Origin of the sequence: Bradyrhizobium elkanii WSM2783, assembly GCF_000472865.1 — a bacterium.
Classification (GTDB): domain Bacteria; phylum Pseudomonadota; class Alphaproteobacteria; order Rhizobiales; family Xanthobacteraceae; genus Bradyrhizobium; species Bradyrhizobium elkanii_A.
Genome location: NZ_AXAP01000019.1, coordinates 57,672 through 113,810 on the forward strand (window position 1 = coordinate 57,672; position 56,139 = coordinate 113,810).

At 59.9% G+C, this 56,139-nt stretch carries 58 protein-coding genes and 5 pseudogenes (2 of these 63 running past the window's edge); 34 read left to right on the forward strand and 29 right to left on the reverse strand.

The annotated features are described in order from the left end of the window. On the forward strand, positions 1-3,468 hold the 3' portion of the coding sequence (locus YY7_RS52075; protein WP_080663756.1) for an ATP-binding sensor histidine kinase. 2,472 nt of this gene lie to the left of the window's left edge; 3,468 of the gene's 5,940 nt are visible here — the last part of the coding sequence; its start codon lies beyond the left edge, outside the window; it ends in the stop codon at positions 3,466-3,468. Here the strand turns inward: YY7_RS52075 and YY7_RS58175 are convergent. Then, on the reverse strand, positions 3,410-3,799 hold the full coding sequence (locus YY7_RS58175; protein ID WP_349642664.1) for a response regulator transcription factor: 390 nt from the start codon (positions 3,797-3,799) through the stop codon (positions 3,410-3,412). The two genes, YY7_RS52075 and YY7_RS58175, sit on opposite strands and share 59 nt — an antisense overlap. A gap of 336 nt (positions 3,800-4,135) precedes the next feature. On the opposite strand from YY7_RS58175, the pseudogene YY7_RS63235 reads away from it, so the two are divergent. The 4 genes and pseudogenes from YY7_RS63235 to YY7_RS0118480 all read left to right on the forward strand — a co-directional run bounded on the left by YY7_RS63235 (position 4,136) and on the right by YY7_RS0118480 (position 8,651). Beyond that, a pseudogene (locus YY7_RS63235) lies at positions 4,136-4,955 on the forward strand (IS630 family transposase). 255 nt (positions 4,956-5,210) lie between these two features. Continuing rightward, positions 5,211-5,528, forward strand: coding sequence for a hypothetical protein (locus tag YY7_RS52085; RefSeq protein ID WP_035690431.1), 318 nt, complete (start codon positions 5,211-5,213; stop codon positions 5,526-5,528). 137 nt (positions 5,529-5,665) lie between these two features. Then, a complete protein-coding gene (locus YY7_RS0118475) occupies positions 5,666-6,301 on the forward strand; it encodes a response regulator transcription factor (RefSeq protein ID WP_028164525.1) in 636 nt (211 codons plus the stop codon). Between the two features lie 1,309 nt (positions 6,302-7,610). Then, positions 7,611-8,651 carry a LysR family transcriptional regulator gene (locus YY7_RS0118480; protein ID WP_028164526.1) on the forward strand — a complete coding sequence of 347 codons (1,041 nt, stop codon included), beginning with the start codon at positions 7,611-7,613 and terminating at the stop codon, positions 8,649-8,651. A gap of 103 nt (positions 8,652-8,754) precedes the next feature. Here YY7_RS0118480 and YY7_RS52090 read toward each other — a convergent pair whose 3' ends face one another. Beyond that, the gene (locus YY7_RS52090; RefSeq protein WP_196237288.1) at positions 8,755-9,441 is read right to left on the reverse strand and encodes a redoxin domain-containing protein; all 687 of its coding nucleotides are present in this window, start codon (positions 9,439-9,441) and stop codon (positions 8,755-8,757) included. Between the two features lie 1,075 nt (positions 9,442-10,516). On the opposite strand from YY7_RS52090, the gene msrB reads away from it, so the two are divergent. From msrB to YY7_RS63240, 5 genes are all read left to right on the forward strand, one after another. Further along, positions 10,517-10,969: a peptide-methionine (R)-S-oxide reductase MsrB gene (gene msrB, locus YY7_RS0118490; RefSeq protein WP_028164527.1), complete on the forward strand. Its 453-nt coding sequence runs from the start codon at positions 10,517-10,519 to the stop codon at positions 10,967-10,969. A gap of 2 nt (positions 10,970-10,971) precedes the next feature. Then, positions 10,972-11,484 (forward strand): peptide-methionine (S)-S-oxide reductase MsrA, encoded by a 513-nt coding sequence (gene msrA / locus YY7_RS0118495; RefSeq protein ID WP_028164528.1) that lies wholly within the window; start codon positions 10,972-10,974, stop codon positions 11,482-11,484. A 440-nt stretch (positions 11,485-11,924) separates the two neighbouring features. After that, entirely contained in the window at positions 11,925-12,368 is a 444-nt protein-coding gene (locus YY7_RS56620; RefSeq protein ID WP_196237289.1) for a DUF1993 family protein, read from the forward strand. A gap of 12 nt (positions 12,369-12,380) precedes the next feature. Further along, positions 12,381-12,953: a hypothetical protein gene (locus YY7_RS56625; protein WP_155255231.1), complete on the forward strand. Its 573-nt coding sequence runs from the start codon at positions 12,381-12,383 to the stop codon at positions 12,951-12,953. Positions 12,954-13,087: 134 nt separating this feature from the next. Continuing rightward, positions 13,088-13,315, forward strand: a complete 228-nt coding sequence (locus YY7_RS63240; RefSeq protein WP_245287325.1) for an integrase core domain-containing protein — start codon at positions 13,088-13,090, stop codon at positions 13,313-13,315. A gap of 169 nt (positions 13,316-13,484) precedes the next feature. On the opposite strand, the gene ccoS is transcribed toward YY7_RS63240, so the two are convergent. The 10 genes and pseudogenes from ccoS to YY7_RS65065 form a co-directional block, all read right to left on the reverse strand. Then, on the reverse strand, positions 13,485-13,679 hold the full coding sequence (gene ccoS / locus YY7_RS52105; RefSeq protein ID WP_035690432.1) for a cbb3-type cytochrome oxidase assembly protein CcoS: 195 nt from the start codon (positions 13,677-13,679) through the stop codon (positions 13,485-13,487). After that, positions 13,676-15,955: a heavy metal translocating P-type ATPase gene (locus YY7_RS0118515; protein ID WP_028164529.1), complete on the reverse strand. Its 2,280-nt coding sequence runs from the start codon at positions 15,953-15,955 to the stop codon at positions 13,676-13,678. Before YY7_RS0118515 ends, ccoS begins: the two co-directional genes overlap by 4 nt. 48 nt (positions 15,956-16,003) lie before the next feature. Next, the gene (locus YY7_RS0118520) at positions 16,004-16,801 is read right to left on the reverse strand and encodes a DUF2189 domain-containing protein (RefSeq protein WP_028164530.1); all 798 of its coding nucleotides are present in this window, start codon (positions 16,799-16,801) and stop codon (positions 16,004-16,006) included. Between the two features lie 5 nt (positions 16,802-16,806). Continuing rightward, a complete protein-coding gene (locus tag YY7_RS0118525) occupies positions 16,807-17,052 on the reverse strand; it encodes a hypothetical protein (RefSeq protein WP_028164531.1) in 246 nt (81 codons plus the stop codon). Further along, positions 17,049-17,930, reverse strand: a complete 882-nt coding sequence (gene ccoP, locus YY7_RS0118530) for a cytochrome-c oxidase, cbb3-type subunit III (RefSeq protein WP_028164532.1) — start codon at positions 17,928-17,930, stop codon at positions 17,049-17,051. Before ccoP ends, YY7_RS0118525 begins: the two co-directional genes overlap by 4 nt. Beyond that, complete coding sequence (locus YY7_RS0118535; RefSeq protein WP_028164533.1) at positions 17,921-18,091, reverse strand: CcoQ/FixQ family Cbb3-type cytochrome c oxidase assembly chaperone; 171 nt, start codon at positions 18,089-18,091, stop codon at positions 17,921-17,923. Before YY7_RS0118535 ends, ccoP begins: the two co-directional genes overlap by 10 nt. Positions 18,092-18,093: 2 nt before the next feature. Then, entirely contained in the window at positions 18,094-18,825 is a 732-nt protein-coding gene (gene ccoO, locus YY7_RS0118540; protein WP_028164534.1) for a cytochrome-c oxidase, cbb3-type subunit II, read from the reverse strand. A 3-nt stretch (positions 18,826-18,828) separates the two neighbouring features. Next, positions 18,829-20,482: pseudogene (gene ccoN / locus YY7_RS52110) on the reverse strand (cytochrome-c oxidase, cbb3-type subunit I). 164 nt (positions 20,483-20,646) lie between these two features. Beyond that, on the reverse strand, positions 20,647-21,012 hold the full coding sequence (locus YY7_RS0118550) for a c-type cytochrome (RefSeq protein WP_028164535.1): 366 nt from the start codon (positions 21,010-21,012) through the stop codon (positions 20,647-20,649). Positions 21,013-21,216: 204 nt separating this feature from the next. Then, positions 21,217-21,321, reverse strand: a pseudogene (locus YY7_RS65065) (peptide-methionine (R)-S-oxide reductase); the annotation flags it as partial. Between the two features lie 1,195 nt (positions 21,322-22,516). Between YY7_RS65065 and YY7_RS0118555 the strand changes: the two are divergent. Beyond that, on the forward strand, positions 22,517-22,783 hold the full coding sequence (locus tag YY7_RS0118555) for a hypothetical protein (RefSeq protein ID WP_028164536.1): 267 nt from the start codon (positions 22,517-22,519) through the stop codon (positions 22,781-22,783). A 63-nt stretch (positions 22,784-22,846) separates the two neighbouring features. Here the strand turns inward: YY7_RS0118555 and YY7_RS64760 are convergent, their stop codons facing one another. Next, a complete protein-coding gene (locus tag YY7_RS64760) occupies positions 22,847-23,431 on the reverse strand; it encodes a Rid family hydrolase (protein WP_349642665.1) in 585 nt (194 codons plus the stop codon). Between the two features lie 331 nt (positions 23,432-23,762). Between YY7_RS64760 and YY7_RS63250 the strand changes: the two are divergent. The 4 genes and pseudogenes from YY7_RS63250 to hemC form a co-directional block, all read left to right on the forward strand. Further along, positions 23,763-23,969: pseudogene (locus tag YY7_RS63250) on the forward strand (SDR family NAD(P)-dependent oxidoreductase); the annotation flags it as partial. Positions 23,970-24,021: 52 nt separating this feature from the next. Continuing rightward, the gene (locus YY7_RS63255) at positions 24,022-24,252 is read left to right on the forward strand and encodes a hypothetical protein (RefSeq protein WP_028164537.1); all 231 of its coding nucleotides are present in this window, start codon (positions 24,022-24,024) and stop codon (positions 24,250-24,252) included. 265 nt (positions 24,253-24,517) lie between these two features. Then, positions 24,518-24,994, forward strand: coding sequence for a redoxin domain-containing protein (locus tag YY7_RS0118575; protein ID WP_028164538.1), 477 nt, complete (start codon positions 24,518-24,520; stop codon positions 24,992-24,994). A gap of 197 nt (positions 24,995-25,191) precedes the next feature. After that, complete coding sequence (hemC, locus tag YY7_RS0118580) at positions 25,192-26,169, forward strand: hydroxymethylbilane synthase (RefSeq protein ID WP_028164539.1); 978 nt, start codon at positions 25,192-25,194, stop codon at positions 26,167-26,169. Positions 26,170-27,071: 902 nt separating this feature from the next. On the opposite strand, the gene YY7_RS0118585 is transcribed toward hemC, so the two are convergent. The 3 genes from YY7_RS0118585 to YY7_RS0118595 all read right to left on the reverse strand — a co-directional run bounded on the left by YY7_RS0118585 (position 27,072) and on the right by YY7_RS0118595 (position 29,174). Beyond that, entirely contained in the window at positions 27,072-27,605 is a 534-nt protein-coding gene (locus YY7_RS0118585; RefSeq protein ID WP_028164540.1) for a cytochrome b, read from the reverse strand. 261 nt (positions 27,606-27,866) lie between these two features. Beyond that, positions 27,867-28,607: a hypothetical protein gene (locus YY7_RS0118590; protein ID WP_028164541.1), complete on the reverse strand. Its 741-nt coding sequence runs from the start codon at positions 28,605-28,607 to the stop codon at positions 27,867-27,869. A 231-nt stretch (positions 28,608-28,838) separates the two neighbouring features. After that, complete coding sequence (locus YY7_RS0118595) at positions 28,839-29,174, reverse strand: hypothetical protein (protein ID WP_028164542.1); 336 nt, start codon at positions 29,172-29,174, stop codon at positions 28,839-28,841. A gap of 1,178 nt (positions 29,175-30,352) precedes the next feature. On the opposite strand from YY7_RS0118595, the gene YY7_RS0118600 reads away from it, so the two are divergent. The 3 genes and pseudogenes from YY7_RS0118600 to YY7_RS0118605 all read left to right on the forward strand — a co-directional run bounded on the left by YY7_RS0118600 (position 30,353) and on the right by YY7_RS0118605 (position 31,101). After that, positions 30,353-30,550 (forward strand): hypothetical protein, encoded by a 198-nt coding sequence (locus tag YY7_RS0118600; RefSeq protein WP_028164543.1) that lies wholly within the window; start codon positions 30,353-30,355, stop codon positions 30,548-30,550. A gap of 152 nt (positions 30,551-30,702) precedes the next feature. Next, positions 30,703-30,895, forward strand: a pseudogene (locus YY7_RS63260) (hypothetical protein). Further along, on the forward strand, positions 30,892-31,101 hold the full coding sequence (locus YY7_RS0118605; RefSeq protein WP_028164544.1) for a hypothetical protein: 210 nt from the start codon (positions 30,892-30,894) through the stop codon (positions 31,099-31,101). The pseudogene YY7_RS63260 and the gene YY7_RS0118605 overlap by 4 nt, the downstream one beginning before the upstream one ends. A 462-nt stretch (positions 31,102-31,563) precedes the next feature. Here YY7_RS0118605 and YY7_RS63265 read toward each other — a convergent pair whose 3' ends face one another. The 6 genes from YY7_RS63265 to YY7_RS63275 all read right to left on the reverse strand — a co-directional run bounded on the left by YY7_RS63265 (position 31,564) and on the right by YY7_RS63275 (position 35,220). After that, positions 31,564-31,650 (reverse strand): hypothetical protein, encoded by an 87-nt coding sequence (locus YY7_RS63265; RefSeq protein WP_245287326.1) that lies wholly within the window; start codon positions 31,648-31,650, stop codon positions 31,564-31,566. Between the two features lie 233 nt (positions 31,651-31,883). Next, on the reverse strand, positions 31,884-32,006 hold the full coding sequence (locus YY7_RS64425; RefSeq protein WP_283807008.1) for a hypothetical protein: 123 nt from the start codon (positions 32,004-32,006) through the stop codon (positions 31,884-31,886). Between the two features lie 172 nt (positions 32,007-32,178). Continuing rightward, the gene (locus tag YY7_RS65070) at positions 32,179-32,547 is read right to left on the reverse strand and encodes a caspase family protein (protein WP_433994510.1); all 369 of its coding nucleotides are present in this window, start codon (positions 32,545-32,547) and stop codon (positions 32,179-32,181) included. A 112-nt stretch (positions 32,548-32,659) separates the two neighbouring features. Then, a complete protein-coding gene (locus YY7_RS65075) occupies positions 32,660-32,791 on the reverse strand; it encodes a caspase family protein (RefSeq protein ID WP_433994511.1) in 132 nt (43 codons plus the stop codon). A gap of 1,087 nt (positions 32,792-33,878) precedes the next feature. After that, entirely contained in the window at positions 33,879-34,388 is a 510-nt protein-coding gene (locus YY7_RS63270) for a sensor histidine kinase (protein WP_245287319.1), read from the reverse strand. Between the two features lie 253 nt (positions 34,389-34,641). After that, complete coding sequence (locus tag YY7_RS63275) at positions 34,642-35,220, reverse strand: hypothetical protein (RefSeq protein ID WP_245287320.1); 579 nt, start codon at positions 35,218-35,220, stop codon at positions 34,642-34,644. A gap of 1,078 nt (positions 35,221-36,298) precedes the next feature. Here YY7_RS63275 and YY7_RS0118645 point away from each other — a divergent pair. From YY7_RS0118645 to YY7_RS0118675, 7 genes are all read left to right on the forward strand, one after another. After that, positions 36,299-37,072, forward strand: coding sequence for a heme ABC transporter permease (locus YY7_RS0118645; RefSeq protein ID WP_028164547.1), 774 nt, complete (start codon positions 36,299-36,301; stop codon positions 37,070-37,072). Positions 37,073-37,079: 7 nt separating this feature from the next. Further along, positions 37,080-37,229, forward strand: a complete 150-nt coding sequence (gene ccmD / locus YY7_RS57475; protein WP_063623380.1) for a heme exporter protein CcmD — start codon at positions 37,080-37,082, stop codon at positions 37,227-37,229. Continuing rightward, positions 37,226-37,849 carry a DsbE family thiol:disulfide interchange protein gene (locus YY7_RS0118655; RefSeq protein ID WP_028164548.1) on the forward strand — a complete coding sequence of 208 codons (624 nt, stop codon included), beginning with the start codon at positions 37,226-37,228 and terminating at the stop codon, positions 37,847-37,849. The genes ccmD and YY7_RS0118655 overlap by 4 nt, the downstream gene beginning before the upstream one ends. A gap of 235 nt (positions 37,850-38,084) precedes the next feature. Further along, positions 38,085-38,816, forward strand: coding sequence for a c-type cytochrome biogenesis protein CcmI (gene ccmI, locus YY7_RS52135; RefSeq protein ID WP_245287321.1), 732 nt, complete (start codon positions 38,085-38,087; stop codon positions 38,814-38,816). A gap of 139 nt (positions 38,817-38,955) precedes the next feature. Beyond that, positions 38,956-39,411 carry a cytochrome c maturation protein CcmE gene (gene ccmE / locus YY7_RS0118665; RefSeq protein WP_028164565.1) on the forward strand — a complete coding sequence of 152 codons (456 nt, stop codon included), beginning with the start codon at positions 38,956-38,958 and terminating at the stop codon, positions 39,409-39,411. 42 nt (positions 39,412-39,453) lie between these two features. Then, positions 39,454-41,451: a heme lyase CcmF/NrfE family subunit gene (locus YY7_RS0118670; RefSeq protein WP_028164549.1), complete on the forward strand. Its 1,998-nt coding sequence runs from the start codon at positions 39,454-39,456 to the stop codon at positions 41,449-41,451. After that, entirely contained in the window at positions 41,448-41,930 is a 483-nt protein-coding gene (locus YY7_RS0118675; RefSeq protein WP_028164550.1) for a cytochrome c-type biogenesis protein, read from the forward strand. The genes YY7_RS0118670 and YY7_RS0118675 overlap by 4 nt, the downstream gene beginning before the upstream one ends. 174 nt (positions 41,931-42,104) lie before the next feature. Here the strand turns inward: YY7_RS0118675 and ccmB are convergent, their stop codons facing one another. From ccmB to YY7_RS56645, 4 genes are all read right to left on the reverse strand, one after another. Further along, the gene (ccmB, locus tag YY7_RS0118680) at positions 42,105-42,776 is read right to left on the reverse strand and encodes a heme exporter protein CcmB (RefSeq protein WP_028164551.1); all 672 of its coding nucleotides are present in this window, start codon (positions 42,774-42,776) and stop codon (positions 42,105-42,107) included. Between the two features lie 127 nt (positions 42,777-42,903). Further along, the gene (gene ccmA, locus YY7_RS0118685; RefSeq protein WP_028164552.1) at positions 42,904-43,530 is read right to left on the reverse strand and encodes a heme ABC exporter ATP-binding protein CcmA; all 627 of its coding nucleotides are present in this window, start codon (positions 43,528-43,530) and stop codon (positions 42,904-42,906) included. A 288-nt stretch (positions 43,531-43,818) separates the two neighbouring features. Next, on the reverse strand, positions 43,819-45,075 hold the full coding sequence (hemA, locus tag YY7_RS0118690) for a 5-aminolevulinate synthase (protein ID WP_245287322.1): 1,257 nt from the start codon (positions 45,073-45,075) through the stop codon (positions 43,819-43,821). A gap of 525 nt (positions 45,076-45,600) precedes the next feature. Next, positions 45,601-46,074: a hypothetical protein gene (locus YY7_RS56645; RefSeq protein WP_155255233.1), complete on the reverse strand. Its 474-nt coding sequence runs from the start codon at positions 46,072-46,074 to the stop codon at positions 45,601-45,603. A gap of 446 nt (positions 46,075-46,520) precedes the next feature. On the opposite strand from YY7_RS56645, the gene YY7_RS0118710 reads away from it, so the two are divergent. From YY7_RS0118710 to YY7_RS0118720, 3 genes are all read left to right on the forward strand, one after another. Next, a complete protein-coding gene (locus tag YY7_RS0118710; RefSeq protein WP_028164556.1) occupies positions 46,521-47,168 on the forward strand; it encodes a cytochrome P460 family protein in 648 nt (215 codons plus the stop codon). A 9-nt stretch (positions 47,169-47,177) separates the two neighbouring features. After that, on the forward strand, positions 47,178-47,774 hold the full coding sequence (locus YY7_RS0118715; protein ID WP_028164557.1) for a cytochrome P460 family protein: 597 nt from the start codon (positions 47,178-47,180) through the stop codon (positions 47,772-47,774). Positions 47,775-47,843: 69 nt separating this feature from the next. Then, on the forward strand, positions 47,844-48,938 hold the full coding sequence (locus tag YY7_RS0118720; RefSeq protein WP_035690433.1) for a DUF7482 domain-containing protein: 1,095 nt from the start codon (positions 47,844-47,846) through the stop codon (positions 48,936-48,938). A gap of 1,044 nt (positions 48,939-49,982) precedes the next feature. Here YY7_RS0118720 and YY7_RS0118735 read toward each other — a convergent pair. Next, positions 49,983-50,216, reverse strand: coding sequence for a hypothetical protein (locus tag YY7_RS0118735; RefSeq protein WP_028164559.1), 234 nt, complete (start codon positions 50,214-50,216; stop codon positions 49,983-49,985). A 742-nt stretch (positions 50,217-50,958) separates the two neighbouring features. Between YY7_RS0118735 and YY7_RS61935 the strand changes: the two genes are divergently transcribed. The 6 genes from YY7_RS61935 to YY7_RS60470 all read left to right on the forward strand — a co-directional run bounded on the left by YY7_RS61935 (position 50,959) and on the right by YY7_RS60470 (position 55,104). After that, positions 50,959-51,129: a hypothetical protein gene (locus YY7_RS61935; RefSeq protein WP_196237291.1), complete on the forward strand. Its 171-nt coding sequence runs from the start codon at positions 50,959-50,961 to the stop codon at positions 51,127-51,129. A gap of 41 nt (positions 51,130-51,170) precedes the next feature. Beyond that, the gene (locus YY7_RS0118750) at positions 51,171-51,530 is read left to right on the forward strand and encodes a hypothetical protein (RefSeq protein WP_028164561.1); all 360 of its coding nucleotides are present in this window, start codon (positions 51,171-51,173) and stop codon (positions 51,528-51,530) included. Between the two features lie 483 nt (positions 51,531-52,013). Then, a complete protein-coding gene (locus tag YY7_RS60465) occupies positions 52,014-52,196 on the forward strand; it encodes a hypothetical protein (RefSeq protein ID WP_155255234.1) in 183 nt (60 codons plus the stop codon). A gap of 31 nt (positions 52,197-52,227) precedes the next feature. After that, positions 52,228-54,279 carry a Na+/H+ antiporter NhaA gene (gene nhaA / locus YY7_RS52145; RefSeq protein ID WP_080663765.1) on the forward strand — a complete coding sequence of 684 codons (2,052 nt, stop codon included), beginning with the start codon at positions 52,228-52,230 and terminating at the stop codon, positions 54,277-54,279. Next, positions 54,179-54,511, forward strand: a complete 333-nt coding sequence (locus YY7_RS52150; RefSeq protein ID WP_080663766.1) for a host attachment protein — start codon at positions 54,179-54,181, stop codon at positions 54,509-54,511. Before nhaA ends, YY7_RS52150 begins: the two co-directional genes overlap by 101 nt. 443 nt (positions 54,512-54,954) lie before the next feature. Beyond that, positions 54,955-55,104: a hypothetical protein gene (locus YY7_RS60470; protein WP_155255235.1), complete on the forward strand. Its 150-nt coding sequence runs from the start codon at positions 54,955-54,957 to the stop codon at positions 55,102-55,104. A 387-nt stretch (positions 55,105-55,491) separates the two neighbouring features. Here YY7_RS60470 and YY7_RS52155 read toward each other — a convergent pair whose 3' ends face one another. Further along, complete coding sequence (locus tag YY7_RS52155; RefSeq protein ID WP_155255236.1) at positions 55,492-55,980, reverse strand: helix-turn-helix domain-containing protein; 489 nt, start codon at positions 55,978-55,980, stop codon at positions 55,492-55,494. A 93-nt stretch (positions 55,981-56,073) separates the two neighbouring features. Beyond that, positions 56,074-56,139, reverse strand: the final stretch of a protein-coding gene (locus tag YY7_RS65080; protein WP_080663767.1) for a GAF domain-containing protein. Its footprint extends 558 nt past the window's final position; only the last 66 of its 624 coding nucleotides appear in the window; the start codon falls outside the window, past its right edge — the gene reads right to left on this strand; its stop codon occupies positions 56,074-56,076.

Below are 56,139 nucleotides of genomic sequence, written 5' to 3' on the forward strand. Positions count from 1 at the left end.
CGGCTCACGCTTTATACCACTTTGGACCAGAGCGATCGCGGCGTCGAGATATGTCTTGAATACCTCCAGCGTGGAGGCGTTGGTTGGTCACGTCATCCGACCAGTATTGAAGTACAACGCGAATACGATCGGATCTGGTCCCTGCTTGGAAGTCGACAAATCGAGGAACTCGTCGACTTGCCTTTGATGACCAATCCGGACTTACTCGCTACTCTAGATATATTAGCCGAGTTTCCGGCAATGCATATCGAGGAGAACTTATCTTCGCTCGTTGTTTGTCGAATGGTGAATCTGAGCCTCGAGTATGGCAATAGCGATGGGTCATGCTTCGCTTATGTGTGGTTCGCCCAGATCGCCGGACCTCGCTTCAGCAACTATCAGGACGGTTTTCGTTTCGGCCGGCTTGGCTATGAACTGGTAGAGAAGCGCGGCTTAAAGCGCTATCAAGCCCGAACGTACATGTCCTTCGGAAACATCGTCATGCCGTGGGCAAGACATGTCTTAGAGGGACGTGATCTGGTACGTCGCGCCTTTGCTGCCGCCGACCGCGCAGGGGACATTACATTTGCCGGTTATAGCTGTAGTCACTTGATAACCAACTTTTTGTCAGCGGGAGAGCCGCTGGCTGAGGTGGAACGGGAAGCCGAGAGGGGTTTCGAGTATGCGCAGAAAGTTCGGTTCGGTTTCGTCATTGACAATCTCGCCATGCAGCTCGGATTTATTCGGACGCTTAGAGGACTAACTCCGACGTTTGGCTCCTTCAATCACGATGGATTCGATGAACTTCGATTTGAGCGCCACCTAGCGAGTAATCCGGTCTTGAAGCTGCTCGAGTTTCGATATTGGGTCCGCAAGTTACAAGCCCGGTTCTTCGCTGCGGATTATGCTTCCGCCACGGATGCGTCACTGAGAGCGCAACAGCTACTCTGGACGTCACCGTCACATTTTGAAACGGCAGAGTATTGCTTCTATAGTGCGCTCAGCCACGCGGCAGCATGGAATTCGGCATATCCGGACGAGAAACACCGACATTTTGAGCCGCTTGTGGCCCACCACAAACAACTCGAAGTATGGGCGGCGCGCTGTGCGGAAAACTTCGAGAACCGCGCTGCGTTGGTTGGTGCGGAGATTGCCCGGATTGATGGCCGCGCGTTCGATGCCATGAAGCTTTACGAACAAGCCATCCTTTCGGCACAGGCAAACGGCTTTGTCCACAACGAGGCGCTCGCCAAAGAGTTGGCGGCGCGCTTTTACGGCGCGTGCGGCTTCGAGCAGATCGCGCACCTATATCTGCGAAACGCCCGGGACTGCTATCTGCGCTGGGGCGCGAACGGCAAGGTGCGTCAACTCGATGTGATGTATCCGCGCCACAGAATGGAAGAGCTCGCACCTGCTCCGACAAGCACAATCGTAGCGTCTGTCGAGCAACTCGACCTCGCAACGGTGATCAAGGTGTCGCAGGCCATATCGGGCGAGATCGTGTTGGAAAATCTGCTCGAAATGCTTATGCGCACGGCGCTTGAACAGGCTGGCGCCGAACGAGGCTTGTTGATTTTTTCTCACCGGGCGGAGCAGCGGATCGCCGCCGAAGCCACGACCGATGGCGATTTGGTGACCGTGCATCTGCACGACGAGGACGTGGCTGCGACAGTGCTGCCGGAGTCGGTGCTCCACTATGTCCTGCGCACCCGGGAAAGCGTTATTCTCGACGATGCGTCATCCCACAATCCATTTTCTGCCGATCCCTACATCGTTGAGAGTTATCTTCGTTCTATTCTCTGTTTGCCGTTGATCAACCAGGGAAAGCTTACAGGCGTTCTCTACTTGGAGAACAATCTGGCACCCAGAGTTTTTACACCCGATCGCGTCGCTTTGTTGAAGGTGCTTGCGTCGCAGGCAGCGATCTCGCTTGAAAATTCGCGGCTTTATCGCGACGTCGCAGATCGCGAAGGGAAGATTCGCCGTTTGGTCGATGCCAACATCATTGGGATCTCGATTGCCGACCGCGAAGGTCGAATTCTTGAAGCCAATGACGCGTTTCTACGTATCTTAGGATATGACCGTGAGGACTTGGTTTCGGGCCCCGTGCGCTGGACCGAGCTGAGCCCTCCGGAATGGCGCGAGCGCGACGTATTGATTCAGGCAGAACTGAACTCAACCGGGATAGTTCAGCCCTTCGAGAGGGAGTATGTTCGGAAAGACGGCAGCCGTGTTCCCGTACTTGTTGGCGCCGCGATGTTCAAGGAAGGAGGCGACAAGGGTCTTGCGTTCGTGCTCGATTTGACGGAGCGCAAGCGGGCGGAAGAGACGCTGCGGGCGAGCGAAGCTAAGTTTCGCGCAGCCATTGACGGGATAGCCGGACTCGTTGCGATCATGGCTCCGAGCGGTGAACTCGAATCCGTCAACAGCCCACTCACCGAGTATTTCGGCCGGACTGTCGAAGAGCTGAAGAACTGGGGGACAAGCGATGCGGTACATCCTGAAGACCTTCCCCGTGTCCTTGAAGCTTATGGGACGTCCCTCGCCGCCGGTACTCCCTTCCATCACGAACTACGCCTGAGACGCTATGACGGCGAATATCGGTGGTTTGAAAATCGCGGCGCCCCGATTCGCGACGAGTCCGGGCGTATCACTCGTTGGTACTGTCTGCTGACTGACATCGAAGATCGCACGCAAGCGCTGGCGCGATTGCAGCAGATGCAATCAGATTTTGCCCACATGAACCGCGTGAGCGTGATGGGAGAGTTGGCCGCCTCGCTTTCACATGAAATCACGCAGCCAATTGCTAGCGCGCGCAATAACGCGCGAGCGGCTCAGAATTTCTTGAAGATGCAGCCGCCAGACCTAGGCGAGGTCATGGAAGCACTTGCCTGCGCCGTCGGAGATACCGATCGGGCCGGGAACATCATCGATCGCATTCGTGAGCACGTCAAGAAGGCGCCGCCGCGAAAGGAGCGTTTTGATCTTAATGTAGCGATCAACGAGATGATTGTATTGGCGAGAAGCGCAATCATTCGGTATGGCGTCTCAGTCCAGACCCGGCTTTCGGAAGGACTGGTCCAAATCCAGGGGGATCGGGTTCAACTGCAACAAGTCTTGCTGAACCTGATCCTGAACGCAGTTGAAGCAATGGATTCGATTGAGGTGGGAGTACGAGAGCTATTGATCAGTACCGAGCAAGATCAGACAGGCGTCCTCGTGGCCGTGCGCGATTCCGGGCCGGGCATTGATCCGGCGCATCTCGATCGAGTCTTCGACGCCTTCTACACCACGAAGTCCGGCGGAACAGGCATGGGGCTGTCGATATGCCGCTCTATCATCCATGCTCATGGGGGCAAGCTGTGGGCGGAAGCGAATGAGCCTCGTGGCGCCGTATTTCAGTTCACCTTGCCCGGCACCAACCGCGAAGTCACGAGTCCGCTTCAGGTGGGTGACCGGACCTCAGAGCTGCACAAACACATTGGGTGAGATGCGCTTCGTCAACTGGCTTGCGCAGGTAGCAGACGACCCCGTCGTTCAAGGCGTGAGCCCGATCAACATCATCGGGGAAAGCGGTCACGAGAATTGTCGGAATCGCGCGGTCCGTGTCGATGAGGCGTCGATAGAGCTCGAGCCCCGTCATGACAGGCATGTGGATGTCGGCGATTAGACAGGCTGTTTCGGCGAGGCGCGGGGACGCGAGAAATTCGGTTGCAGACGAAAAAATCTCGACCGTATAGCCCAGCGATCTCATGAGCCTACCCATGGACTCACGAAAGAACCGATCATCTTCAACGACCGAAATCAGTACCTTTTTCATCATGCCCCCTATGGCCATTCGCTCGACCCGTCGTGCAGCCAATCATAGGGACGCTCCGCATCGAATTGCTTGATATCTGAGAGAATGCCACCAGTATGCCGCCTGTGCCCCATAAACTTTGGCTTATCTGGACATTTCCGGCATGGCTTGTGATCGAGGCTTCCGCCTGGACGAAAGCAGTCGCGGGACCGCGGCCGGCGAACTTCTAAAGCGCGATGGCGTTAGGTTGTATCGATTTGGGATTCCCAAATCAGTCTGTTTCTGATTCACCATGCTGGCCGGGAAGGAGGCCAGCACGGATGGGCAAGCTTTAGTTCTCTTGATCTTTGAAGGCGTATGATTGCGGCGATCGAGGGCTGGATGTCGCGCAATCAGGCGGCCAAGCAGTTTGGGGCTGCGATCAGCGCCGCCATTAACTGGATGAAGCGGGTCGATGAGACCGGTAGCGTTGCTCCGGGCCAGATGGGCGGTCACAAGCCCAAGGCAATTTCGGGGAACACCCAGTCTGGCTGTCGCAGCGGATCAGGGTCGACGATATCGCCCCTGTGCGGGCTCGTGACCGAGCTCGCCGAGCGCGGCTGAAAGTCGACTACCACTCGGTGCGAGACCTCGTTCATGCCGAGAAGTTCAGCTTCAAAAAAAGCGTGGTGGCTGGCGAACGCGATCGTCCCGACGTGGCGCTGCGGCGAGCCCAGTGGACAAAACATTAACATCGCGTCGCAGCTAAGCGGCCGGTTTTTATCGACGGACCAGGACCGATATAGCTCTCTTACGGAGATGGACGCCGCGGGGACAGAGGCTCTCCGCCAAGGTTCCACACGGCCGCTCGAAGACCATGACCTCCCTTGCGGCATTGCGTCATGACCGGATCGATGCGTTGTGGTTCATCGAGGGACCAAGCAATGGCGAGAGCTTTCGGACCTATGTTGAGAAGGTTCTCGTTCCGACTCTTCGTCCCGGCGATATCGTCATCATGGACAATCTGGGCAGTCACAAGGGAAAAGCCGTGCGCCAGTTCATTCGCTCCGCCCGTGCCATCTCATCATGCTTTAGGACTCGTCCGAGCGCCCTAAGCCTTCGTATCATCGTCCTGCCCCCTTTGGATGGCCCGAGCTCAACCCGCGCTCAATTGAGCCGTTGGTCACAATCCTTTTAGGCTTAGTGCATCCGAAATGCACACGGGCCAAAAGGAGAAAACAATGCCTTACCGCTTGGAAAGTCACGGGTCTGACAAGGCCATGCGATGCACAGTCTGTGAGGTTGGTCTCGTCCGGCATTATTCGTGGCGAACGCCGCTTTGCTCCAGGAAATGCGTCTATCGCTTCAAGGCGCGCCGCCAAAGTGACCACAATTAGAAGGGCTGGTTCCAAATCGCTTTCGACCAGTCGCCCGAAAACCGCGCAAGCGCGTCATGACGCTTCAGATCTCACAACGAGGCAAGGAATATTTTAAGACAGCGCAGACTTTGCTTCGCACTGCCAAAACCATGACGGACCAAGCGATTGCGGCTCAGCTCAAGGCTCTTGCCGACGACTACGAGCGGCGAGCCGAGAAGGCTTCGCTCGACGATGCAAAGCATTGCTCGATCCGCCTGCTAGCGCTGAATACGAGTGGCATACCTGAGCTGATGGACAGCTTCCCTCAGCGGTTATCTAGACGACCAGAGATAGAATTTAAGCCGAATGTCAGCCCAAGCGTCAGAGCGGGCGAGCTGTGTCAGCGCGCGTAAGCTTTGGTGTGCCCGCCGCTCATCCTTAAGAAAAAGGGACTGTTCAGGTTCAAGGATTGGGATTAGAAATGCGCTGTCTGCCGGACCTGCAAACCAAGATGCAAGCTGATTTTCGCGATCTCTTCCGAGTGGTAGCGATGTTTGACGCAACCTCCACCGTGTTGGTCATCGACGACGATCCGGATCTACGCGCGTCGGTCGGGCGCCTGCTGCGATCGCTCGGCATTAACGTTCAACTATTTGCCTCCATTTCCGACTTCCTCAAATCCGATCCACCGGATTGCCCCACCTGTCTGGTGCTCGATATCAGATTGCCCGGCCAAAGCGGCCTCGATTTCCAGCGCGAGCTAGCTGCGGCAAACAGGGAGATCCCGATCATCTTCGTCACGGGCCACGGCGACATACCGATGTCTGTGCAGGCAATGAAGCGGGGTGCGATCGAGTTCCTGACCAAGCCGTTCCGCGACCAGGATCTTCTCGATGCCATTCAGCTTGGCTTGGCCCGCGATCGTGCGCGGCGGGAGAATGACAAGGACTTGGTCTCCCTTAAGCGGCGTTTCGCCTCCTTAAGCCCCCGGGAACGCGAGATCGTAGTTCAGGTGGCGCGCGGCCGCCTGAGCAAACAGATTGCCCACGATATCGGCATCGCCGAGGCTACGGTGAAGGTGCATCGCAGCAGGGCGATGCAGAAGATGCAGGCCGGTTCGCTTCCAGAACTCGGCCGGATGGCTGACAAGCTCAAGCTTGTGCCTGACACGCCGCAACGCTCTTAAGGTGTGCGTTTTTGCGCGATGTACTATTCGCGCGGACGCATGAGTTAAGCGGTCGCGCAATCTCCAAAGCAAACCAACAGAACAAGGCCGACGGGCGCTACGCCGGCGACTTTTTCTTGCAACCGCCGGCTCGTGGATCCGGTTCCGCTGCGATTCTCTGCACTGAGTCCCAGGGCAAACGAAGAGCAAGCTGCTGTGCACTTGGCGGTCAGCATCGATTGAATCGTTACGATAGTGCGAATGTACGGAAGGAGCACCGCATTACCGAATCTGGATACAGCCAATTATACGCCGGCTTATTGATCACGAAGTGCCGCGCAGATGCGCGGTAGCCTCAAGTTTCTCCTCTTGGATGACGATTGTGATTTGCACCAAGCGCTGCCATCGCGAAATGATCCAATCTGTGATCCCGCCATGGCACTTACAATGTGCGCCGATTGAAGCCGTCTCCCGGCTTGTAAATCTAGGTTTAGCAACGTCACCAAATCTGTCATTGCGCGCCACCCGCGTGGAATAGCTCGCAGCCCTCCAAATCGTCAGATTGCGCTTCACTAGCATCTTTGCGGGGATGGGCACTTGCCAAAGCAAGCGAGTTCATTATGCGATCGACTGCCGCTTTCGGGACGCTCGGAACAATTTCATCTCGAACCGGAGCTAAAACGTCGGACGCACCCATTAGCACAGCCAACTGATCCTGACCTCTAAGCCACGGCGCATTCTTCGAGCCGACGTGGGTTGACCCAGCGGTCCAGACCACTGAGGTGTTGCACACACTACAGATGAAAGCGCCATGCAATACTCACTCAACAAATGTTGCAAGAATAAGAACGCCGTAACAAGAACTGCGCTTAACGCCGCGATCAAGCCGCTCTATCTCTCGTCCGCAATAACATCAGGCACAGCAGGGTCACGGAGAACAAGGATGCGCGCCATATCTGAGCGTCAACTGCATCGCCTAACAGCGGCGATGTGACCGTCAAGGACACCAAGCGTGGCAATGCAAGATTTAGACGATCGGATACGTGTTTCGGACTCTCGGATTGAGCTTGTGCTCGTCTTGGGGACACCGACGATACTTTTCGCTGGTCTGGCGGCTACGATATTCTACGCAACCGGCCACGTTAAAAGGAAACAACGTCGGTCAGAACACTTTGCCGCAAGATGAGAAACATTTCCGAAAGGCGAAGGTCGACAATTCCGAGCCGGCACACAATATCTGTTTCCGTGGAAGCTCCGCGACAAACCGCTTGACCAACTATGGCAACGAACCGGAACGATCCGAACCACGGGAAAACTTTCGAGTATGAGTATGCGACTGCAGCTTTATCAGGTGCGATATTTCTTGGCCCTAGCAAGGACGCTCAATTTTACGCAGGCTGCGAAGCAATGCAATGTGACGCAGCCGGCGCTCACAAAGGCGGTACAAAAGCTCGAGGAAGAACTCGGTGGCGCGTTGATTCACCGTGAACGTCACCTCACCCAGCTGACCGAGCTAGGCAAGATGATTTTGCCTACGCTGGAGAAAATATTTGCCGCCGCGGAGGCGGTGCGGCTTCAGGCGCGAGGCTACCAAAAGAAGACAATCGCCCCGCTCAAGATCGGGTTGGTGCCGTCAGTTTCCGCTGCACTCATCACGGAATTGCTCTTGGAGCTCGCCAAGATCATTCCTGACCTTCGAATCGATCTGCGCGAGGCGGATGCCAATCGACTCGTTGCAATGCTTTTGGATGGCGAGATCAATGCCGCACTCGTCGGTGACGCCGTGGAGCTACCTGAGCGTATTGATCGCTGGCCGCTGTTCGAGGAGCGATACGTGCTCGTCGTGTCTCGGGAACATCCGATGGCGAGGCGAACAGTTATCCCGCTCCAAGACTTGCATGAGGCGGTATTTCTCGAAAGGGTCGGTTGCGACGTCGCCGGCCGATTCAAGCAGGCCTGTTTTGCCAACCATCCAGGCCCTAAAGTGGTGCACAGGAGCACTGAGGAACGGCATCTTGAGCAGATGGCATCCGCCGGCTTTGGAGCCATGCTGGCGCCAGAGCACGCTCCCAGGCTGCCGTTGCTCGCCGCTATTCCAATCGAAGGCGACCCCATCCGCCGCGAGGTGCAGCTTTTGGCGGTGGCGGGAAGGCAATATTCGCCGGCGCTGGACGCCTTTATCAAGGTCGCTCGCGTTCGCGACTGGACGAGTGCGCTGGACAAACTCCGCCGCGCATCTGCCCCTGCCTCGAACAAGGACAATGTTGGCAAGGCTGACGCACAAGGTGCGAGCGCCTTGGTCCAAATCACGGGCCCCAGTCCTGCTTCCCCATGCCCGAGCTTGTCGCGGGCATCCAACCGTCGTTGCTGAAGTGACGCGAAGTCGTGGATGGTGGGGACAAGCCCGGCCATGATGCCGTTGCAGTCGCCACGTGTAGCCTCTTGAATTGACTCGCCTTATTTCCGGTCAGGCTCTAAGGGCGAGGCTCAGGCCCATCCAATTTGGACAGGGCAGCAAGCACCGTTGCGGTCGTCGCTCCCGTGATGGAGTCCGGCCCGACACACGCTCGACGGATGATCCCCCGTTGGTCGAGGACATAGGTGGCCGGCATTGGCAACATCCAAAAGGAGAAGCCATGGGGAGCGGAGAGATCAAGGCCGCGCTGCAAGAGATGGCTCTTTATCTCCGCCGGCACCACGGACACCAGGCCGAACGAAAGGCTCACCCCAAGATCTAGGTCGGAGAGGATTTCCAGATCCAGTCGGTGATCGCGCTTGAAATTGCGTGGCAAGTCTCCGGTCTCGGGCGTTATGGCAATTGCTCTGGCGCCGGCAGCGCGGATACTAGGGGTGGCCCGGTGAAGAGCGAGTATTCCAGCTGCGCACAATGGGGACCAAGTCCCGTAAACGAAGGTGACGATCAACGGCGCAGTTTGTCGCAATTCAAAAGATGAAACGAGCTTTCCATTTGCCTCGGGGAGAAGGAAATCGGGGGCAGGGTCATTCGCCCTCAGCGCGCCATCAGGAACGCACGCCTCTCGCAGCCATGATGAAAGCAGCTGGTCGGCTTGGATGTCTAGCGTGCGAAAGCCGCTCAAGGTCCCTGTGGAGGCTTCGATCGGCGTACTGACCGGGCGCCCCTTCAAAACTTCGTCGTCCATTCTCGTTCTCCCCCCAACGGTGCCCCTCGCGGCGCCCGTCCGCATATGTTTCTTGCATGGTGACCGTGCGTTCTCGAAAACGAAAATTCAACTTTGGAATGGTAGTCGTTGACGAATAATTGCTAGGAATAGTCGGCGGCCCCAAATATCGCGATGTGCCGCGGCGCACACGAAGCACTAAGCGCAGCTTCCGTAGAGGAGCCCGCGACCGATGACTCTTATAGTCACCGCGCCCGTGCTCCCGCATACCGAGCGACAGGATGAGGAGACGGAAGCCAACCATGGAACTGGACGAACTGGTACGCCATGACTAATCCTCCGAACCGAGGTCCATCGGGAAGTTCACGGCGAATAACTTCGAGCGAAGACGATGGCCTCGTAGCAAGGATGAAACGATATCGTGAAGTCGGACTGAATTCGTAGGAGCTTGAACGTGGTAAGTCCAGACATTGCTCAGTCGTTTTCTCGAGTCTGCGGCTGTCCGTTCGCGCTCTCTGTTCCAGCCGGCAACGCGGCGTGTCAGGCACGCGCTTTTTTTGCGTTACGGCACCTACGAACGGCGACAGGCCCGCCTTCCTACCGCGAGATGTATCCGGCAGCGAAAGAGCACTTGTCGGATATAAAAAACTGAACAAGGCTACAGAAGCAAACTACGTTAGCCATCTGGAGTCGTCTATTAAAGGATAATTTGGACCGGGTACCCAAGAACAAGCGCGACGACCTTCCTGGCCGGCATTTCGCAGGGGCCTCGTCGACCTCAGCCGGTAAAGGTTGAGGTTGACGACGTCGGCGCCGGCGAACAGGCTCGTCCGCTTTCCATCGCGAGGCTTCCGCACGGTGACGCAGTACCGTCGCCCCCCGTGCATCCCTTCGCCGTTGCCGCTGGCATCGCGGAGCGCGCCGATTCAAAGTTCTGTTCCAGCAGTGTCAGACCCGTCGCCTGGGCCAATGAATCGGCCCGGCAGATTGAAGCACGTCCGGTGTCGATTCGCATGGCATCGTTTCGATAGCCGGCGGTAATTGGACCGTCGCCCACCCATGCCTATCTCAAACGCAGAACAAAGGAGCTTCGCGAATGCCGACCTACAGGAAAAACCCCGAAGCGGTCTCGAAGTTGACGCCCGAGCAGTACCGCGTCACGCAGACTGACGGGACCGAGCGCCCCTTCGCCAACGAATACTGGGGCAACAAGGAGCCGGGCCTCTACGTCGACGTGGTTTCCGGCGAACCGCTCTTTGCGTCCTTCGACAAGTTCGACAGCGGAACGGGATGGCCGAGTTTCACGCGGCCTCTCGAGGCCGCGAACGTCGTCGAGAACGCGGACAGCTCGCACGGCATGACACGGACCGAGGTTCGCTCCAAGCACGGCGACAGCCACCTTGGCCACGTTTTCTCGGATGGGCCGCGCGACAAGGGCGGGTTGAGGTACTGCATGAACTCGGCCTCCTTGAGGTTCATCCACCGCGACCAGTTGGAGGGCGAGGGGTACGGCGAGTACGCAAAGCGCTTCGCAAAGCAGGAGGCTTGACGATGACAGCGACTACAGAACGCGCGATCCTGGCAGGGGGTTGCTTCTGGGGAATGCAGCAGCTGGTGCGGCGCTTGCCCGGCGTCGTCTCGACGCGGGTTGGGTACTCGGGCGGCGACGTCAAGAATGCCACGTACAGCAACCATGGCACGCACGCAGAAGCGATCGAGATCACGTTCGATCCGAGTCAGACGAGCTTCCGCGACCTGCTGGAGTTCTTCTTCCAGATTCACGACCCGACGACGCCCAATCGGCAGGGAAACGACCGAGGCACAAGCTACAGGTCGGCGATCTTCTACACGAGCGAGGAACAACGCCGCGTCGCCGAAGACACTATCGCCGACGTTGAGGCTTCAGGGCTGTGGCCGGGCAAGGTCGTGACCGCACTCTCGCCCGCTGGCGATTTCTGGGAGGCGGAGCCCGAGCACCAGGATTACCTGGAACGCTATCCGAACGGCTACACCTGCCACTTCGTCCGTCCGCATTGGAAGTTGCCGCGGAGAAACGCCGCTTGACGGCGACCGCAGTGTCTGTGGCCTGCGGCGCACAGCCTCACGGCGTGTGCACCATAAATCGTTTGCCAAGTGTCCTCGCCGCCCCGGCGAAGTCGCTCACAACGCGACAAGGTGGCGAGTTTGGACGGCCGGACACAGCTTTGAGGTTCTCGACGTGAAAATACTAGTTCGGCCGCAACCACCACTCGGTCGGCCGCAACTGGATATTTGTTCAGCGTCTTCAATAAGGCAACGAAGATCGAACCGATCAAGACCCCAGATCAGGTTGGAGCGCGGAAGGGCTCTTCATCCGCAGGCTGGATGTCTGCGTGAGATGGCATCGACCCCGCTGTGCCGAAGCCGAGCTGATATGGGCCTGAGCGCCATAAAGGCTTCTGGACGTGGCAGGCGAGCCGTTCTGGCGTAGATCGCGACAAGACCTCGACAAGTTGATGACCACCTTGGACGTCACCTTCGTCATGCTGTCGGAGTGCGTGCTTGCGGCGGGTGCGCACAAGGTCGACGCGCACATGGCGAAGTTGACGCAACACGACCCGTCAGGCGCCCCGCAGCACCCCGATGATGTATCTGGCAGCGAGACTCACGGCTTCCTGCGAAACGTGCATCCGGATGAGATCGCCGGCGCGCAGTCCCACACATATGAGCCGACGCCGTCCATCCTGCGCGGATGGTTCGGCGGCGACGACCACATCCGGTACCTGGTGCTGCCCGGCTTCTTCTTCCACATCTCGATTGCGCACGTGATCCTCAGGCACCTTGGAGCGAAGATCGGGAAGCGCGACTATCTTTGCAACCCCACTCAACAGAGCGGCGGTGACTACTCGTGTGAGACGGGCGCGGGGCGCGGCACGGATAGAGCCCTTCAAGGCAGTAAGCAAGTTTAAGTGATGCCGCTAGTGAGCGTGTTGCGAGAGATCATCGGCGCGCTGCAAGGCGAAGCGAAATTCGAGGCTGCCGTAAGCGAGTTGCGAGGGATCGACTGCGCTCGCGTAAGCTTCCTAGCGCAGGAGGAAATTGCAGCCTCCTGCGCAGGAGCCGGCGTCGAGATCGGCTTGAGCGACGACCGGCGACAGGTTCGCACACTTGCGACCTCGCTTGCGGCCACCGCCGTCCTGGCGGCGGCTGGTGCAGCACCCGCGTCGGCCCTGCTGGCGGGACTGGCTTCCGGGGATAGTGTGGGCGGGCTGACAGCCTTGTTCGGCCAGCGCCACGAAGCCCACGTGCACGAGTGGTCCGAGAGCCAGATCCTCAACGGCGCCTTCGTGTTGACCGGCCACTCCGCCAGTGCAGAGCAGTTCGAGGCCGCCGCTATTATGCGCCGGCACCAGAGCTACGGCCGCTGGTATGCATCTGACCCGCTGGTTCCTGCATCGGTGCCTCCGGCGGAACGGCATCTGCCAGTTGCCGGAGATCACCGGCGACAAGACCATGTCCGATCGGCTGCTTCCACATCGACAGCGGCGAGGTGAGGACTGAGGAAGGCAAGCTCTATCTCTTCGTCGCCGCGGACCGGACCTCGAAATGCGCCTTCGCCCGGCTCATGCCGAAGGCGACCGCGCGCGAGGCTCGCGCCTTCCTGGCGGCCTTGGTGGTGCGGTGCCGTATGAGATCAACACCGCGCGCACCGACGACGGCATTCAGTTCGCCGATCTACTGCCCAGAAACCGGCGAGGGACCTACCGCCAGATGGCGTGGCCATCCCTTTGATCGCGCCTGCCGGAGCCATGGCATTGAACATCGGCTGAGCCAGCCTAATTCTCCCTGGAGCAATGGTCAGGTCGAGCGAATGAACCGCACCCTCAAGGAGGCGACCGTCCGGCGCTATCACTAAGAGGATCCGGCTCCGCGATCACCTCGCGGCATTCCTCGTTGCCTACAACTTCGCCAACCGATTGAAGACTTACAAGGCTTCACATCCTATGAGCGAACAGCAAAGCTTGGACGGACAATCCCGGGCGATTCAGATACGATCCAATCCACCTCACATCGGGACTGAACAACTAGTTGCGGTGACTCGGCTTGTCCCCGTGCGCCCTCGCTGTGTTGTCAGGCCCATCGCGACTTTCGAACAGGATTCGTTCGGCGGCGCCCGCAAGATCGTCATATTGGCCGCTTCGCAGCGACCACATGAACGCGCCGAGCGCTATGGCGCCGAGCGCGAGCGCAACGGGAATCAGGAAGAAGTAATCTGTCATCGGGCTTTCTCCATCGCAAGTGCCCGGCCGGAGATATCGCCAGCGGGCGCGCGCCCGCGCGGCTCTTTGCGCGAGCGCCAGCCCTGCAGTCGCAGGGCATTGGCGATCACGAGCAGTGACGAGGTCGACATCGCCACCGCCGCCACCAGCGGTGTCACATGGCCGAGGATGGCGATGGGCACTGCAATGGCATTGTAGCCGATGGCGAGCATGAGATTCTGGCGCACGAGGTGCCGCGCATTGCGCGCAACCGCAATGGCCTGCGCCACGGCGAGAAGACTGTCGTGCAGGAAGACGAGGTCGGCGGCATTGCGTCCGACATCGGCGGCGGTGGCCGGAGCCATGGATGCATGGGCGGCGGCGAGGGCAGGCGCGTCGTTGAGACCGTCGCCGACCATCAGTACACGGTGTCCTGCCTCCGTCAGATCAGCGATGTGTTTCGCTTTGTCCGCGGGCGAGACGCCGGCGCGGTAGGCAAGTCCGAGGTCCGATGCAAGATGGCGTACCGGTTCGTCTCGGTCGCCAGACATGATCTCGACGCGGCATCCTTGATTGGACATGGCAAGCACGGCCTCGCGGACGTCCGGGCGAAGATCGCTATCGAAACGGAAGGTCGCGCGCAGCCGCCCGTTCTCGGAGAGGACAACGCCGGTGGTGGCCGACTGTTCGGCTGCCGCCGTCAGCGCCCAGTCCGCCCGGCCCAGCCTGTAGGTCGTCGTGCCGATGGTGGCCTGCATTCCAGCGCCCGGCTGCTCTGAAAGATCGTTCAGCGCCACAGGCGTGACGGCATTGTCGCGTCCCGCGGCGACCAGCGCGCGCGAGTAGGGATGACGTGAATGGGCCGCGATCGAAGCGGCGATCGCCAGCGCCGCGAGATCGATGTCATTGCGATTCATGAGCCGGAGCCGATCCATGGTCAGCGTTCCAGTCTTGTCAAAGATTACGGTGTCGACTTTGGCGATGCGCTCCAACGCGCCGCCGTCCTTGACTATGACGCCGCTCTCGAACAAATGCCGCGCGGCAACGACCTGCACCATGGGCACGGCAAGGCCGAGCGCGCAGGGGCAGGTGATGATCAGCACCGCGATGGCGATGGTTGCCGCGCGATGCAGGTCGCCTTCCACGATCATCCAGCCGATGAATGTCAGGAGTGCGGTGACATGCACGACCGGCGCATAAAGCCGCGAGGCGCTGTCCGAAACGCGCCGGTAGACCGAGCGCCCGGCTTCGGCCGCTTCCATCATTCGTACCATTTCGGCGAGAAATGAATCTTTCGCGGCAGCCGTCGCGACGATGGTGAGCGGGCCGGTCAGGTTCAGCGTACCCGCGGACAGCGCCGCGCCCGGTGCAACCGGCTGCGGCAGGCTCTCGCCGGAGACCAGCGCGCAGTCGATCTCCGATTGTCCTGTTTCGACGCGGGCATCGACCGGCACGCGCTCGCCCGCCGCCAGCAGGATGTGCATATTCGGCCGGATCTCGTTCACCGGCAGATAGGCGTGGGTGCCGTCGTCCTGCACCACGAGCGCGCCGCGCGAGGACAGGCGGGCCAAGCCTCGGACAGCGGTCCGTGCGCGCTCGCGCATCATGTGATCGAGCGTGCGGCCGATCAGGAGAAAGAACAACAGTGATATTGCGGCGTCGAAATAGGCGTGCGCTTCATGATGGAACGTTTCGTAGAGGCTCATGCCCAAGGCAAGCAGCACGCCGATGGAAATCGGAACGTCCATATTGGTCTGGCCATGGCGCAACGCGCGCCAGGCGGAAGAAAAGAATACGCGGCCCGAATAGATCAGCGCGGGGAAAGCGATCAGCGCGGAGATCCAATGAAACATGTCGCGGATCGGGGCGTCCGCGCCGGACCATACCGACACTGACAGCAGCATGATGTTGCTGGCGGCGAAACCTGCCACCGCAAGCGCGCGGATCAATTCTTTCAGTGTCTCCTCGGTCTTGTCCGTGCCCGCATCGTGAAGGTACGCGTCGTAACCGATTTTGTTGAGTGTCTCGATGAACGGTGCGGGCGGTTTGTCCGCCTGCCAGCGAATTGCGACCCGCTTGGAGGAGAGATTGACCCGCGCTTTTTCCACGCCGGGAAGCGCGCCGAGGGCCACTTCGACCTTCTGGATGCAGCCGCCGCAGTGAATACCCGGCACCGAGAGGTCAGTCTGGCGGACGCCGTCGCCGATGATACGGCTCGCGAGCAACACTTCCTCATTCGCGGTGTGGGGATCGGCCATCGCGAGAGCGAGTTCAGCGCTGGGCGCACAACAACTCATCGGCACTCCGTTTCTGCACTTCGCCGGCATTCCGCCGGCGGCGTGTCGTTATATTGCGGCTTCGACCGCCATCGCGCTATAGGCGTGCCAGGTGCCGTGCCCGAGCAGGGGAAACACGATGATCAGGCCCAGCATTCCAGTGGCAAGGGAGAGCAGGAACAGTGCAAGCGCAATGGCACCCCAGGTCAGCATCACGGTCAGGTTGTTCCAGACCAGCGCCATACTCGAGCCCATGGCGGTGAGGGCGTCAACGCGCTTGTCGAACATCATGGGAATTGAAAACGCGCTGATGGCAAACGAGAAGGCCGCGAACAGTCCGCCGACGGCACTTCCGACAATGAGCATCGCCCAGCCGACCGGCGTGGTGAATAGCATCGGTGCGATATACTCGAGGCCGGGAAACGGCACCAGGCCGAAAAACAACGCGTAGATGATCACCGCCGCGCGCATCCATGTGATCATCAAAAGGCACAACAGGACGCCCACGAACAGGATCTGTCCGCCGCATCGCGGCCTGACGAAGATCATGTTCGCGAGATTGACGGGCAGGCCGGCGGCGAGGCGGCGGCTTTTTTCATACAGGCCGATTGCGAGGATCGGGCCCACCACCATAAAGCCGGCGAACGCAGGAAATAGGATGTAATCCCACTCTAGGCGAAACAGGCCGTCGACAATCGCAACGGACGCGAGAAAGATCATCAGGCCGTAGCTCAGGCTCGTCATCGGCTGCACGGTCAGGTCGTGCCAGCCTTTCGTAAGCCATGTGAAGGCATCGGCGGGAACAAGTAAGCGATGCCAGCGGTTTTTTGTGGGAAGCGGAGGCAAGACGGTCGGGATCATGGTCATGTCGATCATTCCACCTGCGCTTTGGTTGTCATGGAGGGTTTAGATGAACACGACGAGGTCGCCGCGCTGAAGCTATTGGTGCCGTTGCCTTCGCCGTGCGGGAGATGAGCGACGCAGTCCGGCTGTGAGGATACAGCCACGTAAAGCAGATGCGCATTGGCGGCGGCAAACACGATCAGTCCGATGCCGATCGACAGCCAGACGATGGACTTCGCCTTCCACCCACCATGGGATGCCGCCGCGCTGCTCATGGGGCGGGCATCCTCTCATCGAAAAGGTAGAGCGCCAGGATCTTGCGATCGAGCGGTGTCAGGCGGCCCTCCCATGACGGCATGTGGCCCTGCCGCCCATTCCACAGCGTGTTCGTGATCGTCTGCACGTCGCCGCCGTAGATCCAGAACTTATCGGTCAGGTTCGGTGCGCCCACGTCGCTGTTGCCCTTAGCGTCCTCGCCATGACATGCGGCGCAATTGGCAGCGAATATCTCCTTGCCAGCGTCCACATCGCCGGGCTTTGCGGTCTTCGCGGTGGATGGATCGGAGAGCGAGCGCACGAAGGCTACCACCTTGTCGATATCAGCTGGCTGGAGAATCTGATCATGGCCGAAAGCCGGCATCTGCGAGGTGCGGCTGTCGGGATGCGGCGAGTTGATGCCGACGCGGATGGTCTCGGCAATGGCGTCCGGATCGCCGCCCCACAGCCATGAGGTGGTGGTCAGGTTCGGGAAGCCGTGGCCACCCTGCGCGTTGAGCCCATGGCACGCGGCGCAATTGTCGCCGAACACGGTGCGGCCGGTCTGACGCACGATGTTCATCAGCGCAGGATCGGCTTGAATCTCCCGAAAGCTTTTGGCCTCGATCTGCTTAGTCCATGCGCTGCGGCCGAAGGCGGCTCGCTTCAGCGAGTCCTGTACGATGTTGCGTTGGTCGAGGCCGAGCAGTCCTTTGGTGTAGCTGACGCCGAGTGGCCACGCGGGCATCAACACCCAGTAGCCGACCGAAAAGACAAAAGCAATCAACAGGAAAAAGTACACCGCGCGCGGAACGGGTGTGTTCAATTCCTTGATGCCGTTCCACTCGTGCCCGGTCGTGAGATAACCGGTGTAGTAGTCGCGTTCTTCTACCGCCATGGTCCATCCTCGTTGTGCAGGACCGACTTCGCGGCGCGATCGAACGCCTTTTTGTTCGACGGCCAATAGGCGTAGACGACGGTGATGATCGAGAGTGCGATCAGATAGAACAAGCCGAACGACTTCGAGAACCACACCAGCGTACCGTGTCCGAGATCCATGATCACCTCGCAGCTTTTGCGACGGATTTGTGCGCCGCGTCGGTCAGGTGGCCGAGCACCTGGAGATAGGCGACCAGGGCGTCCATCTCGGTGAGTTCGCCAGGCCTGCCGTCGAACGCGCGGACGTTGGTGGCCTTGCCGTAGCGTTGGGTGACGCCATCGGCGTAGGGCGATTCCGGCGCGGCCTGGCCGTAGGCGTCCTTGCTCGCATTCGCGATCATGTCGTCGGTGTAGGGCACGCCGACGGCGCGCTGGGCCTTCAGGTGCGCGCCGAGATCATCGGTGCGCAGCGTCGTTTTCAGCAACCACGAATAGGCGGGCATGACGGAAACGGAAAGCACATCGCGCGGGTTGTTGAGGTGCGCGACGTGCCATTCGTCGGAATATTTGCTGCCAATGCGTGCGAGGTCCGGTCCCGTGCGCTTCGAGCCCCACAGCATCGGATGGTCGTATTTCGATTCAACCGCGAGCGAGTAGGGGCCGTAGCGTTCGACCTCATCGCGCAGGGTGCGGATCATCTGGGAATGACAGGCGTAGCAGCCTTCGCGGATGTAGATGTTGCGGCCCGCCAGTTCGAGCGGCGTGTAGACGCGCATGTCGGGCGCGTCTTCCACCGTCTGGTGGATGGTGAAGAGCGGCGCGATTTCTACGAGGCCGCCGATGCTGGCCACAAGGATGATGCCGAGAGTGAGGCCGATGGCTTTGCGTTCGAGCCGATAGTGCAGTCCGAACACGGCTTACTCTCCCGGTTGAAGGACGGTCCCGCCGAGCACCGGCGATGGCATGTCGGTTGCAGATTCATGCACCTTGCGAATGCCGGTTCTGATCGTCATCCAGATGTTGTAGCCGCCAACGATCGCGCCGATCAGGAACAGCAGACCGCCGATGGCGCGCGCGATGTAGTAGGGATGCATCGCAATCAGCGAGTCGACGAAAGTATAAGCGAGGGTGCCGCTCTCATTGTAGGTCCGCCACATCAGCCCCTGGATGATGCCGGAATTCCACATGGAAGACGTAAACAACGGCGCCGGCAAGGGCGAGCCAGAAATGCACCTCGACGAGCCGCGGCGAATACATGCGGTCGCGTTTCCAGAGCCACGGCACGATGGCATAGATCGATCCGAACGTGATCATCGCCACCCATCCGAGCGCGCCGGCATGGACGTGGCCGACGGTCCAGTCGGTGTAGTGGGAAAGCGAGTTGACGGGTCGGATGGCGAGGAATGATCCTTCGAAGGTGGTGATACCATAGAACACCGCCGCCACCATCATGAAGCGCAGCGTCGCATCGTCCCGCACCTTGTCCCATGCGCCGTTCAGCGTCAGCAGCGCGTTAGCGGCGGACGCCCACGACGGAATCAGCAGCATTAGCGAGAACGTCATGCCCAGCGTCTGCACCCATTGCGGTAACGCCGTGTAGTGCAGGTGATGCGAGCCCGCCCACATGTAAAAGAAGGTGATGCCCCAAAAGCTGATGATCGACATCCGGTAGGAATAAATCGGCCGTCTGGCGCGTACCGGCACGAAGTAGTACATCATGCCGAGGAAGCCGGCGGTGAGGAAGAAGGCGACGGCATTGTGACCGTACCACCATTCGGTCATGGCATCCTGCACTCCGGAGAACAGCGAGTAGCTCTTGGCGCTGCCGAACGAGACGGGGACGGCGAGGTTGTTGACGATGTGCAGGATCGCGATCACCAGGATGAAGGCCATGTAGTACCAATTGGCCACATAGATGTGCGGTTCCTTGCGTCGTGCGAGCGTGCGCAGATAGATGGCGAAGTATACGACCCACACCACCAGCAGCCAGATATCCGCGTACCATTCTGGCTCCGCGTATTCCTTGGACTGGGTGATACCCATCATGTAGCCAGTAACGGCGAGCACACAGAACAGATTGTAGCCGAGCAGAACGAACCACGGGCTGAGCTGATCGGGCAGGCGCGCGCGCGAGGTCCGCTGTAGTACGTAGTAGGATGTGGCGATCAGTGCGTTGCCGCCGAAGCCGAAGAGCACGCTGGTGGTGTGAACGGGACGCAGCCGCCCGAAGCTGGCCCAACCGGCATCAAAAGTGAAGTCGGGCTTCACCAAGAGCCACGCCACCCAGTCACCTATAAAGAGGCCGAACACGACCCATATCATCGCGAGAATAATGCCGAATCTCGTCGGATCGTCGTAATAGTGGTTGAGGCGTTCGTCGCCGGGTTCAGGATCGTAGTAAACCGAAATGACTTTGAATATCCCGGCAAGCGCTGCGACCCCGATGAGCGCCCCGTGAATGCCGAGCGGATCGTCCTTGCCTGCTATGCCAAATATCAATCCACACAGCGCGAGCCCGAGCAGGATCAATAGCGCGTATTGACGTTCAGCCTTGGTCAGTTGTCCGATCATTGTCTTGCTGCCTTCCAAAACCGGAATTCCGATTTGGTCCGCATTGAAAACTCAAAGGTCAGGTCAAATCGCCTGGTGGTCCGGTCGCCTGCGTCGGCCGCAGCTGCGTAGCGACGTAACGTCCAAATGGATAACGTCTTGCTGACGCCTCGCTCAACGAGTCGCTACTTCAACGTAGCAAGATAAGTAACGAGGTCCGTCCGGTCCGTCGGGTTCTTCAGCCCTGTGTAGGCCATTCTATTTCCGGGAACCACCTTCTGTGGCGATTCCAGATACGCATCGAGGGTCTTCGCATCCCACACAATGCCGGACTGCTTCATCGCGCTACTGTAGCTGAAGCCAGGAGCCGTGGCCGCCTTCCTGCCAATGATTCCTTCCAGGCCCGGCCCGACGCGATTGGCATGATCCGTCGCATGGCATGCTGCGCAAGCTTTGAAGATGGTTTGTCCGTGCTCGGCGTCCTGTGCGTAGCTGAGATTCGTGGTTACTCCCGTAAGTACGAGCACCGCGATAAACACTCCGCCTTTCATTGGGAACATCCTTTTTTAGATCGGTATCAGCGGTGGCGCAGCCGCGCAACCTAACTGTTGAGGTCGTCGTCGAGTCGACGCGCGCGCATGCCTCTAACGGCTTATCGGGTAAGGACGGATGCACCGACAACAAAGAGGTCCTCTACATTCCTCCCTCGAAATCGGTGAAGGAAAGCGCAGGCGGGACTGCGGTCTAGACCGACAACCGGTACCGCTGTCGAATTTGTCGGCGCACGCGAATAATGGCTCGCCCGACACCACCTCGGCGTAGGGTTCCGGCTCTTTGTTGTCCCAGTACTCGTTCCGAAACGAGTCCCTGCTTGCCGTCTTGATGCGTGATCCGGCACTAAGCGTTAGCGGCGATACCGCCTCGAGGTTTTTGTACGCCTTCATCCTTCGATCTCCTCGCAAACAAACAAAAAGTAGGACGGCGAAAGTCGACGGTCCAATGACTTGTGGCTATGGAATCGATGCCATCGACGTTGTGCGGGAAAATAGACGGTGCAGTACAAACATATGCTTCCCGCTGATCGGGCTTAGAGGTCTCTGTAAATAGAAACGTCGATTTCGAGGAGCCATGCGGCTGGTGGCAGTCCTCCCTACAGCAGCGCGTGGCGCGGCGCGCGGGCCGCTGACGGAGCTGTTGGCGAAAATCTCGCGGGGAGGCGTCGCATCGATCCCTACAACGCCTCAATCGCGGCGACAGAAGCTCCCGTTGTCTCGCCGGGCGCCTGCCGTCGGCGCTCAGGACCCGGCACCAGCTTCCACCTCCTGATCAATCGAAGCGAGGAGGGCTGCGATTGACGCGCGCTTGTTGCCGGGCCGCGAATGAAACCGCAGTGGGTTTGTCGTGTGCTTTAGCGTAGTTGTCGCCTCCGGCGTCGGTCGCCAACAAGGGTGGGCAATGGCCTAAGCGCGTCTTCCGTCGTCGCGTTAGGCGCCTTCGGATTCAAAATAGGCCGATCAGCGCGCGTTTGATCCGGCAGCGACCTCACCTCAGCCTCCGCAGTCGGCCTTGGCTCAGCCTTTGGCAGAGATGGAGGGGAGGCGGAAACGCCGTCATCCGCGTTCGACCTAAACTCTATAGGGGCCGCTCCGGCGACAGGGTGCCGCGTCCGTGCTCGGCGCCGCCCATCTCGCAGGCGGTATGGCGTCCGCATAAGCAGTATCGACAGAAGTCTGCGCTTCGACAGTATCGGGTTCGCCCAACTCGAGTAGCACGGCTGGGGTAGCGTTTGCCGCGGCGTCGACCTCTACCATGGAGGGTGGGGGGATCGTGCCATCGGGAGAGAGGCGGAGTCCGCCGAGCGCCGGTTTCGAAATTCTTCATAGGTCGCCTTATTCGGAGCATCCTTATAGTAGGTGATCTTCCGCACCATGAAGCCCGGCCCTATGTCTGCCTTTCCAACTCTGTTGCGTTCGTGGCCCGGCACTGGCGCGCTGTTTGATTGCCAATGGGTATCCTACACTGGGACCCTCTCCGGCCTCGAAGCGTCCAAATTCATTGAAGAACGTGTACACCACGACAACATCGCCTACCGGACGGATTCAGCTTGTCGGCGTCGCGGCCGCGATCGTTGCGGGTCTGGGCGTCTGTTACCTGCGCCGCATGCTTGGTGATGTCACACCAGGTCTTATACGTGTTGAGGCAGTGGAGCTAGCGCTCAACGATGAGCTGTGGTTGCTGATCCATCCGGATATCCGCAAGTCAGGACGAATATACGCATTCATGACGCACTGCGTGAAGTCGATCAAAAAGCTACGCGATTGATCGAGGGCTTTGGGGAACGACTTTGGCTCCGCCGATGTGGCCGAGATCACCGCGGCTTCGCTTCTACCCCGACAGCGTAGCCTTGAAGGTGATTTCGATGAGCTGTTCAGGAAAGGCCAGTCTCGTCACGCCGATCAGGTTACTGGCGCACTGAGGTCGTGCCGCGCCGTAGGCCTCCTTGTGCGCCTTGCCCGCCGCGGCGAATGCGGCGTCGACATCGAGGACATAGAGCGTCTCCTCGACGACATTGTCCAGCGTTGCCCCGAAGCGCGCCAAAAGCTTGACGGCATTGGCGTAGATCGCACGCATCTGCTGTTCCATCATCGAGAACTCGGCCGGCTTGCCGGATTCATCGAGAGAACCAGGCGCGATCAGGTTCCCCTTCTCGTTGTGGCTGAGCTGGCCAAAGACATGGAGCTCTCTCAACTTGTTCAGCTTATCGGTGTGATTATGGAGGGTATCGTCCAGGGCTTCGGAAAGATCACTGGCAATTTCGGCCCGGGCCTGCTCATCGCTTTCGATCGGTTCGCTTCGGTCAAGACTAGCATCAGCAATATAGTCGAAGTACTTTTCGCGAGCGCTTTGAAGGGCCGCGCCCTCAAGCGTGGCATTCCTCGCAACCGGATCACGCGGCACGGCGAGCGGCAATAACCATCGTCTATCGACTCTATGGCGAAAGGTGATTTCCCTCGCCGGCGTTGCAAAGTCATTCTCCAACGCATCGTCGTACCGAAACGTCCAGTGCGGCGACCGAGACGCGATGCCGGATTGAGAAGCCGGGAGACTCGAGATGCAAAGCAACGACGTAATTGAAGTCGTCCCGCTCTCGGGGGGCAGCGAAGTTACCTTGTTCCTGGATGTAACTCCCGTTCTTGCGGGCAACTGCGGGTGTATTGGTGGAATTGGGCGGCCGTCCGGAACCTATCAATCGGTGAGAGCCACGTTGTCCTGTACGTGAGGAGGGTTGAGATCCCAGTTGTTGGCGAAGGGAGCGAAAGTGGCGATCAGCGGACGCCGCAGGGAAGTCGTCGCCAAAGTCATTCGACCGATGCAAACCGGGAGCGCCGAGATGCACGGCATAGCGTCTGATGTCGCGACGGCCGACGGCTGCGCCGCGACGCTCGAACAGGCTCTTGCCGCTCTCGCCGGCCTTGATGTCCTTGTGAACAACGCCAGCGCGGTGCAGGTCGGTCGTCGGGAGAACACGGACGGAGCCCGAGCTGCAGGCCCTAATCGACGTGACCGCACCGATCCTGCTGACGCGGGCGGCACCGCTAGTGATCCGCAACAGCGGCGACGCCATGATGGTGAATGTTTCCTCCGGTATCGCGCCGGTCGGCGCGCCGTTCTACGAGACCTATGCCACGCTAAAGGCTCGGCTTGCCTATTTCGGCGAACCGCCGCGGCGCGAGTTGAAAAGGGAGGGCATCCATGTCCTCTCTATCCCGGCGAGACGGATATGCAAATGATGAAGTCAAACCCCGCCGGGCCCGAACCTGGCTTTACGCGCCAACCGGCCTCCGCCGTTGCCGACGCCATCGCAGAAGGCATCGAAATCGGCGTCCGAGGTGATCCGTAGCGGCCGGGTCCCGGCTCGGATGATCGCGCTCAATCGCGAGAACCCGGTTGCGGTCGATGAGCGCTTGCTCGGTTTGAAGCCGGCGCTAGAGGAAGCGATAAAAGATCATTCGGCGCCTTGAGCGCCAAATAGTTCAAACATGGAGTGCAATTGTGATGCTGCAAAATGGCGATGTCTTTCCCTCTCTTACCTTTGCTCGCGTCGGTGGCGGCGAAATCCATTTGCCTGCCGATCTCGCCGGTTGGTTCGGTGTGGTCCTATTCCACCGCGGTTCCTGGTGTCCGTACTGCAATGCTCAGCTTGCCGCTTTTGCGAGAGCGGCGGACAAATTCGCTGGGGAACGCCTCAAGGTCGTCTCTGTATCGGTAGACGATCGGGAAAAGTCGGAGATGCTCGTCGAAAAGCACAAGCTCAATTTCCCGGTCGCTTACGGCGCCAACGCGCGAGCGGTTTCCGCAGTCACCGGCGCCTTCGTCAATGACGATCCCGTCTGTCTCCAGGCAACTGGCTTCGTCCTCAATCCCGAAGGCCGGGTGGTGACGGCCGTGTATTCGACCCGCGCGATCGGCCGTCTGATGCCCGACGATGTGCTCGGATTTGTCCGCCACCTCAAATCTTTGGCAAAGAACTGACGAGCAGCGGCCGATTAGCGGGAGCTCGATGAATGGCACAGCCGATTCTAGAGCCGCGCAGCCGCGTTATCGATGCGGAATCGTGCCCGGGAGAGTTCGGCGGGGGAAAGCCGGGTCGGCACCGGGGCACGGTGCTGGCCGCCTGCGATCGCCGCGGCCTGCGGGAGTGAGGCCCGCGGGCCTTGAATGGGATACGTATGCTATCGGATCGATTGCGGATCGGCACGCGCAAAAGCGCAATGGCGATCACCCAGACTGAGGAGATCGCACGACGCCTGAAGGCCGTCGGCACCGAGGTCGAAATCGTCAAGTTCGAGACCACGGGCGATATCGACCAGGTTGGCAAGCTCTTGCCGCATGGCGGCAAAGGTGGGGCCTTCGTGGCGCAGATTCGCGAGGCGGTGCTTAGCGGAAGGCTCCACGCCGCGATGCATTCGCTTAAGGACGTGCCGGGCAATGAGGACACGCCCGGGCTTGTGATCGGCGCGACGCTCTCGCGCGATCCGCCCGGCGACGTCCTGGTGCTGCGGCCGGGCACCTCGGTCGACGAGCTCAAACGCACGCGTGGCAAGGGATTCGAGATCGGCACCAACTCCGTCCGCCGCGCGGCCTATGTGCGGCGGCTGTTTCCGGAGATCGAGGTCATCCATTTCCGCGGCGCCGCCGACAGCCGCGTGCGCAAGCTTGACCAGGGCGCAAAGCAGAAGCTGCCAGATGGCGGTGAGGTGGGGCCTGCGGATGCGTTGATCATGGCGCGCTCAGGCGTTGAGCGCGTCAGGCTTACGAGCCGGATAGCGTACGAATTTTCGATTGCCGAGATGCTGCCGGCAGTGGGGCAGGGGATAATCGCAGTCGAATGCGCCGCGCGCGATTTCGAGACGCGCCGTATCCTGTCAGCGATCGACGATGCGACGACCCATGCGTGCGCCGACGCCGAGCGCGAGGTGCTATGGGTGCTCAATGGCCATTGTAACTCGCCGATCGCGGGATTTGCGGAAGTCACGGGCGCGGAGATGCAGCTCGCCGCATCCGTGCTCGATCATGCGGGCGGTCGGATCATCGAGGCCTCGCGTGTTGGCCGAGCAAGCCGCCCGCGCGAACTCGGCCGCGCAGTGGGAATGGAGCTGCTCGCCAGAGGTGCTGCCGAGATTATCGAGCGCGGCCGGCCGGTGTGATGGAGCGCCGTTGCGGGAACGAAACCACGAAGCAATCCAGAGTCACAGGTGAGACTCGGGATTGCTTCGCTTCGCTCGCAATTACGGCCGGACAACGACGAGCGCCAACCGCAGCTGGTGACGGAACTTGCTTGGCTAATTCCCAACGAATTGGTTTGGCGCTTTGCCTTCTCAGGTTGCCCGAAGGACGTAAGAGAGCAGATAGATGCTTCGAGGAGACTCGACATCGATGAAGTCATCCTTGCCATTCCATCCGCAGATCTGTTCGCGTTCCGCTGTTAAGCAATCGTACCATTTCGAGGCCTGCTGATCGATGCCGGGTATAAAGATCCGGAGAGTGGCGCGGCGCTGGCAAGAGCGAAAGAGAGTCTCAACCTTCTACGAGCAACGTGATTTCCGTTAGCCTCAACCACAGGAACGGTGAAATCTGCGTCGCAGCCAATCCCCGCCTGACGCGAGCGGCTTTTCGGGGGGCAGCACGTCAAAGTCTCATATTCGAGCGCAACGAACTGGAAAGCGAGTCGCAAAGCCATGCCGCATTGTTGGTCTTGCTGAAACATCCGACCTGGCCGGGCGCTCGGCAACGGCAATGGAGCGCACCTCGAGACCCTCGCGCCCCATTTGCGAGGCCACGCGGCATGGGAGGGCTTCTCCGCATCCGACCGCGGCAAGAAGCGGGGCCCATTGCGGGCGGCGCTGGACGAGATTGCAGACCGCACACGCGGCCTAGAAGGTGGCATGGGCTGCACCATCGAAGACTAATAGCGGGCTTGTGGGGTTAAGCCGTCCCAAGGAACTACCGTTCCTTGAAGGGCGGCGCGACATGAGACCGAGTGATTCTGCCGGGACTCTCGGCGGATTCAGACGAAAAACGCCTCGCGGCAGTAGCTCGAACTAATCATTCATCCGCCCGGAGACATCGACTGAAATACTTCGTCGCGCAGATAGAAGTGGTGGAAGAGAGCCGCGGCTGCATGCACGCCGGCAACCCAGAGGATGGCGTTGCCGAGGGTGGTGTGTAGTTCCATGATCAGCTGCCCTAGGCGATGCGCCTTCGCGATCTGGGGAGCGATGTCGAATCCGGGAAGGGTGACGGGAATCCCCAAGAGCCAGGTACCAAGCACCGCCGTTATTGGAATCGCGGTGAGGAGCGCATAAAGCGCGAACTGGACGAGTTTTGCGGCCGCAGCCATCCATCGCGGCATCGGCTGCTTCACGGGCGTGCTGTCGATCAGCCGCCATAGCAGCCGCAGCACGACGACAATGAACACGAGCACCCCAAGCGTCTCGTGAATCCGGCGGAGCCCGTCCGCGCCGGCGGAATAGAGCGAATCGGGGTCGCCCTTGCTCACCACGTAAGCGGCGAGAACCAGCATGACGGTCAGCCAATGGAAGGCCTGGGCACCGGCGCCGTAGCGAGAGGAAGTGCTGCGCAAAGCGACTACTCCGATCTTGAGCCCGCCGCAGCGGTTGATGAACAGTGGCGGCGCGTCGCCAGAGATTTGAGTGCTTGGTAAGCTGGCTGGTCTCCCCAGCGCCCAACTTTAAATTATGACAAACCCATCGCCCAAGCGTACTCCATCGGTGTCCGAGCGTCCGGCACTCTTCAACCCGGACTGCAAGAGGAGATGATCATCGCAGCGGCCGCGGAGATTGTGGGCATTCGCCAAAGGATCAAATAGTGGTTCATGTCCCTTTCAAGCACGATCCTCGATCGCGTCGCGTGCTTGCTCTTCCGGAATGACGGGCGTTGCCGGCATGGGCGGGCGCCCGGCCCAGCACCGGGCATAGGGCCAGAAGCGGCAGGCGCGCCCATCGCCGGGGCAGGCCCGGCAATCGGCGGTCGCAGAGGCCGCATCCCGGCGGCAGCGGGGGGACGCGGGGGACTGCCGCCGGGAGCGCCGACGCCGGGCGGGGGTGGGGATTCCCGGCGTAGCTTGTGCCGGCCCTTGCGGCGCCGGCGGAGTGGAGAAAGGGTTGGTGCCATCGAGCGCGGGACCGTCACTGTGGCCCATCATGTCGGCGCTCTTCGGCTTCTGCGGCCGATCATCGCGAACCTTCATGGGACCGGCCGCCGGCAGCATCTCGCCCATGGCATTCGCCTGGAACAGCGAGCACGCTTCGAGCAACAGCGGATGGCGGACCGTCGACATGCCTTCCAGCGGCGCCGAGGATGAAACCGATGTCCCGGTGGCAGTCTCGATCACCAGCACGAGCAGCTTCAATTCGCTTGCAATGGTGTTCCGCTCGCCTTCATCCATCTTCGCAGCAAAGTTCGCAGAGAACTTGTCATCGAGCCGGACGGCGCGGCGGCCCGACCTGAAAGATCGCTCGAAACCCAGCCGTCCGGGTTTTCCGTGACGGCGGCGCCATCTTCTTGCACAGTTGTAGCCGGTATAAACGAACAGCTCATGCTTACTGTTCTTCAGGATGGGCATTGGATTGCCTGTTCAGTCGTGCAGAGGGCTGTTACTGAGCTTTGCGACTAGGGCGCGTACTAAAGGCGTAGATGTCAGTTTCTAATGGCCAAGCGGACAGATCGCGATCAATTTGAAACTTTACCTCTCGTGACCCAAGGGCGACGTGCGCATGACCGAGGAACGCTAAATCTCTCAATACATGTTGACGAGCGGCGGCTCGAGGGAGCCGCACGCTGCCAAGCTTTCGTGTCACCACCGGTTGTAGTCACTCCAGCCGTAAGAGAAGTCGGGGTAGTAATAGGTCGGATAGCGCCAATATGAATTATAGGTCGGATAGCGCCAGTACGAATTATAGGTGGGATAGTCCCAGTACGAAGGATAGGGATAATCATTCGGCGTGCGTTGCACGCCGCGCGTCCCCCGATCCCGCCGCACCCGATAGCGCACGTCCGTCTTTACGGCTGCTACCGCCGCCTTGATCGACGTGCCATTGATCGGCGCAGCAGACGATTTGGCCGTGGTGGCAACTGCGATAGGAACGGCAATTGCGAGCGCAATCGCAAGGCTGCGGACTTGAATCTTCATGGTAGCTCCTGTTCGTGTAAAAGATGACTCCCACCACCCGACGAGAATGACCTTGCAACGCCGGCGAGGGAAATCATCTCTCGCCATAGAGTCGATAGACGATCGTTATTGCCACCGAGCCGCGTGATGCCGTAGCGAGCTATGCCACCAGCCGTATCTGCAGAAACTTCTAAACTCGTTGTCGCCCTTGGACCAATCGAGGTTGCGCGTGCCAATGCGCCGCCGTCCTTGACCATGACGGCGCTCCTACAGCGGATTTGTCGTGCGCCACGTCGCCGACCGGATGCCGGACCGATGTAAGAGAGGGAAAGACATCGCCATTTTGCAGATAGGGCAGGATGCCTACAGAGAAAATTTCAGAAAATCCGGAACTGCATGGGTAACGACCAAGCTGTTCTTGCACACTCAGGTCGTCTGGTGGGCGAAGCCAAGTCCCCGACCCGCCACTCGATCCGAGCTGACCCGGACACGTTACGTCGCCTCTTGGCCCTTCAGAGACCTGACAACAGCCGGTCACTACGTCTGCTGTTCAGCGTAGACCGGAAGTGACGGCTTGGCCGCCAAAAAAACTGCGCTCATGACCCGTTGCGGAAGCGGTCGGCTTGAGGGGCGCTCCCTACACCTTCGTATCATTCCCTGGCCCCTTTGGATGGCCGGCGCATTACCCACGTACAATTGAGCGGCTGACCGCGATCGTCCTAGGCTGTACGCGTAAGAAAAGCGGACAGACCCATGCAGTGCGACGGTGGAAAAGGATGATCGACGAACGGCGACGATAGTACCAACAGGAGACTACGATGCCCCATTGCTCCGATAATCTTAGATCTGGCAGTGCCGCGCGATGCGCAGTGTGTGATGGCAAGTTTGGTCTCGTCCGGCACTACGCGTGGCGAACCCCGCTTTGTTCCAAGAAGTGCGTCGATCGTTTCAGAACCCGCAGGGAAAGTGATCGCAATTGGGTGAGCTGGCTCCAAATCACCTTCGACCAGCCGCCCGAGAACCGCGCGAGGGCTTTATGACGGTCCAGATCTCACAACGATACAAGGAATATTTAGAGACAGCACAGACTTTGCTCCGCGCCGCCAAAAACATGACCGACTCAGCGATTGCGGGTCAGCTCAAGGCCTTGGCCGCTAACATGTCACGTTTTGAAGGGTGTCAGCTCGCGAGAAAGAAGCATGCCTCTCGAATTCTGCACCATTGAAGCGCTGAACCTGCGCCCCGGCTCCAAGGATCTGGAAGCATTCAACGTCGAGCGTGTGCGCGGCTACCTCGAGTGCAATCTCGGCTGCACAAAGAAGGAAGTGATCCACGCGCTAGGCCTGAATCAGCGCACGGTGGCCAAGGCCATCAAGATCATCCGCGCACGATCGTGAACTTATGGCCCCAGCGCGGCCAGTCACGAGCTTTTTATTCCGTCGTTACCGCCTGCAGAGCTTCAAAGTTGGGGCTGAGATACCAATTCACGATTGAATTATTATCATCATCTAATAGCAGACATGTTCTCTAACTAATGTTTGGAGCGAATATGGGCGAAGTTGTTCGATTTGTCCCCAAAGTCTGAGCGCGAGCGGGCCCGTCTAATTGCAGAAGCCCGCGCGATATATGACAGCATCTTTCCGCCGGCTGATCCAGCCAGCGAGCAGCAGGACAACGCACCGATAAGTCATAAGGTCAGCGGCCCCATTGCCCATCGTAGCGACGGGGTTCTCCTGTCGTGATCAAGATCATCGCCTTGCTCTGCAGTCTCTCCTCTCCGGAAAATTGCCACGAGCAGACCGTCACCACCTCGGACTTCGCTGACGTCTCGATGCAGTCCTGCCTGATGGGCGCGCCGCAGCTTGCCGAGTGGATGAAGCAGCATCCCGCCGAGCGCCTAGCGGCGTGGCACTGCGTGATTGGCAAACAGGATGGCAGGGGAGCTTAGGGAGGAAAGCCGCTTCCACGGGTGCTTTGAAATCGCTTAATCACAATGGCTGCGATTTCAGGCCTATGCACCTGGTCTGCATCGGTCCGGCTGCCGTTGTGGCCGTTGTCCGGGTTCAGCGAGGCGTCCAGCTCATCAACTTCGTGGCCCTTGTCGTCGATGCCGTTTCGATTTGAGACAATAGCGTGGCGGCACGCTTGTCGAGATCATCGACTTTTGCGAGATTGCCGCGGTGCGAACGTCTCGTTTCTTTCGCTGGCCGAAATTTTGGCAAGCAAATCGGCAAAGTTTATCATTTTGCCTCCCAGTGCCGCCGTCGCCTGTGCCCCAGGAACGCTGGCGAGCGCCACCGGAGGCACTTGCGTGATGTGGATTGTCATTCGGCGTCCAAAATTTGCACGCCGATTGACACGCCGGCACGAACTGTACTTCTTCCACTTCGGAATGATCGTTCGCGGCTTTTCACAACTGACGTCGCGAGCAAAACAACTGCCGCGGCGACAATCCGTGCCGTCGGGCTCCTGAACAAACCGAGCCGACGCTCGCCACGATCTCCGCAACGATCCGCGCCTTGTCCTCGTCGCTCCACCGCCGCCGACGCCCCAGCTCCGGTGAACACCTCAAGCCGTCGTAGTGTGCACACCGGTGGCAAGTTTCCAGCCAGCGACAGCGTAGGCCGCGCTTCCTCGCGGCGTAGCGTCCCTTCGCACAGCCGATCCACAGCCGTTTTGATGGTCAGCACCCCTGTGACAAGGTGTGCTTTCGATCTCGACGATGAGTTCTCACCGATCCGGCAGCACCCTCATCGGCACGCCGAGAGCGCGTCCCATGCGCTCGGCGGGGACCACCGTGCGTTCCGTGGTCTGCCAGTCAGCAAACAGGAGCATGGCTGTCGCGCGCGACAATGCTCAGCTCCGCCTCGCGCGTTGGTAGCTCCAAACAAGGCGGAGACGATTGAGGGGCGCCCGCTATGGGAAGTCAGCCTTGACCTTCGATCTTTGGAGGTCAGCAGGAGTCTGTTTCATCACCCGCGGCAACCGGCAAGTGCAGAGCCAACGGAAGAGACGGGAACGCCGCTCAGTGCCGGCCAAAGGTTACACTCTCGGTTAGCGTAGATGACACAGCTGGAATTTGTTGGCCCTGCGTAGCAGCCGCCACCGCGTTTCGGGTGTTGTTGAAGACCTCCTCGATCCTCTTCGAAGAATTCATCTGCGTAAGAAGAACGGTCATCAGCTGACTATGTAGTTCATCCGATTCTTCGACGACCTGGCCGGCCGCTGCTGAGCTCAGGATGAGTGTGTTCTCACTCATTTGAATGGGTGCAAGTCCGTGTGAGTAAGTCCTGAAACGTCGTTCATAGGGGTTGCGGCGTGAGGCTTCGATGACTACGAGCTGGACGCGTGCTCCGGAAGTCTTGAGTTTCGAAAGGAGGAGGTCAATGCTCACACCTTGTCGACGAACATCCTCTTCATACCAGATCTTCGCATCGACTGGGATTAAATAGTTTCACCGTCAGATTGAACGCCGAAACCTCCGAAATAGATCAGCACAATCGAGTTCAAATGTACTTTCTTGCACTTAGATCATCGATTGCGCGGGTCATGTCGCGGCGAGTCGCATTGTCAACGGCGTCCACCAGGAAGCCGTTCTTTCGAAGAGTATCTGTCAAACCTTCCGCATCGCGTGCCATTTGGGAAAGAGGAGAGTCGGCATCGGGATAGTTTGAATTACCAATCACTAGAGCTAGCCGATTCGAGTTGTGCCGATTCACCCAACGAGTTGGGCGCGCTCATGGGTTGGCCATGAGCCTTCTCCAGCCGTATTGTCTTGCCGAGGCCGGCCGAGAGCAGGCCGAGCAGGACTGCAACGCCGACCAGTATTCTGGGAACCGTCATCTCATTATGAGCTCCAGTTCAGCGTGGAAACGCTCCTCTCCGCCGTGGCGTCCTTCAGCTGCGTCGCGCCGTCCAGTAGCCCGAGCATCGCGCAGTTCCTGAGTGGCCGTTCCAGGTCCCCTGGCCGGACGTTGCGAACAATTTGCCTGCACCCGAGGCATATTTATCCTGGACCGTCACTGAAGCGCGAACCGCGCCGGATTTTGCGACGTAACCTCGAAATCTCACGAGGTTGGGATGCGTGACAATTCCGCCGGTCACATCGACAGTAAACCTGTAACTGGAATCGCAGGTTCCTCGTTGCGTTATGAAGACGAGGTCCCGGGAGCCGTCGTATGCTGAGCGTCCGTATGCTGCCGGTGCAAAGGCAATGAAGTAGCTTGTCGCTGCGATCAGAAGCGAACGCTTTGTCACCATAGTTCTCCAAACTTGGCTAAAGCAGATCATGTGTTCGAGCGTTGGCGCCAACCGAGGTAATCGCCATCACCGGCCAAGAGTATGCTCGTAAGCGGCAGTGGCTGAGAGACCGATTGCGCTCCCCGCATAAACGGGAAGCGCCAGTTATGGGCGAGCAGATTATTCATTGGTGAAGTCTACGACCGGAAAAATGGCGAGAGTCCCCCGCGTCTTCACCGGCTCCCCGCAGGCTCACCAGTAAGCCTGACCCACTCTTGGCTTCGAGATCGTCGCCGTCAGTGATCAGTTTCCGTTGATCCTTCAGGATAGCGATGACGCCGGTGCCGAGGTCGACCACACCGTTTTTGGCAAGTGCTTCCGTGAGTCGAAGCGACAGCGGATCAAAGCAGCTGGGAAGCGTAAGCTGCCTTGCTTCGTAAGAAAATGGAAATGCTGTAACGCGCCCTGAGCGCTCCTGACTCTTCCTCATAGCGGCAGCGCTAACCGGATAGTCAGGTCGCAATCCTCATTCCTTTCTGCCGAGATCCGTCCACGATGAGCCTCTATAATACGCCGGCTTATGAGTACGCCTAAACTCATTCCAGAGTCTCTCGCGGTGAACAATGGATCGAACAAACGATTCATATCGTTTGTGTTTGTTCCTGAGCCACCACCGCAATGACGAAATGTCGTTAACATTTCGACGTCGTCAGCACGGCACGATATTTCCAGCCTTCGCGGCCGGCCGTGCACATCCTTCATCGCATCGATGCCGTTTCGCAGCAGGTTGAAAACAACCTGCTGTAGCTGCAAGCGATCTCCCCTCAGCTCCGGCAACCCTTCATCGATATAGGCACGCACGGAAATGGATGACTTCTCGAGCTCGTCACGAAACATGCCTAATACTTCCAAAATGACGCCGTCGATCCTGATGAAGCTGAGGCTCGCATGAGCCACCGTTGGCCAGCACTTCCAATCCACCCTCGATCGCAACATCGCGCTTTCCTTTGTTTACAAACCTGGTTAGCAGCTTCGACCGCCTTGGATATCTCCATTGGACATCTTGACAGCCAACAGCGGCAGGCCTCCACGCTGGTTATCAGCACAGTCCGTGGTTGTTCACCTCGTGCACGATCGAGCCGGCAAGCTCGCCCAAAGCCGCCAGGCGCGAAGCGGTCGAAAGCTCAGGCGGAGTTTCGGCAAACAACCGTTCGGCGGCCTTCCGTTCTGTAATGTCGATGACGATTCCTCAATACAGGAGATCTCCATCCTCGTTCGTCTCCGGATGACCCTCCGAGTAGACGTGACGCACCCGTATTTGTCGCGCGAGATCATCGGTTAATCGAATGTTGGCCAGAACCGCGGCAGCTTGGATTGCGATGGCGCTGAAGCTTTCGATGGAGGTTGCTCCGAAGCTCTCGCCTTGATCCGCTTCTAGGTAGATCAGATCCACTGTTTCTCCTTGATACCTTAGAGGTATCTGCAGGACGGAAAGCTCGACGCCATCAAACCTAGAAAGAACCTCGTTCATCGAAATGGGATCGGGCATCCTGGCAGCATGCTCAAGAGCACCATCGTCCAACGCAAGCCGCGAGGAGGAAAGCCGAATACCCCTCACAGCGTTCTCTGCCCAGTTCGACGTGGCGAACCGTAAAAACTGACCGTTCTGGTTGAATAGCACAGCCCCAACCGACGCTCGTGACGGCTGAAGAGCGATTCTGAGGAGCGCCTTTGCAATATCTGCTCGGCTTCTCGCCTCGAGATGAGCCAAGGTCGCTGTTTTCTCTTCTTCAACTCTTTCGCCCTGTACACTTATCGACACCGCCAATTTGGTCTCGCGGGTTTTGCGGAAGACATCATTGCTGAAGATGACTCATGAGAAGTTTCCAGGTGATCGAGCAATATCGTCGCCCTTCTCGTTGAGAGCGAGGTGTCTCGCATCCAGGATGTCACCATCCCAGAGTGCGAGCACATGCTGAAATGAAAATTGGGAATGCTGCCGATAAGGACTGGTTATCGGGCGGTAACAGCAACTCTCAATCTACAGCGGCAGTCTGAAATCTTCCCGTCAGCATTTGGTGCACGCGTGGGAAGCAGTTCAGTCAATGCCCCCGGCTCGGATTTAGCTTTGCCTTCGAACGTTACCCGCCCCGCTATAGTCGATACCGCATACTGAAGTTTCATTTTGCGAGACGTCGAGCCCGACGCACCGCGCTCATGGTAGCGCTGGGAATCGGTTGATCGCGAGAGCTCGACGATAATAGGACGACCTTAGTCCAGAATCGTCGATCGCAATTACGTCATAGTTTCCAAATTTGCATGCCGAACGACACCGTCGTGCGAACGCTGCACATCCAAGACGGGATGACGGATGACGGCTTCGGATATCGCCGGAAAGCCTGGCGCGCGTCGATGTGGTTGCCCAACAGCTCCTGGAGACGCTCCTAGAGCCCGACTGCCATGATCGAGTCGCTGTTGGAAGACGAAGTCGACCCGCGTCGGATCCTGGGGATAGATCGTCGGAGCAAAGCCGCTGCTTCGCCCGAAACACGTCTAGTCCATCCGGGCGAAAGTTTCAGGTGGATGGTCAGCTTCGAGGTCGTGCTCGGTTCAATCTCTGGCATCCAGTAATCTCCCTCGCGCTCAACCCCCGTGGTTCGCGGACGTCAAAACCGGTTAAGCCGGTCAGGCCATTCGACTGCGCTGATACGTGGCAAAATGTTCCATTCAGATGCGCCAACGGCATCGAAACGATAACCGATTGTAATTGGCGAAGCTGCTACGGATGCATTGTATCACGCGATAGGCGCGCCACCGACTTTATTGAGCACTAGCCGTTGGCAATCAATCTAGAAAGAGCTCTCGACCCACACATCCGCGGCTGTCGATTTCAGGAGATCGGAAACTTGAAGGTCAGTTTCATCGCCTACGCCAATCCCACCAATTTTCTGCACGTTGCCGCGAAGCTGCTGCCGTGGCTGTGGGGGTTGACGGCGTTAGCCTTTGCGCTCGGCCTCTTCGGTGCGTTCACGGCACCACCCGACTACCAGCAGGGCGAGATGGTGCGCATCATGTACATTCACGTTCCGGCCGCCTGGGTGGCGATGCTGGCCTATACGCTGATGGCGATCTCGGCGGTCGGCTCGTTGGTTTGGCGCCATCCGCTTGCGAATGCGGCGCAGAAGGCTGCCGGGCCGCTCGGCGCCGCCTTCACTTTTACTTGCCTCGTCACCGGCTCCCTCTGGGGCAAGCCGATGTGGGGCACGTACTGGGTGTGGGACGCCCGGCTTACTTCCGTGCTGGTCCTTTTCCTGATCTATCTTGGTCTGATCGGACTCTGGCAGACAATCGAGGACACCAGCAGGGCCGCGCGGGCCGCATCGATCATGACGCTGGTCGGGTTCATCAATATTCCTATCGTCAAATTTTCGGTCGATTGGTGGAATACCCTCCACCAGCCAGCCTCTGTGTTCCGGATTGAAGGCTCGACGATCGCCGGCCCGATGCTATGGCCACTGCTCGTCATGTCGCTTGCATACACGCTTCTATTCGCGACGCTCCACGTTATGGCGATGCGCAACGAAATCATGCGGCGCCGCGCTCAGCGGCTCGCGATCATGCTGGCGGCCGTTGGCGAATCCGCTGGGGCCCGACTGCAATCGGTCGAAACTGTTTCCTGAGCGTGCGATGGCTCAGCATGGCGGGTTCATCGTGGCAGCTTATCTGGTGACGGGCACGATCCTGATCGGGACGATCGCGGCGGTCCTCTTCGACTATCGGCTTCAGCTGCATGCGCTGGCCCGCCTTGCACCAGGCCGTCTCGGCAATCGCTCATGAACGACACTCCTCCCTCGAAATTCCTCTCACCTGATATCGCGGCCACTCGGCACCGCTTGGTCCGCATTGTGGCGGCGGTCCCGAGTCTGGTTTTCCTCGGAATTGCCGCACTGCTCGCGGTGCGGCTTGGCGTCGACAACCCGTCACTCGTGCCGTCCGCCCTGATCGGTAGGCCAGTGCCGCAATTCGCGTTGGCGCCGCTTGAAGGGCTCGCCACGCCCGGGCCGCCCGGCCTGTCGAGCGCCGACCTGAAGGCAGGGCATGTGACGCTTGTGAACGTGTTCGCGTCCTGGTGTGTCGAATGTCATAGCGAGCACGAGGCGCTCATGGCCTTGTCGCGTGAACCGGCGCTGCGGCAGCATGGGGTAAAGCTTACTGGCATCATCTACAAGGACGATCCAGGGAGTGCGCGGAGCTATCTCAATGCCAAGGGGAATCCGTTCGCACAGGTCGGCATTGACCCGTCCGGCAGGACCGGTATTGATTTCGGCGTCTATGGCGTCCCCGAGACCTACGTAGTCAAAGGAAACGGGACCATCGCCTACAAGCTGGTGGGCGGCATCTCGGACGCGACGCGTCCCGCTTTGATGGCGGCAATCGCAAGCGCGCAACGGCCATGACGGCTACTTTGCTAAGTCTCGATCCATATACGACAGGTCCAACAAGTCTGATCTTGTCCGTACGCGCGGCGTCACTGGCCTGCGCCACGGGCAGGCGATCGATCGGCTCGAAGGAGCTGCACTACAGGAGCATTTTGGTCGTAGAGAATGGCGAGCGTACCATCTTTTGCAAGGTCACGCGTTCGCGGAAGTCGGCGGTAGAGGACCTTGAGACATGCTTTGGCTTGCGTTCGCAATGATGACGGCCGCGGTCTCGCTGGCGCTGCTCCGGCCGCTCTCGGCGCGGCAGCAAGAGCGTAACCCGCGCGCTTCCGACATCGCTTTCTATCGAAGCCTATTGGTTGAAACGGATGATGATGTCCGCCGAGGCTTAGTCGCGGCTGAGGATGCCGCGGCCGCGCGAGCCGAAATTGCGCGCCGGCTGCTCGCCTCCGTCGACTCCGTGCGGAAGGATCGGCCGCATGCATCGGTGCGACCGAGGCGCATCCGCGCCGTTCTGACGATTGTTGTGGTGCTGCCGTTTATCGCTCTGGCGCTTTATCTTAGGGTGGGCGCGCCTAACCAACTTGACATGCCAGCATCACGCCGGACGGGTGGAGAGTTCAACCCCACGGCTGTAATCCCCAGGATCGGAGCGCAACACGCGGCCGACCTCAACGACGGACACGGCCTCCAGGCGATCGCGGTCGAGCAAGACGGCAGCACAGAAAAAGCGAGGCAACTCTGGGAGGCGCTACGGGCGGATTCGCTATCCGACGCGCCGTGGATGGATGCTGTGCATCCGCATTTGGCTGCTATTGCCGGAGCGCCGCAGCCGGGCGTGGAGGCCGCGCGCTCCGGCTTAGACAGTACTGGCGTTGCGGCGCCGCCTCCGGAGCAGAGGGCGGAGGTGACCAGTGCGATGGTGGAGGGACTCGCTGGGAAGCCCGCGAAGGACGATCACGATCTCGACGGGTGGCTGAATTGATCAGGGCCTACGCGGTCGCGTGTAAGCAAGAGAAGGTCGAAGAGGCCGTGGCAAATGCGCGGGTTAGGCATTCGGACAACATGAAGCGTTGGCACGCGTTGATGAGTTCGTCAAGCAGCTCGGGCTGAAAGGACAAATTTTGGCAAGAAAGAAAAGGCGCCTTCTCCTCATCGGCGCGGCTGGCATAACTTTGGCGATCGCGATGAGTCTCGTACTCTTTGCGCTACGCGACAGCATCGTCTTCTTCTACGGGCCGACCGAAATGGCCGAGAAAGCGCCGCCGTTGGGAACGCGGCTGCGCATCGGCGGGCTGGTGGAGCAGGGCTCACTGATACATGAGGGCCCGTCGACCGTCACGTTCGCGGTGACCGACCTTAAGAAGCACATCAAGGTCATCTACACAGGATTGCTACCCGATCTCTTCCGGGAAGGGCAGGGTGTCGTGGCCGAGGGCACGGTGGAAGGTCCAAGCCTCTTCCATGCCGACACTGTGCTCGCCAAACATGATGAGCGCTACATGCCCAAGGACGTGGCCGACGGGCTCAAACGGCAGGGTATTTGGCGTGACGGCGAGCAATCCGCGCAGACACAATAGAGTTGCCGTTTATGGTTCATATCAGCGTCCAGGAGTGACAGGGTGATCGTCGAAACGGGACATTATGCGCTCGCCCTAGCCTTAGCGGTCACACTGCTGCAGTCGGTTCTGCCGATCTGGGGTACTCGCCGCGGCGATCTCGGGCTCGCCTCGATGGCGGTGCCTTCCGCGATTACCCAATTTGCGCTGGTGGCCTATGCCTTTGCGGCGTTGACCTACGCTCATGTGGTGTCCGACTTCAGTCTCGTAACGGTCGTTGAGAATTCGCATACCACCAAGCCGCTCGTCTACAAGATCGCGGGCGTCTGGGGCAATCATGAAGGATCTATGCTGCTCTGGGTCTTAATCCTGGCGATCTTCGGAGCCGCGGTGGCGAGCTTTGGCCGCGGCATGGCAGATGAACTGCGGGCCAATACCCTGGCGGTCCAGGGCTGGATCGCGTTTGCCTTCCTACTGTTCATTCTGCTCACATCCGACCCCTTCGCGCGCCGATTTCCCGCACCCTTCGAGGGGCAAGACCTCAATCCGTTGCTTCAGGACCCTAGCCTCGCGATACATCCGCCGCTGCTCTATCTCGGCTATGTCGGCTTCTCGATTGTGTTCTCCTTCGCGGCGGCGGCGCTGATTAGCGGCCGCGTCGATGCCGCCTGGGCCCGATACATTCGACCATGGGCACTGATCGCCTGGAGTTTCCTGACGCTCGGCATCGCGATGGGTTCTTACTGGGCCTATTACACCCTGGGCTGGGGTGGATTCTGGTTCTGGGATCCGGTGGAGAATGCCTCGTTGATGCCCTGGCTCGCGGGCACGGCGCTGCTGCATTCTGCGGCCGTCATGGAAAAGAGAGACGCGCTCAAGATCTGGACCATCTTCCTCGCGATTCTCACCTTCTCGCTTTCGCTGCTCGGCACGTTCCTGGTCCGCTCGGGCGTGCTTACCTCGGTGCACTCCTTCGCCAGCGACCCATCACGCGGCCTCTTCATCCTCGTGATCCTTATCCTCTTTATCGGCGGGTCGCTCGTTCTCTTCGTTTGGCGCGCTCCGGCCTTGCGACCCGGCGGCCTGTTCGCGCCTGTGTCTCGGGAAGGTGCGCTCGTGATCAACAACCTGATGCTGACCATCTGTTGCGGTATCGTCCTCACCGGTACCCTTTACCCTCTGGTACTTGAGACCTTGACCGGCGACAAGATTTCGGTCGGCGCGCCGTTTTTCAATCTGACGTTCGCCCCGTTGGTCCTTCCCATCCTGCTATTAATGCCGATCGGCCAGTCGCTTTCTTGGAAGCGCGGCGACTTTCTCGGCGCAGCGCAACGGGTGATGGTTGCGGCGGCGGCGGGCGTGGCCCTTTCACTAGTTCTGGTGGCGGCCCTGCGTGGCGGGCCGGTCCTCGCTCCGATAGGTGTGGGCTTGGCGGTCTATCTGATCCTTGGATCGTCCAGCGAACTAGTGTCGCGGATCTGGGCCAAAGGGCAGGCCTGGCGGGTAACTTTGGCCCGCGCGACTGGGCTTCCGCGTTCGGCTTGGGGCACGGCTATCGCCCACGCGGGGCTCGGCGTGACACTGTTGGGGCTCGCCGCAACCGGTTGGGGCGTGGAACAGATCGCGGCGGTCAAGCCGGGGCAGACGGTCGATCTCGGACCCTATCAAGCCACCATAGTCAAGCTTGAGGAGCGACAGGGCCCCAACTATTCCGAAATAGGGGTCCGTGCGATTATCAGCCAGGATGGGTCGACGGTAACAACGATTGAACCGGCCAAGCGCACGTTTCCGGTGCGCCAGACTACGATAACGGAAGCCGGCATCGTGACCCTAGGTTTCGGGCAGGTCTACATCTCGCTCGGAGACCAGCACCCGGATGGTTCTATTGATGCCCGCATGTTCTGGAAGCCGCTCGTTACGTTAATCTGGATTGGCGCGATCGTGATGGCGATCGGAGGAATTGTGTCGTTGTCCGATCGCCGTCTCAGGATCGGCTTTGCGCGTCGTGCCATTCGCGGCCGCCTCTCTGGCGATCCTGTAGCGCCGCAGCCCGCAGAATGACCGCGCTCCGTCGCTTTCTCATTCTTTTGGTCGTGTTCGCGGGGCTCGCGCCCGGTCTGGCGAGCGCGGTTCAGCCCGACGAGATCCTCGCCGATTCAAAGCTCGAAGCGCGCGCGCGGGGAATTTCCGTTGGGCTGCGCTGTCTTGTCTGTCAGAACCAGTCGATCGACGATTCGAGCGCGGAGCTTGCGCGGGATCTCCGGCTACTGGTTCGCGAACGTCTGAAGGCGGGCGACAGCGACGCGCAGGTGCGCGATTTCCTGGTGCGGCGCTATGGAAATTTCATCCTGTTGAAACCGCCATTCGACTCGGAAACCGCCCTACTCTGGGGCACGCCGGCCCTCCTGTTTGTGGCAGGCGCGATCCCGCTTCTTCTCGGACTGCGCCGCCGCAGGCGGTCCCCGCCGCCTGATCCGCTGAGCCAAGCCGAGTGCGACCGGCTCGCGCTGGTATTGAACGCCGATATTCCTTCAGAGTGATTTTGGGATTAGTCGGATCGTTTTATCTTGCGATATGCACGTGCCGAGGCATTTCACCTCTTCGCTTCAAGCGTCGACTCGAACTGCGGCGTTAGTCATACCGCGCCACAGATTGGAGCCGTTTCACTGACGTGATCCGCTTCGGAACGAACTTATTTCCACCGCTTGCTTCCTTTATTCCGCCGCCCCGCGAAGCGCGGCGGCTGCAGCGATCGGCGCGAGCGCAAAGGACGCGAGACCAAGCGCGCAGAGGATCAGAAAGGGCGTTAGGAATGACACCGTGCCACTCGCCGCCGCCGAGGCCGCCGAGACGCTAAAGATCATCACTGGCACCGCCAGCGGTACGACAAGAATCGAGAGCAGAAGGCCGCCGCGTCGCAACGTGACGGTAAGAGCTGCCCCGATCGCGCCCAGAAAAGTTAGAGCTGGTGTGCCTACTAGCAGGCTCACGGTCACTCCCCCGAGCGCCGGGCCATCCAGGGCCAACATCAGGCCGAACAGAGGAGAGAGGATCACCAGCGGCAGCCCTGTCGCGCACCAGTGAGCTAGGCACTTTACCAGGACAACGAGTTCTAGAGGTGCCGGTGACAGAAGCATCTGGTCTAGCGAACCATCCTCGTGGTCGGCTTGGAACAACCGGTCAAGGCCTAGCAGAGTCGCCAGGAATGCTCCGAGCCACAGGATGGCCGGACCTATTCTCGATAGCAGGTTCAAGTCGGGTCCGATCGCGAAGGGCACGATCGTGACGAGACCGAGGAAGAAGATTATCGCGAGAGACCCTCCGCCGCCGATGCGGCGCGATAGCACGAGATCGCGGTAAAAAACGGCTCGAAGAGTATCTGTCATGGCCTCCATCCGCCGCCGCCATAGCGGTGTGACCGTCTCCCTTGAGGAAAAGGATCGGCCAGGCCTTGTTTCTCGCTCCGGGGCGCATGGAAGCGAAGCAGGCGGGTATGGCGCCACGGCACTGCTCTCATTGCGCCTCAAGCCTCAGTTCGAGGGTCCCTGGCAGACCGAGTGGTTCGTGGGTCGCCGCAAGCACCAAGCCGCCGCGTCCGAGATGATCGGCCACAATACCCATCAGCATGACACGTGCGGCTCGGTCAAGTGCGGTCAATGGCTCATCGAGCAGCCATAGAGGGCGGTCAGCGGCCAGCAGTCGGGCCAAGGCGACGCGGCGGCGCTGACCTGCCGAAAGGTAGCCGACCGGCAGGTCGACAACGTGCGCGAGCTCGACGCGGTCGAGCGCCTCCCGAGGGGGCAGCCGGGCCTGCCCGGAAAGGGTCAGACCGAATTGGATGTTTTCGCGAGCGGTCAGCGCGGACTTCAACCCGTCGAGGTGACCCACGTAGTGGACGCGCTCTGCGAGAGGCGCCAGATCCTTGGCTCCCCACTCGTTCAACGACGCGCAGCCGGACGCCGGGGGTAAGAAGCCGGCGATCACACGCAGCAGGGTTGATTTGCCCACGCCATTTGAGCCCGTTACTTCGCCGAGCTGTCCGGCGTCCAGCCGTAACGATACGCCACGGAGTACGGTGCGCCCACCGCGCACGACCCAGAGGTCCGCGACTTGGAGATGGCAGGATTGTGTGTGGCTCATCTTCGCTTTCAGTCAGCTATGCCCCGCGCCGTTCGCGTTTTTAGAACGCTCCCCTGCTTGCTTCTCGCTCGCCGCGGCGCGAGCCCAGGTTGGCATCACATCGCGTGAGAGATCCGACTTAGCGGCACGGGTGCCAGACGTGACGCCACGTTTGGGCCGATGACTCCGACCCTGGCGGAACTTCGGTGGCTCGGCCCAGGCTCGCCTCTTGGCCGAACCATCGGAGCGCCCTGTTCGCGTGTGGCCGAGCACCCGCTGTCGAGAACCCAACTCGCCCAGGGACACGGTTCAATCCAAAGCCAGGGTATCCCAGGTCTCGACGAGCGCGGCCGTTAGTTTGGCTATGTGTGCCGCCCGGTGTAGCGGCGAGGGCGTGATGCGCAAACGCTCGGTGCCGCGTGGGACAGTAGGGTAGTTGATCGGCTGGATGTAGATGGCGTGGTGCTCAAGCAGGTGATCGGCAGCCGCCTTGCACCGCTCTGCATCACCGACCATCACCGGCACGATGTGAGTGTCGGTGGCGAGCACCGGCAGACCGGCGGCCTTGAGCGCGGTCTTTGTTGCCGCCGCCTGTCGCTGGTGTGCCTCGCGCTCGGCATTCGAGTGCTTGAGGTAGCGCACAGAAGTGAGGGCAGCGGCGGCAACCGCAGGCGGCAGGGCTGTAGTGAAGATGAAGCCCGAGGCGAAGCTGCGTACCGCATCGCAGATTGTCGGCGAGGCCGCGATGTAGCCCCCGATGCAGCCGAAGCCTTTGGCGAGGGTGCCCTCGATTACATCTAGGCGGTGCATCACGCCGTCGCGCTCGCTGATCCCGCCGCCGCGGGGGCCGTAAAGGCCGACCGCGTGGACCTCGTCGAGGTAAGTCATCGCGCCGTACTGATCCGCAAGGTCGCAGATCCTGCCGATAGGTGCCACATCGCCGTCCATGGAGTAGACGGACTCGAACACGATGAGCTTAGGGCGGTCGCCCGCCTCCTGTAGCAACGCCTCAAGATGGCCGTGATCGTTGTGGCGGAAGATCCGCTTCTCGCAGCCCGATTGACGGATGCCTTCGATTATCGAGTTGTGGTTGAAGGCGTCGGAAAGGATCAAGCAGTCCGGGATCAGCTTGGCGATCGTCGAGATGCCGGCCTGGTTCGAGATGTAGCCCGAGGTGAAGACGAGGCTCGCCTCCTTGCCGTGCAAGTCGGCGAGCTCGCGCTCAAGGTCCACCAGTGCCGAGTTATTTCCCGCGATGTTGCGCGTGCCGCCCGCGCCGACGCCGCAGCACCGGGCAGTCTCGATCATCGCGGCCACGACCTCAGGGCGCTGCCCCATGCCGAGGTAGTCATTGGAGCACCAGACCGTGATCTCGGTGATCATCCCGTCGCGCCGGCGCCACTTGGCGACCGGGAAGCGGCCAGAAATGCGCTCGATGTCGGTGAAAACACGGTAGCGCCGCTCATCGTGCAGACGATCAAGGGCCTTGCGGAGGTGGCGCTCGTACGCTTGGTCAGCGCCCTTCGTGTCCTCCGGCCTGGACGCGACCCTTGCCGGCAAGTGCACGGCTGGCGCTCCTTGCCCCGACATCGCGCTCGAGCACGGACATGCTTCGCCAGCACGCGCGCGAGTTTGAAGTCTCGCCAGCAATTCCGCTCCTGTAACGTGATCTGCCATGGTTGTCAGGCCCTAAAGCTGAAGCCCCGGTTGTCCATGGCTCATTATCTTTCAGGCCCTCTCGGCTCGCACAAGTTATTGTTTGTATGCCCTCTGATTATTGCCATGTGCATCGGCAAAATGCGATCTTTGGTGTGAACTTGCAAAGGCAAGTAGCGCGAACCAGCCACCTCCATGACAAGAATGCAGTCCGCCGCCTTGCGCTCGGTCGCGAGACATGCGCGGCCGCGTTTGTGGCGCGTCGGCGGTCCATCAGTTTATCTAGCAGTCTGCTGAAAAAACCCGGTTCGGCGGCGGAGGCCGCAACGCCGGTCAATTCCACCGGGTGCACACCATGGCGGTCGACGAGCTTGGCGACGTCTATAACCGCCGCCCTGAAATTGAAATTCGCGGAGAACGGCATCGGCTTTTCTCTTATGGGCGTGGCACCTGGTGATGCGGTGCTCGAAGTAATTTTGCTGGGCGGGCCTGCGCCGGGACGAGTTTCGGAACGGGGATCAGGTTGTAGGCGATCAGGTTTAGCATGAAGTCGGCTGCAATGCGACAGATGACGCGATGTTTTGTTTTGCGCATTGTGCCATGCTGCTTGCCCCAACCGAAGATGCATTCGATCACCGGCCGGCCCGATTGCGGCATGCCATAGCCTTGGTGGCGCGTGGTCCGTTCGTCGATGGCGCTCCGGCGGCTCTTGCCAGTTCTGGTGATACCGCTGTTCTGCGTCACGTGGGGCGTGACGTTGAGGGCGCGAACATTGGTGACATGATCGGCCGTATCATAGGCTTCGTCCTCACCGGCAGTGATGCGGTGACCTTGGCTTTTTTCAGCATCCTCTCGGCGGCACGATGCTCGGCGGTGCCGTTGGCGAGAGTGAGCATGCCGGTTCTCCATCGTGGCGTGGCCTTGTGGAAGAGCTTTGCTTCCCGCACGGCGGGCCTTGCGAAGGCGACCGTCGGGATTACTGGTACTCGCATGCGTGTCGTTCTTGCGCTTCCGGCCGTGAAAGTTCGCACCGCTACAGCGAGGGGTTTTTCAGCAGACCGCTAGTGAGTGCTGGACCAAGTGCACGCTCTCGACGTTAAGCGCAGAGATCGCCTCGTCGAGCTGCAACATTCACAATTGCCATCGCCTTGCGAGGCAGCAAGGTGCCTGGCTAAGGGAGTGTCGTGTCTCGAACGATAAACTGCCCGGCATCCGCATTCCCAATCGGCATCGATTTGATGCCAACATTCGATTTTCGCGGCCCAGGGCACCTGGGTTAAATCCCTCCTTGCTGGGCAGAGGAAGTCATTCTCATCGCCGCCGCGAGCGAATCGCGGTTTGACTGGAGAAAAATCATGAAGCACACGGTGTCAGTATTACTTTCCAGCGTTCTTGCTGTCGGCGCGATCACAACGGCGGTATTCGCGCAGCAACCAAAGCTTCCTCCACCGGACGACTGGCATGCGACTGGGCGCTATCTTCCGGAATACACGAGTGATGGTGCTCTCGTGCTACCGAAAAACTTCCATGAATGGGTTTATGTCGGCTCGCCTCTGACGCCAAACATATTGAACAATGGGAAAGCAAACTTCCCGGAGTTCCACAACGTGTACATCGAGCCTGGGTCCTATGAAATCTATAAGAACACGGGCGTCTTCCCCGAAGGAACCATCTTCGTAAAGGAGCTACAACTTATGCTGCCCGCCGATCGTGCGGATGGCTCGAGGCAAGAGCCCTCTGGGCGCGGGTTCTTTCCGGGGCCCTTTAACGGCGCCGATGTAACCGTCAAAGACACCAAACGGTACCCCGAGACAAATGGCTGGGGTTACTACAACTTCAACCACTTCGAGCCGAAGGCCGCCACCGCCAAAGTCAGGCCACTGGAGGAATGCGCGTATTGTCATATCGCTAGTGCTAAACGCGATGACGTATGGACGCAGTTCTACGCGTTGCTCGACCAGGTGCCGGTGCCGCCCGCCGAGAACAAGACTATAAAAAAGTAGGAGGCTGCGATGAAGATTCTCAGGCCAACGATGGCGGCTTTGTCGGCGTCCATAATCGCAACGGGCATTGGATGCTTGGTCTCGCTGCCAGCGGGCAGCCAGGCCGGCCCTGCGCGGGCTCAGGCCGGCTCTGCGCAGGCCCAGCTCGTCGATGCGGCCGGCAACATGCACATACCGGACAATTACCGCACCAGCTATGAATACCTGGGAAGTTGGTCTGTGGCAGGCGATGAGAAGGGTGCGAAAGAGATGCACACCGTTTACGCCTCACCGGGAGCTGCGGAGGCTTATCGCGCCACGGGCCAGTTCCCTGATGGATCGGTCTTAGTAAAAGAGGTCCAGAGCACAGCGACTGCAGTAATGACCACGGGCACGGTCAGTCATGTAGATCGTCTCAAAGGTTGGTTCATGATGGTGAAGGACGGCAAGAACAGCCACCCTGACAACAAGCTGTGGGGTAACGGCTGGGGCTGGTCCTGGTTTGATGCTGACAATAAGGTCAAGACCACCTCGAAGGATTTTCGTACTGATTGTCTGGGCTGCCACGTCCCAGCCAAGGCAACGGATTGGATCTATGTCTCCGGTTATCCCGGACTGAAGAAATAGGTACGAAATCGCCACAAATGGTAGTCCGGCCAACAAGGCCGGCTACGAAAGCCAGTGATCGGAGCGATTATGAAATCCAGCAAACCTCTTGGTAAATGCGTTTACGGACCGATGATGGTTCTTCTTGTGTCTTTTCTCGCAACTGAGGCGAGTTCGGCGGCAGATGCATCGACCGAAAAGAGAATCACGAAGCTGTTTCTCACCTCGGGCCAAGTCGATCTTGCAAGAGAAGTGGTAAGATTGCCGCTTCATCGCGGTCGCCTTTCCTCCGGAGAGACAGTCTGGTTCGTTCTCACCGACGTAAGCGATTTCGCCACTTCCAAGAAAATGGGCCTCACATGGGCGCCGAGCCTCAGTCAAGCAAAAGATCTCGCGAGCACGCGGGTCGCGGAAATGGATGAGTCCAATAACTTCACCTTCAAATCGGGGCGGGTTGATTTCTCACCCGTTCAAACATTGACGGCCGGAGAGACGCCAAACTTCTTCCCGCCCAGGTTGGCGCGGGCCGGGTCTGTCGGGGATGCGCACTACAGCCCGTTGGTCCGGGTGGCAAACCGTAATGACATTGTTTTCAACGCCCCCATGATCGCCTTCAACGTCGGAGCAGAGAAAATCTCGTTCTGCGGCGGCAATCCCGATTACTCGGTTGTGACCGACTCGGTGGCAAGCATCTGCCCTGACAATGGCACCGTCGACTTGAAGCTGCGCTTCGGATTTGCGGACGGCAAACATCTGCGGTACCTCAGCTTCGACGCCAACTCCGAGGAATCGGCAGCGCTCGAGGCATCCACTTTTGCGCCCGCCGAAAGCGACATCCTGCAAAGCGGCGCGACGGAGATTATCTACACAATCGTAAATGGTAGGACCGGTCCGAAGGATCCTGAGCGCCAGGGGCTTAACAGCGCGCTCAGTGGCGAAGGCCCTGCACTCGATATCCTTGCGAATTTCAAGGAGATCAGTGCCGGATATTCACCGATGTGGGATGTTCAGCTGGCGGAGTGGACCAAAGAGGCTGTTGAGAGCAATCAACGGAAGCTGATTACTGACGGTAACGACATTGCAGCAAAAAGCGAGGCTGGCTTGTTGGTAAGCCCTGTCGGAGGTCCGGTTAAAACGATCGGACATCTGGTGAACTGCCCAGTCGTGGGCTTCACCAACGAGTGATTCTTCGACGAACGAGACGTCAAATTAGTGCGACACGGTAGCTTCGTGAGTTGTTGGTCGTCCGTACAAACCCAGCAATCGGTTCGCAGCTGCAATCAAGCGCATTCCGCCAGCGTCGTGCGATGCGCCGCCGGCGATTTTTTATGAAGTGCTATGTCTCAGGCACCCCTGTGGGCGCGGGCTGAAACGAGTCAATCATTTTCCGTGCGAGAGCGAGCAGATCGGGGGCTACCAGGTTCGGTTGCGATAGGCCTTCGATGGGCAGGATGGCATTGCCCAGCCGCGTGAGAAGGCCGCCCATGCCCGCGCTCCGATCGTGTCCCAAACATATGTCGCCACCAGACAGCATTCTTGCGGGGCACGTCGAGCTCCTGGGCCACCATCTGAAAGACGACCTGTGCCGGCTTGTAGGCGCGTGCCGCCTTTCGATACTGAACTGCCGCTCGAAATACTTGTTGAGGTTGGCGTTCTCCAGCGGCCTCTTCCCGCCGGGGGCTGGAGGCGAATTTGTCAGGGTCACCAAACGAAAACCCGCGTCCTCAGCATCTTCAACCCCTCCGCCACGTCCACGTTGGCGTCGTCATCATACCCTTCTTCAGTGCATCGAGATCCGCATCCTTGATTGCAACGCCGCGGATCGCACCAACCATGCGGAATCGTCCCTCGCCAAGGTCCCAATAGTCTTTCTATAGCCCCGAAAGCGTGATTGTCATCGAATACATGATGAGGTGACCAGGCCATTCGCGGAGCACGTGCTTATGGCCAAACAGACGCTCGATAACGGCGCAATGGATTCGAAGTCGATCAAAGTCTCATTAACTGTGGCAATGTAGGCGGCCTTTCTCTTAGTGCCGTCACGACCGCTGCAGTTCCGTGCCAGATCGCACGCCGCGCTCGCACAGCAACGGTGAGCAGAGCCCCAAGCTTCGACCAGAGCCGCCGGGCCGTCAAAACAATCGGGCATTCATTGCTCATCCGGCAGCGGTGCGTTGCGTGCGTCTGCCGCCTGGCTGCACGCCTCACTGATCTCGGGCCTGATCTGCGTCACCACCTCATCGATGTTGCGCTCACCACCATGTCGCGACTGCAACGCGCGCTCATGCCGCTCAGATGCTTCAGCACGGTGCCAGCGATCTCGTCGATCAGTGCATCGACATCGGTCCGGCGCACCAGTTCGTGCTTCTTGTCCATCAGGCGCAACTGCCGCATCTCGGTCTTGACCTTGACGTGATCAGCGTCGGCTTGCGTGCGCGGCGATTGCTGCCGCTCGCGCCGCAAGTATCGAGGGTAGGTAACGGGGCTCTAGTCGAGCGGGAAGCTGGCACCTAGCCACTGGATTACGCCTTCAGCTTCGAGCTTGCCAATGTACACGCGGCTGCAATCGAGGTGCAGTGCCAATGCCGACGCGCGCTGACGGTCTGGATCGCGGTCGCGAGCTCTCAGTTCGTGTTCGCTCCTCTTGCGTCGCGCTAGGATACTCCGGTTGAGCGTGAAGGCGATCTCTAACGTAGCTCCAATGCCATGAACTTCCACGTTCGGCGGCATAGCGGACCGCGCCCGGACTTGCCGCTGGCCAATTCGGTCGCGAACGGCCCGCTGCGCAAGTGGCCGGCTTTAGGGGCGCGCTCGCTACACCTTCGTAACATTCCCTGCCCCCTTTGGATGGCCGGCGCATTACCTACGTTCAATTGAGCGGCTGACCGCGATCGTCCTAGGCTGTTCGCGTAGGAAAAGCCACAGACCCATGCAGTGCGACGGTGGAAAAGTATGATCGACGAACAGCGACGATAGAGGAGACTACGATGCCTCATTACTCCGATAATCTTAGATCTGGCAGTGCCGCGCGATGCGCGGTTTGTGATGGCAAGTTTGGTCTCGTCCGGCACTACTCGTGGCGAACCCCGCTTTGTTCCAAGAAGTGCGTCGATCACTTCAGAACTCGCAGGGAAAGTGACCGCAATTGGTTGAGATGGCTCCAAATCGCCTTCGACCAGCTGCCCGAGAATCGCGCGAGGGCTTTATGACGGTTCAGATCTCACAACGAGGCAAGAAATATCTAGAGATGGCACAGACTTTGCTCCGCGCCGCTAAAACCATGACCGACTCAGCGATTGCGGGTCAGCTTAAGGCCCTTGCCGACGACTACCAGCGGCGAGCTGAGAAAGCTTCGCATGTTGATGCGGATGAATGAATTTCCTGACTTCACACAGAAAATCCGGGATTGGGTGTGAGATGAACAATCGGATTTGGTATGCAGCGCTTGTTGTATTCACTGTCATGCCGCCGATTTATACAATCGGTCACGCCCGGGCCCACGATTATCAGCGCCCTGAGTTGAACAGTTGGTATGAGAGTTTGCACAGCGGCAAGGGGCCCTGCTGCGATGGCAGCGATGCGAAGCGCATTGATGACGCCGATTGGGAAACTAAGAATGGTCACTATCGCGTACGCATTGATGGCGAGTGGGTTGATGTTCCAAACGACGCTGTCGTGGATGGACCGAACCGCGCTGGTCGCGCGATGGTCTGGCCCTACTTTCTGAACGGCGCTTTCGTTGGCGTCAGATGCTTCATGCCGGGGAGCATGGGCTGATCGCGAGCGCAGGGCGATCAGCAGCTCCCACTGCGGTGGCATTGCACGGTTCGGCTGCCAACCCGAACGAGGCGATATGCTTGGCGATATGGTCATAGTGATATTCGTACTGGCGATGTGCATTGCCGCGGCCTGCGTGGTCCTGGCGTTGTTGCTCTAACGATAGATAGCCCCGACTAACGCGCGGGCCGCCGGGGCCGGTTACCTTCACTTTCCGAGCGCCTTGAAAATATCGACGAAGCCGAGACCTCCTCTCGGCCGCCAAGAGTGCTCCTCGGCAAGTCCTTGGAGAGAGACGCCACGTACACCGGCGGCGCCCCCAGGCGCCCTCAGTCATTTCGATAGCGGTCGGTTATCGACTCCATGGCGAGAGGTGATTTTCCTTTCCACCGTCATGGACTCATCTTCGATCCATCGTCGCTCGCCCCGTGTACGGGCCGCAGTCGGCGTTCCGTTGAACGATCGCAGGCCAGGAGGTCCGATATGCAGATTAAAGAGACAATCAACGTTTCATTACCCGGCTCTGTCGGAGGCTCGCCGCTGGCGGATGTCGTCGTGCTCGTGTTTAGCGCCGGCGTTGCGCTGGGAGTGCAGCGTGCGTTCAGCGCGCCGCCAGCCAACAGCGGAGTATTCGACGTCGTAAACCCAGCTGCGCCGACGTCTTAGCCGGCGCGAACAGTTGGAGACCGGTTCAGCGATGGAGCTCATGATCCCGCCCGGCCGCCTCGACCGTCCGGTCGACCACGAGACGGACCACGTGCTCGGCCCCGCCGATGCCGAGATCACGCTCGTCGAGTACGGCAGCTACGCGTGCCCGCACTGCAGGGCTGCCAACGAGCGCATAACGCAAGCACGCGACCAACTCGGCGACCGCGTCTGCTACGCCTTCCGGCACAGGCCGCTCACGGACAACCGCCTTGCGTTTCGGGCCGCCGAGCTCGCTGAGCTTGCCCAGACACCCAAGGCGTTCTGGTCCGCGCACGTCAAGCTGATGACGAGGTCGATGCAGCTCACAGAGGACGACCTCGTCGCGGTGGCCGCCGACCTCGGCGTGAACGCCGACTTCGCGGTCGGCGATAGCGACGCCGTGCGGCGCGCGAGGACGAGGGTGGAGGCGGACATCGCAAGCTCTTGCGCAAGCGGCGTGAGGTTCACGCCGACCTTCTACATCAACCGCCGGCGCTACGATGGACCCTGGGACGAGAGCTCTCTCGTCGACGCGATGCTTGGCACACTCGGCCACCGCGTCCGTACGGCAGCCCTGGACTTCGCGAGTTGGAGCCCGTCCGCCGGCATTTTGCTTGTCCTCGCGACCGCGACGGCGATCGTCATGACGAACTCGCCGATCGGGCCGGCGTTCGAGGCGTTCTGGCGCCAGGAGCTCGGCGTGAGCTTGGGCGACGCAGCCTTTCAGATGTCCATCCTCCATTGGGTCAACCACGGCCTTTTGACGGTGTTCTTCCTCGTCGTGGGATTGGAAGTGAAGCGCGAGATGACAGTCGGCCACCTCGCAAGCCGCCGCTCCGCCGCGCTTCCGATCGCGGCCGCGTTCGGCGGCATGGTCGTGCCGGCGCTTCTGTATGCACTGATCATCCCTGCGGGGACGTGGTCGCACGGGTGGGGCGTTCCGATGGCGACCGATACCGCGTTCGCGATTGCCTTGATCGCCGTGATGGGCGACCGCGTCCCCATCGAGCTGCGCATCTTCCTCACCGCGGCGGCCATCGTCGACGACATCGGTGCGATCGTCGTCGTCGCTGTGTTCTACTCCGGCGATATCCATCCGGGCTACCTGGCCGCGGCCGCGACGACAGTCGTTGCGCTGGCGCTGCTGAGCCGATCGAGGGTCTATCTGCTGTCGCCCTACATCCTGTTGGGTGTCGCGTTGTGGGGGCTCGTCTACGCGGGCGGCCTCCACGCTACGCTGGCCGGCGTGATACTTGCGCTGTTCATTCCGACGCGGCCGCCCGCCAACCTGGCTGCCCTGATGACGCAGGCCAGCACCATCATCGCCTCCGAGGCCCGGCACGACGGTGAGGTTCTCAGGCACGGCCCCTCCACCCCGGCGTTACACGCGCTCGACGCCATCTATGACAGACTTGAATCGCCCGCCGACCGGCTGCTGCGACACGCGGGCGCGCGGTCGAGCTACGCTGTCCTCCCGATCTTCGCACTGGCGAATGCGGGCGCGGCAATCGACCCGGGCGTCTTTGTTGGGCATGGCTGGCTCATGGCCGCGATCGTCGCTGGCCTCGCCATCGGAAAGCCGCTCGGCGTCTTCCTCGCGGCCGCCGCGGCCGTGCGCGCAGGCCTAGCCGTCAAGCCGGCGGAGTACACATGGCGGCAGTTGGCCGGGGCAGGAACCCTCGCAGGCATCGGCTTCACGATGTCGCTTTTCATCGCCGGGCAGGCGTTTCCAAGCGCCGCCGACTTCTCGGCCGCCAAGATCGCCGTGTTCGCCGCGTCGATTCTTTCGGCCGTCGTTGGGACTGCCCTGCTCTGGGGAGCTTCCCGCCAGGAGCTTATCGAAGAGGCGCCGCAGAGCGCCAGCATGCAAGTGAATGGGAGGTCTTTCGATGATTCTACCTACCGGTACGACAGTGGCGGTCGCCGACGGGGAGACGATCCGCCTGTTCTACAACACAGGCGTGAAACCTGGGGTGCACTTGGTCGAGATCACGGCGGCTCCGCCTGCGCCCGCCCGCTCAGGCTCGGGTGCGCGGCATCACACCGGCTCTGCCAACCCTGACGGCAGGCGGCTCGTCGAGGACGACTTCGCGGCATCGACGGCCGCGTTCCTGAACACGCTCAGCCTGGACGGGACCATAGAACACCTGGTCGTTGTCTCCGACCCAAGGACCCTGGGGGAGATGCGCAAGCACTTCCACCGCGACCTGAGGGGCAAGATCATAGGCGAGTTCGCGAAGGACTTCAGCCGCCGTCCGCTCGAGGACATCGCCTCACTGATCGCCGACGCCTGACGTGCCTCTGGAAACGGCCGCCGGCGCAAGCGTCCAGTCAAACTGCGCGAATAACTCAAAGTTGCCGACCACGACTACTGCTCTCGAGCAACCTGAACCAGAATTCGCCCGAGGTTACTGATCACCGCGGGCTGAGGGAAAACGGGACACGAGGAAAAGCGAAAACACGCCTGCGGCGGCTTCGACGAAGCCAAGCAAGCGCGACGCCGCGGATGCGATGCGAAGCGCGACCGAATACCTGATCGCGACAGGACAGGCCGAGCGCGCGCTCAAGGCGATGCAACTGCGCGCCGGCCTTTCGATTGCGGGACCAGCGCGGCGTCGAAGTCGCGTCGGAAACGCTGCTCAGGACGGCCCGCTGCTCCTTACCTTCTCGAACCCCGGGAAGAGCTCGCTCAATGCGCGCTGGCCACTGAGCAGCAGCGCATGGGCGTGCCGCGCCTGTGGCGTTCCCGCTCGATGCAGGGGCTCCGAGGCAGAATATCGCGCTCCAGAACAACGATGTTATCGAAGTGGTCGGCGCGCGCGCCTGCGGCCGTGAACCCAGCCATTCCAGCGCCGATCACGACGACCCGTTTGCCGATCTGAACTGATGCCATTGCCACCTCGCATCTGCGTGTTTCACATTGTTGTAGAGGCGACAAACCCCACCTTACCATGCACCACCACAATCAACGCGATAAAGATCAGGCAGCAATTGTGATCAGGTTAACAATCGGTACTTTGGAGATGGGCTGCCATCGTCAATGTGGGTCCGAGCGGTCGTCCTCGGGGGAGAAAGACGCCGTGGACGGTTAGGGTCCATGCTCGTAAATCCGGGACGGGCCGCTTTCGAGGGTGAAGCGGACAGGTAGCGGCGAATCCGGAATATCCTTTCCTGACCCAAAAGAGACCTTAGCGTTCGAGTTGCAGGATCACGATCACAGGCGCCATCTCCTCAGCGAAATCTCGGCAAATGCGATTCAAAGCGTCGTTTGTTTCTAGCGTTGCGACCGCCGAAACTCTCGAGGAGTAGTACCGAGCATATAATGGAAATGACGCGCTAAATGACCTTGGTCGAAAAAGCCCACGGCGATCGCGATTTCCGCCAACGAGAGATTCGTCTGAACCAGCATCTTCTGGGCGCGCTCGACTCGCTTTTGCGTGAGATAGACATGCGGGGTCACCCCGACGGATTGCTTAAATTGTCGCGCAAAATGATGCACTGATATTCCTGCGACTCCAGCCAGCATCGACAGATCGATACCTTCGCCCAAATGCACTTCCACGTATTCCTGCACCCGACGCATCGCGCGGGGCGACAATCCGCCGCGTGCTTGCTGGGCTTGCGGCAGCGTCGAAATATCAATCGAGCTCAGGCGCGGGCGTGTGTGCAGGTTGCTTTTCGTTGGATTGATCGAGGCACGCATAGTGTGATCGGGTGGGGTCACAAGTGCGGGCCGGCTGTCATTGCTGCCGGCGATCAGCAATCGCGCAGAGATATCGGTCCGGTCCTGACGCCGGAAGAGGTGACGTCTCGCTCGAAGATCGACCACAAGCTGATACCCGCCCGGAGCCCGCGATCATCGAGCATGAGGGACGCGCGCGGCGACCCGGTTTGCGCCGACAATGCGTTGGTTGCCATCAAT

Excerpts from the sequence above, each read along its gene's own strand:
- YY7_RS58175 (WP_349642664.1), bottom strand. The coding sequence starts at position 3,799 with ATGAAAAAGGTACTGATTTCGGTCGTTGAAGATGATCGGTTCTTTCGT.
- YY7_RS52085 (WP_035690431.1), top strand. The coding sequence starts at position 5,211 with ATGACGCTTCAGATCTCACAACGAGGCAAGGAATATTTTAAGACAGCG.
- YY7_RS0118475 (WP_028164525.1), top strand. The coding sequence starts at position 5,666 with ATGTTTGACGCAACCTCCACCGTGTTGGTCATCGACGACGATCCGGAT.
- YY7_RS0118480 (WP_028164526.1), top strand. The coding sequence starts at position 7,611 with ATGCGACTGCAGCTTTATCAGGTGCGATATTTCTTGGCCCTAGCAAGG.
- YY7_RS52090 (WP_196237288.1), bottom strand. The coding sequence starts at position 9,441 with ATGGACGACGAAGTTTTGAAGGGGCGCCCGGTCAGTACGCCGATCGAA.
- msrB (WP_028164527.1), top strand. The coding sequence starts at position 10,517 with ATGCCGACCTACAGGAAAAACCCCGAAGCGGTCTCGAAGTTGACGCCC.
- msrA (WP_028164528.1), top strand. The coding sequence starts at position 10,972 with ATGACAGCGACTACAGAACGCGCGATCCTGGCAGGGGGTTGCTTCTGG.
- YY7_RS63240 (WP_245287325.1), top strand. The coding sequence starts at position 13,088 with ATGAGATCAACACCGCGCGCACCGACGACGGCATTCAGTTCGCCGATC.
- ccoS (WP_035690432.1), bottom strand. The coding sequence starts at position 13,679 with ATGACAGATTACTTCTTCCTGATTCCCGTTGCGCTCGCGCTCGGCGCC.
- YY7_RS0118515 (WP_028164529.1), bottom strand. The coding sequence starts at position 15,955 with ATGAGTTGTTGTGCGCCCAGCGCTGAACTCGCTCTCGCGATGGCCGAT.
- YY7_RS0118520 (WP_028164530.1), bottom strand. The coding sequence starts at position 16,801 with ATGACCATGATCCCGACCGTCTTGCCTCCGCTTCCCACAAAAAACCGC.
- YY7_RS0118525 (WP_028164531.1), bottom strand. The coding sequence starts at position 17,052 with ATGAGCAGCGCGGCGGCATCCCATGGTGGGTGGAAGGCGAAGTCCATC.
- ccoP (WP_028164532.1), bottom strand. The coding sequence starts at position 17,930 with ATGGCGGTAGAAGAACGCGACTACTACACCGGTTATCTCACGACCGGG.
- YY7_RS0118535 (WP_028164533.1), bottom strand. The coding sequence starts at position 18,091 with ATGGATCTCGGACACGGTACGCTGGTGTGGTTCTCGAAGTCGTTCGGC.
- YY7_RS0118550 (WP_028164535.1), bottom strand. The coding sequence starts at position 21,012 with ATGAAAGGCGGAGTGTTTATCGCGGTGCTCGTACTTACGGGAGTAACC.
- YY7_RS0118575 (WP_028164538.1), top strand. The coding sequence starts at position 24,518 with ATGCTGCAAAATGGCGATGTCTTTCCCTCTCTTACCTTTGCTCGCGTC.
- hemC (WP_028164539.1), top strand. The coding sequence starts at position 25,192 with ATGCTATCGGATCGATTGCGGATCGGCACGCGCAAAAGCGCAATGGCG.
- YY7_RS0118590 (WP_028164541.1), bottom strand. The coding sequence starts at position 28,607 with ATGCCCATCCTGAAGAACAGTAAGCATGAGCTGTTCGTTTATACCGGC.
- YY7_RS0118595 (WP_028164542.1), bottom strand. The coding sequence starts at position 29,174 with ATGAAGATTCAAGTCCGCAGCCTTGCGATTGCGCTCGCAATTGCCGTT.
- YY7_RS0118600 (WP_028164543.1), top strand. The coding sequence starts at position 30,353 with ATGCCTCTCGAATTCTGCACCATTGAAGCGCTGAACCTGCGCCCCGGC.
- YY7_RS65075 (WP_433994511.1), bottom strand. The coding sequence starts at position 32,791 with ATGGCACGCGATGCGGAAGGTTTGACAGATACTCTTCGAAAGAACGGC.
- YY7_RS63270 (WP_245287319.1), bottom strand. The coding sequence starts at position 34,388 with ATGTTGCGATCGAGGGTGGATTGGAAGTGCTGGCCAACGGTGGCTCAT.
- ccmD (WP_063623380.1), top strand. The coding sequence starts at position 37,080 with ATGGCTCAGCATGGCGGGTTCATCGTGGCAGCTTATCTGGTGACGGGC.
- YY7_RS0118655 (WP_028164548.1), top strand. The coding sequence starts at position 37,226 with ATGAACGACACTCCTCCCTCGAAATTCCTCTCACCTGATATCGCGGCC.
- ccmI (WP_245287321.1), top strand. The coding sequence starts at position 38,085 with ATGATGACGGCCGCGGTCTCGCTGGCGCTGCTCCGGCCGCTCTCGGCG.
- YY7_RS0118675 (WP_028164550.1), top strand. The coding sequence starts at position 41,448 with ATGACCGCGCTCCGTCGCTTTCTCATTCTTTTGGTCGTGTTCGCGGGG.
- ccmB (WP_028164551.1), bottom strand. The coding sequence starts at position 42,776 with ATGACAGATACTCTTCGAGCCGTTTTTTACCGCGATCTCGTGCTATCG.
- ccmA (WP_028164552.1), bottom strand. The coding sequence starts at position 43,530 with ATGAGCCACACACAATCCTGCCATCTCCAAGTCGCGGACCTCTGGGTC.
- YY7_RS56645 (WP_155255233.1), bottom strand. The coding sequence starts at position 46,074 with ATGGAGAACCGGCATGCTCACTCTCGCCAACGGCACCGCCGAGCATCG.
- YY7_RS0118710 (WP_028164556.1), top strand. The coding sequence starts at position 46,521 with ATGAAGCACACGGTGTCAGTATTACTTTCCAGCGTTCTTGCTGTCGGC.
- YY7_RS0118715 (WP_028164557.1), top strand. The coding sequence starts at position 47,178 with ATGAAGATTCTCAGGCCAACGATGGCGGCTTTGTCGGCGTCCATAATC.
- YY7_RS0118720 (WP_035690433.1), top strand. The coding sequence starts at position 47,844 with ATGAAATCCAGCAAACCTCTTGGTAAATGCGTTTACGGACCGATGATG.
- YY7_RS61935 (WP_196237291.1), top strand. The coding sequence starts at position 50,959 with ATGACGGTTCAGATCTCACAACGAGGCAAGAAATATCTAGAGATGGCA.
- YY7_RS0118750 (WP_028164561.1), top strand. The coding sequence starts at position 51,171 with ATGAACAATCGGATTTGGTATGCAGCGCTTGTTGTATTCACTGTCATG.
- YY7_RS60465 (WP_155255234.1), top strand. The coding sequence starts at position 52,014 with ATGCAGATTAAAGAGACAATCAACGTTTCATTACCCGGCTCTGTCGGA.
- nhaA (WP_080663765.1), top strand. The coding sequence starts at position 52,228 with ATGGAGCTCATGATCCCGCCCGGCCGCCTCGACCGTCCGGTCGACCAC.